Origin of the sequence: Dyadobacter diqingensis, assembly GCF_024220585.1 — a bacterium.
Classification (GTDB): Bacteria; Bacteroidota; Bacteroidia; order Cytophagales; family Spirosomataceae; genus Dyadobacter; species Dyadobacter diqingensis.
Genome location: NZ_JAMXKF010000008.1, coordinates 1 through 57671 on the forward strand (window position 1 = coordinate 1; position 57671 = coordinate 57671).

50 protein-coding genes and 1 pseudogene (1 of these 51 running past the window's edge) are annotated in these 57671 nt (G+C 42.5%); 24 read left to right on the forward strand and 27 right to left on the reverse strand.

The genetic code is table 11. The annotated features are described in order from the left end of the window. Positions 1–484 precede the first annotated feature (484 nt). The 8 genes from M1L62_RS19970 to M1L62_RS20000 form a co-directional block, all read right to left on the reverse strand. Complete coding sequence (locus M1L62_RS19970) at positions 485–4438, reverse strand: fibronectin type III domain-containing protein (protein ID WP_254561391.1); 3954 nt, start codon at positions 4436–4438, stop codon at positions 485–487. A gap of 429 nt (positions 4439–4867) precedes the next feature. After that, positions 4868–6313, reverse strand: a complete 1446-nt coding sequence (locus M1L62_RS19975; protein WP_254561392.1) for a transglutaminase-like domain-containing protein — start codon at positions 6311–6313, stop codon at positions 4868–4870. A gap of 85 nt (positions 6314–6398) precedes the next feature. After that, a complete protein-coding gene (locus tag M1L62_RS19980) occupies positions 6399–8201 on the reverse strand; it encodes an O-antigen ligase family protein (protein ID WP_254561393.1) in 1803 nt (600 codons plus the stop codon). 682 nt (positions 8202–8883) lie between these two features. Further along, positions 8884–9873 carry a hypothetical protein gene (locus M1L62_RS19985; protein ID WP_254561394.1) on the reverse strand — a complete coding sequence of 330 codons (990 nt, stop codon included), beginning with the start codon at positions 9871–9873 and terminating at the stop codon, positions 8884–8886. Positions 9874–10034: 161 nt separating this feature from the next. After that, positions 10035–10577 carry a hypothetical protein gene (locus tag M1L62_RS19990; protein ID WP_254561395.1) on the reverse strand — a complete coding sequence of 181 codons (543 nt, stop codon included), beginning with the start codon at positions 10575–10577 and terminating at the stop codon, positions 10035–10037. Continuing rightward, positions 10558–11838, reverse strand: a complete 1281-nt coding sequence (locus tag M1L62_RS19995) for a hypothetical protein (protein WP_254561396.1) — start codon at positions 11836–11838, stop codon at positions 10558–10560. The genes M1L62_RS19990 and M1L62_RS19995 overlap by 20 nt, the downstream gene beginning before the upstream one ends. Positions 11839–12016: 178 nt before the next feature. Further along, positions 12017–12298: a response regulator transcription factor gene (locus tag M1L62_RS29755; protein ID WP_374760312.1), complete on the reverse strand. Its 282-nt coding sequence runs from the start codon at positions 12296–12298 to the stop codon at positions 12017–12019. 153 nt (positions 12299–12451) lie between these two features. Then, the gene (locus M1L62_RS20000) at positions 12452–12805 is read right to left on the reverse strand and encodes a hypothetical protein (RefSeq protein ID WP_254561397.1); all 354 of its coding nucleotides are present in this window, start codon (positions 12803–12805) and stop codon (positions 12452–12454) included. Between the two features lie 287 nt (positions 12806–13092). On the opposite strand from M1L62_RS20000, the gene M1L62_RS20005 reads away from it, so the two are divergent. Continuing rightward, entirely contained in the window at positions 13093–15408 is a 2316-nt protein-coding gene (locus tag M1L62_RS20005) for an ATP-dependent helicase (protein ID WP_254561398.1), read from the forward strand. 132 nt (positions 15409–15540) lie between these two features. After that, positions 15541–17037 carry a DUF4301 family protein gene (locus M1L62_RS20010; RefSeq protein ID WP_254561399.1) on the forward strand — a complete coding sequence of 499 codons (1497 nt, stop codon included), beginning with the start codon at positions 15541–15543 and terminating at the stop codon, positions 17035–17037. Between the two features lie 106 nt (positions 17038–17143). Here the strand turns inward: M1L62_RS20010 and M1L62_RS20015 are convergent, their stop codons facing one another. After that, positions 17144–17617 carry an Lrp/AsnC family transcriptional regulator gene (locus M1L62_RS20015; RefSeq protein WP_090340796.1) on the reverse strand — a complete coding sequence of 158 codons (474 nt, stop codon included), beginning with the start codon at positions 17615–17617 and terminating at the stop codon, positions 17144–17146. 185 nt (positions 17618–17802) lie between these two features. Next, complete coding sequence (fcl, locus tag M1L62_RS20020; protein WP_256527744.1) at positions 17803–18744, reverse strand: GDP-L-fucose synthase; 942 nt, start codon at positions 18742–18744, stop codon at positions 17803–17805. 96 nt (positions 18745–18840) lie between these two features. Here fcl and M1L62_RS20025 point away from each other — a divergent pair, with 96 nt between their 5' ends. Both M1L62_RS20025 and M1L62_RS20030 read left to right on the forward strand, forming a co-directional pair. After that, positions 18841–19863: a toxin-antitoxin system YwqK family antitoxin gene (locus M1L62_RS20025; RefSeq protein ID WP_254561400.1), complete on the forward strand. Its 1023-nt coding sequence runs from the start codon at positions 18841–18843 to the stop codon at positions 19861–19863. A gap of 159 nt (positions 19864–20022) precedes the next feature. Further along, positions 20023–21633: a hypothetical protein gene (locus tag M1L62_RS20030; RefSeq protein WP_254561401.1), complete on the forward strand. Its 1611-nt coding sequence runs from the start codon at positions 20023–20025 to the stop codon at positions 21631–21633. Between the two features lie 7 nt (positions 21634–21640). Here the strand turns inward: M1L62_RS20030 and M1L62_RS20035 are convergent, their stop codons facing one another. After that, entirely contained in the window at positions 21641–22915 is a 1275-nt protein-coding gene (locus M1L62_RS20035) for a D-alanyl-D-alanine carboxypeptidase/D-alanyl-D-alanine-endopeptidase (RefSeq protein ID WP_254561402.1), read from the reverse strand. A 148-nt stretch (positions 22916–23063) separates the two neighbouring features. Here M1L62_RS20035 and M1L62_RS20040 point away from each other — a divergent pair, with 148 nt between their 5' ends. The 5 genes from M1L62_RS20040 to M1L62_RS20060 all read left to right on the forward strand — a co-directional run bounded on the left by M1L62_RS20040 (position 23064) and on the right by M1L62_RS20060 (position 27879). Beyond that, a complete protein-coding gene (locus M1L62_RS20040) occupies positions 23064–24989 on the forward strand; it encodes a RecQ family ATP-dependent DNA helicase (RefSeq protein WP_254561403.1) in 1926 nt (641 codons plus the stop codon). Beyond that, on the forward strand, positions 24986–26407 hold the full coding sequence (locus tag M1L62_RS20045) for a DUF5723 family protein (protein ID WP_254561404.1): 1422 nt from the start codon (positions 24986–24988) through the stop codon (positions 26405–26407). The genes M1L62_RS20040 and M1L62_RS20045 overlap by 4 nt, the downstream gene beginning before the upstream one ends. A gap of 136 nt (positions 26408–26543) precedes the next feature. Continuing rightward, on the forward strand, positions 26544–26822 hold the full coding sequence (locus M1L62_RS20050) for a type II toxin-antitoxin system RelE/ParE family toxin (protein WP_254561405.1): 279 nt from the start codon (positions 26544–26546) through the stop codon (positions 26820–26822). A 14-nt stretch (positions 26823–26836) separates the two neighbouring features. Continuing rightward, positions 26837–27160, forward strand: coding sequence for a HigA family addiction module antitoxin (locus M1L62_RS20055; RefSeq protein ID WP_254561406.1), 324 nt, complete (start codon positions 26837–26839; stop codon positions 27158–27160). A gap of 74 nt (positions 27161–27234) precedes the next feature. Beyond that, positions 27235–27879 carry a hypothetical protein gene (locus tag M1L62_RS20060; RefSeq protein WP_254561407.1) on the forward strand — a complete coding sequence of 215 codons (645 nt, stop codon included), beginning with the start codon at positions 27235–27237 and terminating at the stop codon, positions 27877–27879. Positions 27880–28188: 309 nt separating this feature from the next. Here M1L62_RS20060 and M1L62_RS20065 read toward each other — a convergent pair whose 3' ends face one another. After that, positions 28189–28554, reverse strand: coding sequence for a hypothetical protein (locus M1L62_RS20065; protein WP_254561408.1), 366 nt, complete (start codon positions 28552–28554; stop codon positions 28189–28191). Positions 28555–28732: 178 nt separating this feature from the next. On the opposite strand from M1L62_RS20065, the gene M1L62_RS20070 reads away from it, so the two are divergent. The 4 genes from M1L62_RS20070 to M1L62_RS20085 all read left to right on the forward strand — a co-directional run bounded on the left by M1L62_RS20070 (position 28733) and on the right by M1L62_RS20085 (position 32173). Continuing rightward, positions 28733–29092 carry a hypothetical protein gene (locus M1L62_RS20070; RefSeq protein ID WP_254561409.1) on the forward strand — a complete coding sequence of 120 codons (360 nt, stop codon included), beginning with the start codon at positions 28733–28735 and terminating at the stop codon, positions 29090–29092. Positions 29093–29317: 225 nt separating this feature from the next. After that, positions 29318–30433 (forward strand): helix-turn-helix domain-containing protein, encoded by a 1116-nt coding sequence (locus M1L62_RS20075; RefSeq protein WP_254561410.1) that lies wholly within the window; start codon positions 29318–29320, stop codon positions 30431–30433. Positions 30434–30524: 91 nt separating this feature from the next. After that, positions 30525–31511, forward strand: coding sequence for an alpha/beta hydrolase (locus M1L62_RS20080; protein ID WP_254561411.1), 987 nt, complete (start codon positions 30525–30527; stop codon positions 31509–31511). Then, a complete protein-coding gene (locus M1L62_RS20085; protein ID WP_254561412.1) occupies positions 31508–32173 on the forward strand; it encodes a hypothetical protein in 666 nt (221 codons plus the stop codon). Before M1L62_RS20080 ends, M1L62_RS20085 begins: the two co-directional genes overlap by 4 nt. 142 nt (positions 32174–32315) lie before the next feature. On the opposite strand, the gene M1L62_RS20090 is transcribed toward M1L62_RS20085, so the two are convergent. The 11 genes and pseudogenes from M1L62_RS20090 to atpD all read right to left on the reverse strand — a co-directional run bounded on the left by M1L62_RS20090 (position 32316) and on the right by atpD (position 45674). Further along, complete coding sequence (locus tag M1L62_RS20090; RefSeq protein WP_254561413.1) at positions 32316–32624, reverse strand: DUF6787 family protein; 309 nt, start codon at positions 32622–32624, stop codon at positions 32316–32318. 6 nt (positions 32625–32630) lie between these two features. Then, complete coding sequence (locus tag M1L62_RS20095; protein ID WP_254561414.1) at positions 32631–33362, reverse strand: RluA family pseudouridine synthase; 732 nt, start codon at positions 33360–33362, stop codon at positions 32631–32633. 52 nt (positions 33363–33414) lie between these two features. Then, positions 33415–34233: a 3-methyl-2-oxobutanoate hydroxymethyltransferase gene (gene panB / locus M1L62_RS20100; protein WP_254561415.1), complete on the reverse strand. Its 819-nt coding sequence runs from the start codon at positions 34231–34233 to the stop codon at positions 33415–33417. An 80-nt stretch (positions 34234–34313) separates the two neighbouring features. Continuing rightward, positions 34314–35522 carry a murein hydrolase activator EnvC family protein gene (locus M1L62_RS20105; protein ID WP_254561416.1) on the reverse strand — a complete coding sequence of 403 codons (1209 nt, stop codon included), beginning with the start codon at positions 35520–35522 and terminating at the stop codon, positions 34314–34316. A 227-nt stretch (positions 35523–35749) separates the two neighbouring features. Next, positions 35750–36580: a lipoprotein insertase outer membrane protein LolB1 gene (lolB1, locus tag M1L62_RS20110; RefSeq protein WP_254561417.1), complete on the reverse strand. Its 831-nt coding sequence runs from the start codon at positions 36578–36580 to the stop codon at positions 35750–35752. Then, positions 36570–38312: a tetratricopeptide repeat protein gene (locus M1L62_RS20115; protein ID WP_254561418.1), complete on the reverse strand. Its 1743-nt coding sequence runs from the start codon at positions 38310–38312 to the stop codon at positions 36570–36572. Before M1L62_RS20115 ends, lolB1 begins: the two co-directional genes overlap by 11 nt. Before the next feature lie 153 nt (positions 38313–38465). Further along, positions 38466–40898: a TonB-dependent receptor gene (locus M1L62_RS20120; protein WP_254561419.1), complete on the reverse strand. Its 2433-nt coding sequence runs from the start codon at positions 40896–40898 to the stop codon at positions 38466–38468. 930 nt (positions 40899–41828) lie between these two features. Then, positions 41829–42285, reverse strand: a pseudogene (gene tnpA / locus M1L62_RS20125) (IS200/IS605 family transposase). Positions 42286–42335: 50 nt separating this feature from the next. Continuing rightward, a complete protein-coding gene (locus M1L62_RS20130) occupies positions 42336–43670 on the reverse strand; it encodes an APC family permease (RefSeq protein ID WP_254561420.1) in 1335 nt (444 codons plus the stop codon). Between the two features lie 156 nt (positions 43671–43826). Then, positions 43827–44069 carry an ATP synthase F1 subunit epsilon gene (atpC, locus tag M1L62_RS20135; protein WP_254561421.1) on the reverse strand — a complete coding sequence of 81 codons (243 nt, stop codon included), beginning with the start codon at positions 44067–44069 and terminating at the stop codon, positions 43827–43829. A gap of 84 nt (positions 44070–44153) precedes the next feature. Continuing rightward, positions 44154–45674: a F0F1 ATP synthase subunit beta gene (atpD, locus tag M1L62_RS20140; RefSeq protein WP_254561422.1), complete on the reverse strand. Its 1521-nt coding sequence runs from the start codon at positions 45672–45674 to the stop codon at positions 44154–44156. Positions 45675–45988: 314 nt separating this feature from the next. On the opposite strand from atpD, the gene M1L62_RS20145 reads away from it, so the two are divergent. The 8 genes from M1L62_RS20145 (at position 45989) to M1L62_RS20180 (ending at position 52525) form a co-directional block, all read left to right on the forward strand. Further along, positions 45989–46222 (forward strand): DUF433 domain-containing protein, encoded by a 234-nt coding sequence (locus tag M1L62_RS20145; protein ID WP_254561423.1) that lies wholly within the window; start codon positions 45989–45991, stop codon positions 46220–46222. A 175-nt stretch (positions 46223–46397) separates the two neighbouring features. Continuing rightward, positions 46398–49061 (forward strand): hypothetical protein, encoded by a 2664-nt coding sequence (locus M1L62_RS20150; protein ID WP_254561424.1) that lies wholly within the window; start codon positions 46398–46400, stop codon positions 49059–49061. Positions 49062–49158: 97 nt separating this feature from the next. After that, positions 49159–49611: a hypothetical protein gene (locus tag M1L62_RS20155; protein ID WP_254561425.1), complete on the forward strand. Its 453-nt coding sequence runs from the start codon at positions 49159–49161 to the stop codon at positions 49609–49611. A 37-nt stretch (positions 49612–49648) separates the two neighbouring features. Then, entirely contained in the window at positions 49649–50359 is a 711-nt protein-coding gene (locus M1L62_RS20160) for an ABC transporter ATP-binding protein (protein WP_254561426.1), read from the forward strand. 56 nt (positions 50360–50415) lie between these two features. After that, positions 50416–50613 carry a hypothetical protein gene (locus M1L62_RS20165; protein ID WP_254561427.1) on the forward strand — a complete coding sequence of 66 codons (198 nt, stop codon included), beginning with the start codon at positions 50416–50418 and terminating at the stop codon, positions 50611–50613. A 4-nt stretch (positions 50614–50617) separates the two neighbouring features. Further along, positions 50618–50878 carry a type II toxin-antitoxin system RelE family toxin gene (locus tag M1L62_RS20170; protein WP_254561428.1) on the forward strand — a complete coding sequence of 87 codons (261 nt, stop codon included), beginning with the start codon at positions 50618–50620 and terminating at the stop codon, positions 50876–50878. 117 nt (positions 50879–50995) lie between these two features. Continuing rightward, on the forward strand, positions 50996–51718 hold the full coding sequence (locus M1L62_RS20175) for an RluA family pseudouridine synthase (protein ID WP_254561429.1): 723 nt from the start codon (positions 50996–50998) through the stop codon (positions 51716–51718). Positions 51719–51754: 36 nt separating this feature from the next. Beyond that, entirely contained in the window at positions 51755–52525 is a 771-nt protein-coding gene (locus tag M1L62_RS20180) for a hypothetical protein (RefSeq protein WP_254561430.1), read from the forward strand. A gap of 68 nt (positions 52526–52593) precedes the next feature. Here the strand turns inward: M1L62_RS20180 and M1L62_RS20185 are convergent, their stop codons facing one another. Next, positions 52594–53124, reverse strand: coding sequence for a hypothetical protein (locus tag M1L62_RS20185; RefSeq protein WP_254561431.1), 531 nt, complete (start codon positions 53122–53124; stop codon positions 52594–52596). A gap of 143 nt (positions 53125–53267) precedes the next feature. Then, a complete protein-coding gene (gene msrA / locus M1L62_RS20190) occupies positions 53268–53849 on the reverse strand; it encodes a peptide-methionine (S)-S-oxide reductase MsrA (protein ID WP_254561432.1) in 582 nt (193 codons plus the stop codon). A gap of 334 nt (positions 53850–54183) precedes the next feature. Here msrA and M1L62_RS20195 point away from each other — a divergent pair, with 334 nt between their 5' ends. Beyond that, on the forward strand, positions 54184–54720 hold the full coding sequence (locus tag M1L62_RS20195; RefSeq protein WP_254561433.1) for a CopD family protein: 537 nt from the start codon (positions 54184–54186) through the stop codon (positions 54718–54720). Positions 54721–54842: 122 nt separating this feature from the next. Continuing rightward, positions 54843–55037 carry a hypothetical protein gene (locus M1L62_RS20200; protein WP_254561434.1) on the forward strand — a complete coding sequence of 65 codons (195 nt, stop codon included), beginning with the start codon at positions 54843–54845 and terminating at the stop codon, positions 55035–55037. 82 nt (positions 55038–55119) lie between these two features. On the opposite strand, the gene M1L62_RS20205 is transcribed toward M1L62_RS20200, so the two are convergent. Further along, on the reverse strand, positions 55120–56520 hold the full coding sequence (locus M1L62_RS20205) for an MBL fold metallo-hydrolase RNA specificity domain-containing protein (RefSeq protein WP_254561435.1): 1401 nt from the start codon (positions 56518–56520) through the stop codon (positions 55120–55122). Positions 56521–56646: 126 nt separating this feature from the next. Further along, complete coding sequence (gene hpt, locus M1L62_RS20210; protein WP_254561436.1) at positions 56647–57177, reverse strand: hypoxanthine phosphoribosyltransferase; 531 nt, start codon at positions 57175–57177, stop codon at positions 56647–56649. 107 nt (positions 57178–57284) lie between these two features. On the opposite strand from hpt, the gene M1L62_RS20215 reads away from it, so the two are divergent. Further along, positions 57285–57671, forward strand: the beginning of a protein-coding gene (locus M1L62_RS20215; RefSeq protein ID WP_254561437.1) for a tetratricopeptide repeat protein. 846 nt of this gene lie beyond the right edge of the window; 387 of the gene's 1233 nt are visible here — the first part of the coding sequence; it begins with the start codon at positions 57285–57287; the stop codon falls past the right edge of the window.

Here is a 57671-nt window from a genome sequence, read left to right on the forward strand (position 1 = left end):
AGTCCTACATTTATTTTTAAGATGCAAGCCTCAATGCAAAGTATTTTCAAAAAAAGTTGAACAAAATGGGTAAGTCGCTGAAAGTCAAATTTATTAAAGTGAAACTTTTTCTAAACTTTTTTGGAGAAACCATTTTAAAACCTGGCTTCTGGCGAAAATCGGTATTTCAGTGGTCCTGATGGTGCTCAGCAAATCGTTGTATGGTTCATTAGGGAGCAGATCAGGGTCAGCCCGGATGGTGTGCCTGTTTTAAGACTATAAGTTATCGTTGGCGACGAGGTGGATTTGTCTGTTTGAAAACCTGGCGTGCTTGTGTTTGCTTCTATATATAGGTGTACTTATACATAGAAGAAGATATAGATTAACTAAAAAGGTTTTCCCTCCCCACGACTGGAGAGGGAAAACACGGGTTGGTTCTACGAAGTGCTGGAATGCGACTACTCTATTAATAGGAATAGTATTTGATTGTTTCCAGCTCAGCCTCTTATTTGACGCGGAACATCCTGTGGTTATAAACAGATCCGTCCTTGAGAACGATTTTCAGAATGTATATACCCGAGGAGATGTTTTTCACATTTACAATCCCCGACATTACCGGACCGGAATTATAAACTTCCGTACCGGCATTATTTATCATCGTGACGCTTTTGACCTGTTTCCAGTCCGTCACTTTCAGACTGATGTTATCCTCAACTGGATTAGGGTATACAACAATTTCGAACCTGGGATTAATCTGAATACTTACAATCCGGCTGTATGCAAAGGTTCCGTCGCGGTCAATCATCTTCAGGCGGTAGTAATTGTCCCCTGATTTCGGCTGACGATCAAGATAAGAATAGGTCTGAGATACTTTGCTTTCTCCTTTCGCCGTAACATTTCCCAGGGTCAACCAGCTGGTCGCATCATCGCTCCGTTGTATTTCAAACCGGTCACTATTGGTTTCTGAGGTTGTTGACCAGTTCAATAAAGCTCCTGCTTCGGATTTGGTAGCTGTAAATGCAAGCAGATTGACAGGGAGAGGAGGGCCGACAAATACGCGGAAGGTATCAACGAGATAGCCATGTCCATCAACAACATAATAATTGATGTTCTGAGTAGGACTAAAAGTACGTTCCCGTAAACCTGTTGAAAGTACATTTTCCGTAGCGGCAGTACGCAAAGGGTTCGGTGCCTGAGAAGAATACCAGACGTAATCCCCAACCCAGGAAGCTTTAAGTGTTAACTGATCCCCAGCCTGAATGTTGTATGATTTTGTTTTGTTTACGTCCTTCATGACCACGAAAGAATCTGCGATGACGAAATTAGGTGATACGTCTGACTCCTTTATGAACTTTACATCGAGGCGATTTTCCTGAAACAGAAGTTCAATAGACCCACCTTTGACATGGTAAAAATCAGTAGTATTATCACCAGTCACGTTATCCATACGAGGTGATGTGTCAAAAGGAGGAGTGGTAATGCTTGGGTGTTTGACTTTGGCCGGATCATCATAACCGGAGTCATTAATGTAAACATTTGTACCGTTGTTGTTCACATTACCAAAAAATCCTCTTCCCGCCGAACCGGACAATAGATAGGAATAAGCCGTTTCATTGTTTGATTTTATATAAGGAGGAGAGGCCGGATATCGTCCCAGATTACTTCCCGCCAGATACGAATCGGTGGTACGGGCGGCATTTCCGCTTTTCCTGATCATACCTGCCCGTAAATAAGCATGTGAATGGGAAACAAGTAAAGCGTCGACATGGTACTCCGGTTTTTCCAAAATAGGCATCAGCTTTTCCCTAACTCGGGTCAAATCTTTTTCATCAGGAAAATGCCCGATGGTAGAAAAGGGAGGCAGGTGGAAGGTCACGATTGTCCATTTTTTTGTGTTCGTGCTTAAATCCTTAACCAGCCATTTGACCTGCGGTAGCGAATCGATAGGGGTATTGAAATTATAATCCAGCGCAATGGAATTTTTGCTGAAAATTTCCTTGATGCTTAAAAATGTTTCAAGCCAATTATCGGCAATGTTATCTTTTTCAATCAGTGGCGGATTTAAAACCACAAAATGGACATCACCCTGGTTGAAAGAATAATACCCCTTTTTATTAAACGTTGGCTGTCCTCCAATTTGGGCACTGTCGGGATATGAAAAGGTTGAAAAACTGGCGGCTGTTTGTTTATGATAAGCTTTCCTGACAAAATAAGTATTGCCATCACTGTGTAAATAACTTGGATCAGGATCATAGTCATGATTTCCGATAACAGTCCAGGAAGGCATATGCGAAAGCAGCTGTTTGTCATTGGGTCTGTTATAGAATTTAAAAATGGTCGTGTCCAGCGCCTGTTGAAGCCCCTCATATGGGGAAGTATTTGAGTTGTCACCCAGAAATACAATGCCATCCACGTACGGATTATTTCTGGAATTAAGATAGGCCAGATATGCATCACGTACTTTGAAGGGCCGCGGATTTAGATAATTCCCTGCTCCCGAATCTCCCAGCAGCCAGAAACGCAACGGGTGACTGGTATCCGTCGGCAGCGTCTGGAAATAGTTTACAGCGGAGTTATACTGTAAAAGCTGGAAATTGTTTCCGGTACCGTAGCCCACACTGTAATAATACTTGGTATCTGGCGTAAGATTTTTCAAAGTAACAACGTGCAGAAGATCGCTTTGGGATACCGCCACTTCTGTGTAACCCGAGCTCAGGTTTGAATTTGTGCTGTAACGAACAGTGGCTGTGGTAGCAAGATTGGTATACCATTGTACTGTCATGCGGTTATGAGAAGCGAGTTGCAGGTACGGATATCTGGTGAGATATAGTGAAGTCGAGCTTCCTTCCAACTGAAGATCAAAAAGAATATCCCCGCTGGTTTCACCCGTTTGGTGGACTTCTGCGGCAACGAGGTTATTCCCATTCTGAAAAAGAGATGAGCTCAGCAACGTATCGATGGTCAGAGAATCTCCTGCTGCGCGGGTGAAAGGATCATTTGGATTGGCGTTCATGTTTTTACGCTTAACCTCCACCCCATTTACATAAATGACAATACCATCATCCAGATAAGCACGTAAACGATAACTGTTGTTTGCAGCTGCATTTGTAATGTTTACCGTTTTTCGGAAATAGAAAGCCGGATAATTCGGAGTCGTATTATTGGGACCTCGCTGAAGAAGGGTATTATAAAAATGGGGTCCAAAACCAAAAGGAGCATTTCCACTTTTCCAGGAGGCATCGTCAAAAGCGGAAGTTTTCCAGTTTGAGGCCGGTGTCGTATTACTTTCCGTAGCATACTTCCAGCCTGATTGATATGCAATAACCATTGATGACGGTGTACTCGCGGTTGTTCCTTCGAGTTGCAGATCAAAAAGAATATCCCCGCTGGTTTCACCGGTTTGGTGCACTTCCGCAGAAATAAGATTATTCCCGTTCTGAAAAAGCGAAGTGCTCAGCAATGTGTCAATGGTGAGCGAGTCCCCTGCCGCACGCGTGTAAGGGTCATTCACATTGGCATTCATATTTTTCCGTTTCACCTCTACGCCATTGACATAGATTACGATACCATCGTCCAGGTATGCACGTAACCGTATGTTGCTATATGCTGCCGTGCTGACAATGTTTATCGTTTTTCGGAAATAGAAAGCAGGATAATTTGGTGTCGTATTATTGGGACCTCGTTGCAGAAGGGTATTGTAAAAATGTGCCCCGAAAGCAAATGGCGCATTTCCACTTTTCCAGGAAGCATCATCAAAACCCGAATTTTTCCAGGTAGATGCCGGGGCAGTATTACTCTCGGGAGCATATTTCCAACCGGATTGATATGGAATAAGCATCGAAGTTTGCGAAGGTACTGGCGTCCCTTCCAATTGCAGGTTAAAAAGAATATCCCCGCTGGTTTCACCTGTTTGATGTACTTCTGCGGCAATGAGGTTATTTCCATTCTGAAAAAGCGATATGTTCAACAATGTATCGATTGTCAGTGAATCGCCCGCTGCACGCGTGTAAGGGTCATTTACATTGGCGTTCATATTTTTCCGTTTTACTTCTACACCATTGACATAAATTACGATACCATCATCCAGATATGCACGTAACCGAATGCTGCTATACGCCCCGGTGCTGGCAATGTTCACGGTTTTTCTAAAATAAAAAGCAGGATAATTAGGCGTGGTATTATTAGGGCCCCTTTCAAGCAGGGTACTATATACATGGCTTCCAAAAGCAAAAGGCGCGTTTCCGCTCTTCCAAGAGGCATCGTCAAAACCGGAAGTCTTCCAGGTTGCTGCCGGAGCAGTATTACTTTCAGGAGCATATTTCCAGTTTGAATTGTAGGGGATAAGAACTTGTGCGTAACTCTCTGAAATGGGGAGAGTTAAAAGTAGTACTAATACTAGTAGACTGTGGGAAGTAGTTTTACTTGGCAAGTCACTTTGAGGGGTAAGTGTATTTCTCATAACTTATTGAAATTTAGTGAATTCCAATACTAAAATAAGTTTTTTTCATGGAATAATAATGAAAAATAAAAACATTATTATATCTATATAACGACGGGAAAAATTGGAGAAAAATCATTTTAAAACCAGGAGTTCAACAGGATAAAATGCCACCGACAGGCACATTTTATTGCAGTCTGGAAATTGATTAAAATCGTAAAAACCGATAGCCGGAAATATGGTAAATCACAACATATTTCAAGTTATTGGTTTTATAATAAGGTTAGGGAAAAGCTACATTCCCCTAAAGTACTCAATCACATGCATCATCAAAGCGTTTCTTGCGTAGGGAATTGCGGATGAAGTATTTACTGAAACCTCAAAAGAGGTGAATACGGTCACTAAAGGAGTTTATTAGCCGCGTTGCATAAATGAATAACTTCAATTCCTTTACCACCAAACCTGCCCATTTTTATAGCTAAAAATTCGGCTATTTCTTAGATCATGTGGCGAAATTAGACGTAAGAGGGCATTTTTCGGGACGTTATAAAAAACGAGATTTTTCCCGGGTATTTTCTTTACTTCACTATGTAATACCCACGAACCATCCCAGTAAAATAGTTTATAGGTTACATTATCTAGGGGTTTGCTTGTGTTGATTCCAGACATTAAATTTTCCATTCGTTGGTAAAATACCTCCTTGGAAATGTTTAGCCCATATAAACCTAAGCCATCCGATACCAGCGATCTCGTATTTCCGATAGTAATATTCTCAAGAGAACTCATATTCGGTTTAAGGCTAAAGATGATTCCACTTCGGATAAAAAAAGGGTAACCAAGCAATTTAACACCCTTCTCGCTATCAAAAGAGGTTGGAATGTACAATATGTTTTCAACCATTTTATCAAAAAAGTAATACCCCAATTTTCTAGGTGTTCCACAAACAGGTTGCCATTGGCCATTAGAGAAGACAGAGAGGTAAACAATATTGGGAGCAGATCGATTACCAATATAAACTTTTACGGTTTTAGTTGATAGATATTGATCTGTAACATCAATTGCTCTATCAAAACGCAGGTGGACAGGAATGTCATTCACATTCGTTATCAGATTTGATAGGGCCAAGGGGTTCATTGAGAAAGTTTTTCTAAATATTTTTGCTGGAAAGCGCATAACGGTCTTGTAAACCTTAAATGGGTTGTAATTTGGAGGTGAGGCTTCGAAACCCAAAAAAGGTACCGTTTTCCTGGTTTTGAGGATCAAAGTGTTCCAGGCGTGTCCTCCACCATTTGAATTTCCCCAGGAAGTTATAAAATCTATTGTTGTGGGAATCCCCATCGCCCGTAAAGGATAAGTGATTGTATTAGTCATGGCCCAACAATCCCCGCTTTTCCGAGTAATTAATTGTTGCCAATTGTTAAATTCTGCCGGTGATTCCGAATTGGTGTATTTAAAGTGATCAATTAAATCATTATTAATGTTTGTAACGGCATAGAAAGCTTGCTCTTCAAAGGTTTTTAAGTTGAATAAGTCACCACTGATCGAATTATATCTATCTAAACATTGTTTCCTCCAATCGGATAAACCTTCGTATTCCAGACGGTAGGGAAGAATATACTCGAGAAAGGCTGTTTGACTGATATTGCCTTTAATAAGATTTAACCTTGATACTTTCAAACTGGCATCTATATTGGAAATTAGGTAATCGGCATTGATATGCTCCAGATCCAATCTCATGGAGTCTGTTTTCGAATCGTATGTGCCTAGTCCTTTCATATTTTCAATAAGAAAAATGGATGCAATGTAGCCAATCGTATCATCTTTGGTCTTATAGTGATTTATTACCCTCTTTAACTCCTCTTTATTGTTTTTGGCTTGCTGGAAAGATTTTTCCATCGCGGAATCCATCTTACTACATGATAGGAAAACCCCTAAACCAAATAAAAAGCATACGAATGAAAGCTTTATCATTGCAAAAATGTTACGGATTGTTCTTTTTTGGAATCGTCATTAAAGACTCCTCCGCCATCTGTTTATAGAAATTAACTTGATTGGATGGTACTTTAACTGGATATAATATAATTGTTTTGGCGACGATTGAGGCTTCCTGGATTTTTCCTTGCTCCTGATACATAACCATTAACAGATACTTTGGAAGAAATAGTGATGGTACCATATTTGCGGCTCTTAAATAGCTGGATTCCGCTTTATCAAACTTATTAAGTAACTTATAATTATTGCCCAAATAAACATAGAGATTAGTGTGGGAAATCCTTTTTGAAGCATCTTCTAATAAAAGTATACTTTTATCAACTTCACCAAAAATCAATTGCTCGGAACCGAAGTTAAACAGAAAACCTCCATTTGTTTTTAACTGGGGATAACATGTGTCATATAAAGGCTTAGCGTCCTTAAATCCGTTTATCGCCGATATATGAGCAGCTTGTCTCCACAAAATCAGTGCCGATATTCTTTTGTATTCATTTACACCAATTATTAGGGCTGTAACTAAAAAGAGTATCGTTAGTATTCGAATCCATGTAGTAGAGAGGGTTATTCTTAGCTTTTGTATCTCGGAGAAATTGGTGGAAATGATAGCGATAAAAAAGATGATGTTTAGAAAAACAGAGGTAGTTCGAAGTGGATAACTAAATAAACAACATATCAAAATACTATATATCGAAGCACGGGCGCCCGAAGTCGGAAATATGTCCGTGTTATAAATCTGATCTTTTCGTAAAAGCATTACTATAATGACAGTTGTCAAAATCAAGCCCCCAAGACCGAGCTCAACACCAATCTGCAAAAACTCATTAAAGGCAAAAAAAGTGTCATCGGCTAATAACTGTGTAGAGAGTTGAGGTTGATTATCAATCATGTAATCGGATTGATAATTATTGTAAATGTCTTTAAACCTTTGGATACCAATGCCCAGAAAATTGCCGGGACCTAACATGGTAAGGCTTGTTCGGTAAATTAGAAGTCGACCCTTTACAGAATTGGAATTTATAGAATAGGTCCAATAGATGACAACGATGGAAAGCGTAATAAACAGGAAAAGCACTCCTACCTTAGCATAGGCAGAGGTCAGGTTTTTACGGACTAAATGAGTCAGATGAAATCTACTATTTAATACGGCAAAAAAACCGACACAAACGCCTAGATACGCGAGTCGTGCATGGCTGATTACAATTAGGTACAAACCAATACATACCGTAACGGCAGAAATGAGACGGAAAATTTTATTGAACAAGCTCTTTCTCTCATTTTCAAAAAAGCAGATTGAAAGAAGAAAGGGCAAAGTAGAGACCACATAGTTGGCATTCTCGCCTTTATTGATCCTTTCACCTACATACGAGGGGTTGTTTACAAAAGATATGTCAAAGATTTGGAATAGAAAAACAATGAGAACGGATACCGGGAAAAATTTTATTAGAAGCTTTGAGATCGAAGGGTGACTTTGTAATATGACGAACAATGTCAGCCACACCCATGACAACAAAACATAATGTTGATCAATTCGGTCATTCACGAAAGATTGCAGACTGATAATAATTACCAATACAAGCCCACATAAGGATATTTTGTTTATTCTAATGACAGCATTGTTATTGCTTGACGCAGACTTAAATATGCTTATTGCCAGTAGAAAAATGGCGGTAAAAATTACAAAATGAGTATCATACTCAACGAATCCATCTTTGTAGTGATGGATTAATAACAAATGAATAAAAAACAGGCCAAAAATAGAAATTCCGGCCATTAAATTTCGAAAAGCTTCCAATTTTACGATAGACTACGTTCAAGGATATTTAAAACCGAATTGACCGGAAAAATGAGCGTACTTATTCAGCTTGAAACCATCATTCTTTATAGTGTCCTGCAATAGTCATAAATGGGTTCTCTGTCGAAAGAATATTGCCTTTAATAACATTCTTTGACTTGTCATTCAGATTTCCTTCGATGTATAATCCCCCCCGATGGAACCGATGAGAAAGTAAAAGATAGCAAATTCCCCCTTACAGGCACTGTTCTCATAGATTACATGCTTACGAAGGTAATCACCAAATGATAACTTCCCTGGCATAGTAGTACTCCCTTGAAGGGACTGCGGAAAAGTTGGCTACCAAACTTGTTGGGCATTGGCTGTATAATAACAGTAAGAAGAAAAAAAATGGATGATCTGACTGAACAATGTCCCTTCATACCTGCCATTATCAATTTTTTTCCGATCCCGTATCGTTAAAATAAAAATCCAAAGAGCTGTTACAACTATTGACAGACATGGGGACATCGTTTTTAGCCATTCTATGATATCCACTTTGTCGTCAAAGATTTATCCATCATTGATGCACGTTCACACGGGCAATAGGTACATTTACGCCAAACATACCCCAGAGTTATGGAAAGAGCTATTAACAACCCAATGACTATTGTTCCCATGATTTGCAATGTCAGGCTGTCAATCATTCTTTATGATACTCTGCACCTGTCATAGACGGGGGGATAAAATATGCACCTTTGGTTTCTGTATAGAAACAAATTTTTTTCATACTTTCAGCTAACTCCATCACGTTTTTTTGGACTAATTTCTCTGCTTCTGGACAATCGGAACCAAGATAGGATTTACATCCTAAATCGAAATACGGGTACACAAACCAGAGCTTGTCCGTGGCCCTGGTGTCCTTGGGTATTTTCCAATGCTTCCCTGATACATAAATATTTTTTATGATCTGACTTGTTACCTCCTCTCTCAGTGTCTCTTCGTGATAAAGGGTATCTATTTTACCCTTGCCCGTCACTCTGAAATAAAATACCCCCCAGGTGGCCCTGCAACTATTCTCTTCAGATCCGGGGATATTTTTTTTCAGGAAGCTAAACAGGTCATCTTTCTCTCCGATCGTTTTATCAATATACTCGGCACCTGTTATAGACGGGTGCATAAAATAAGTGCCTTTAATTCCTGAGTATGCACATATTTTTCCAATATTTTCCGCTAACTCTATCATGTTCCTTTGTAGTAGCTTATCACCCTCCGAACATTTGTTATAAAAGCGATGACTATATCCTAAATCGAAATAGGGATACACAAACCAGAGCTTGTCCACAGCCCTGGTACCCTTGGGTATTTCCCAATGGCTCTGTGTTGCATAAATGTTTTTTATGATCTGTCTTGTAACCGTATTTCTGAGTGTCCCTTCGTGAAAAAGACTATCTATTTTACCCTTAACCGTTACCCTGAAATAGAATACGCCCCAGGTGGCAATACAATTGTTTTCCTCCGGCCGGGGGACATTTTTTTCCAGAAAGCTAAATATGTCATCTTTCTCTCCGGTCGTTTTATCAATTACCAGGAGACGAAAGCGTGGTGTAGGCCAGCCGCTCTGGCCCTGGCAAATTGTACAAGCAGTGCCTATGAAACAAAGCAGGAGATAGTTACGGACAAGATTTGCCATACTCATTGTTATAATTTCTATACTTTTTGGAAGTTATATGAGTATTATACCTATCGTCTTGAGTTATTCCGGTCTTATACGCATTAGTTTCTTGCAAACCTGACCAGGCTATTCCCGTCGCATCACTAAGGACTAATTGGAAACCAAGCCATTAATGCCTGCTACTTTTTTATAATACCTCCTCCGTTTTCTGATGGCATAAGTAAAATAGCTTTTTTGTCTTTAATTAAGGTGCTAATTATCAAAACATTAGCTGCCATATCCATTGCTAAATTTTGCTGTCTTTTCTCACTCTCGGTGCAGTTGCTATCATAAGGGTTATTTCCATAAAAAAAATAGGGGAAGACAAACCAGCAAAACTCTATTTTATCAGCCTTTTTTTTAGTCTTCCAATGCCCGTTAGTAGAATAAATATTAGCTATGATTTTACTTGTTACTTCTGCCGGCAGATTACCCTTATGGTATAAACTATCTACTTTTCCTGTTGCCCTTACCCTAAAATAAAAAAAGTCCCAAACCGGAGTGCATCCGGTTTGGGGTTGGGGAATAGCTTGGTCAAGAAAACTATACACATCCAGTCGCTTCCCGAGTTTACTATACTCATCAATATAAAAGATTGCGGAGCTATGTGACTGGGAATAAGCAAAAGTAAAACCAGAAATAAATAAATAAATAAAAAGTAATCTACTGACAAGCGTGGCCATAAGTACTATTAAGATATTTGTTATTGATTAAATTCATGTCACTCCTTTTATTCTGAGGGTAGGCAGGGGTACTTTGTAGACCGGACCACGCAAGAGCTTCAGCATCTTCATATGATAAGGGAAACCATGACATTAATGCCTGAATCATTGGTGTTACATATTCAGTAGACATTTTGTTGTGATCATAAGTTTCTGTATTATTGATAAATACATGTAATACTTCATGGTAAATTGTTGCAGTAACAAACTCCTGCGAAGCATTCGCCATAAGGGTACTATTTAGCACAATTTGATTACCCAGAGTTTCAGCGGCTTTTTGAGTATTACCATCGCTCATTGTTGCAGCATCTTTAATGGTAAAACTCAGGGTAGAAGATTTATTAAAATTGGAAAGAATTGTTTGTACCTTATTATTAAATTGTGCACTTAGCAAGTTATTAAATACATCTTTAAAGCATTTGGAGCGCAACTCGTTTTTAATACTCGACGCTGGGGGCGATGTTGTAGTTGTTAATGAGCCGCCTTCGCCAGGTGGTGGTGCGGTCGTTTGGGAGCTAACATTGCAATTTCCGGAATCAACACAATTCGTAATTGCGCCATTCGTCCAGACATAACACCAGTATATCGGTTCGCAAAACTGGCCCTCAACCTGCGTTCTCAACGTGGAAGCAATCCTTCCGCTTGGCTTTGTTGTTGGAGCTTTTTCGGTGTGTACCCAAAGCCGTACACCCATTTCGTCCATTTTGCCATTGGTGAAAGAATAACCGTCCAAGTACTGATAGTTTACATCATAGCTCAGAACCAAACCGGTATAACCAGGAATTTTTCCGTTTTTAAATTTTCTGATAATTTTATCTCCGGCCGATTTTAAAAATTTGGAATCACCCAGAAACTCGACAATTCTGCCATCAACAATTTGGCCACCTTCTTCTTTAAAGACAAAACATCTAAAAAAACTGATACCCTCCACGTTAATGTTGTAGCCATCGGCAGGTACTACAATAGCATTATCCCCATTCTCAATCTGGTTTTTTGTTGCTTTGTCCCACTTTGGTTCAAGTTTTTTGCCTGGCTTGTCGTCTCCGCTAACCCGTAGATTTGCTCCTGCGACTCTGGCTTGATAGTAACCTTTGGCAGCCTGAATCAGAGCTGGTTCCGCGCTTCCTTCAAAAACAGAAGTGCTATCTTTTTCACTACAGGCAACAACGAAAAGGCAGAAAAAGCTAATGTAGATTGCTAAAATGAAGTAATTCTTTTTCATGGAGGTGTGATTTTTTAAAAAGGTAATATTTAAGATAAGCGTAAATGTATCGGGAAGGTAATTTTAAATATACCGGATAGTTTACCTAACAAAGGTATTATCGTGATTAATTTATAACTGTATACTTAGGTATACATTTTATATAATTAATAATATAAATAATTGAATTTATATTATTTTAAAGGGGGTAAAATTGAAAGTACTTATTTTTAAGCCATGCTTGATTTTTCCTTGAAAAACGAGCCAGTTGATCTTTTCCTGAAATGAGTAGCTTTTCTGCGATTCGTCTGCGATATGTTTTTACAGTATTTCTAGTGAGGTGTAACCCGTCCGCGATTTCTTGATTGGACAAGTCCTCTGTCAATAGTAACAACACATCCCACTCTCTCTTGGTTAAAGAGTGGAAATAATTATCGTGAGAGGAGACAGAAAGGTTGTTATCGGAAAATGTATTTATCATAGGTGTGTAAAATGAAATGAATTATTATCCAATCCGTTTTAACAACATCGAAGTGGAGTAAATTTAATCGGATACAAGGCTAGGTAATCTGATGAGTTGGTAAGAAAGTGAAAGTGTTTTAAAGTAGCAAGGAGTGTTGAGCACTCGGGAAGGCTACATCCCTCTGAAATACTCAATCACATGCATCTTCAAAAGTGCTTCCTGTTTATCCAGGCCGCCTTGGGGTAAGGCTCTGTTTAAGGTGTAATGCGGCCAGCCTTCTTTATCTGTTTTTTCAAAGACATAATAAGAGGAAAGGCTCAATACTTTGCAGATTCCGATGTGCATTAAATCCTGTTTTTGTTCTTTTGTAAATCTTTTTGGCCCCTGCCCTAGTTCCTGCACGCCGATCAGAAACAACACGCCATTTAAATCTGCCGGCCTTTTTCCGAGCGATTCTTCAAGGGTCTGGAGTAAATGTTCCCATTGGACTTCCAAGGGCTGGTCTTCTATATTTAATGTGCTCATATGCGTCGTGTTATTGGAAATGTTCAGGTTTTAAATTTGCCTCTGTTCGTAAAAACCGGAACAATAGTTTACATCTTTATATAGGAATCAATGCAATGAAATTTCTGATTCCGGATCAAATCTCCGTTATGTTTCTGTTTTATCAAAACCAATAAGCAGAAGCGGACGTTCTATTTGTCGTGATGTTTTAATTTTCCCGTTAAATCATGGTAAACTCTCGATCATATATGTAATAGAAAAGAGTGCTTTTGCGGGTTTTTCCTAACTTTGGGTTTTGCGTGATAAGAATGAAGACTACAGATACGAATAATATACATAAGGAAGGGGATCGTTTGAGCAAGACTGATTATCTGAATACGCTAAATGAGCCGCAGCGTCAGGCTGTGGTGTATGGCAATGGTCCGTTGATGATCATTGCGGGTGCAGGTTCAGGCAAAACGCGGGTGCTTACTTACAGAATTGCCCATCTGATCGAAAACGGTGTAGATCCGTTCCGGATTTTGTCCCTGACTTTTACCAATAAGGCCTCTGGTGAAATGCGGAAACGTATCGAAGCGGCTGTGGGAACGGAAGCGAGAAATATCTGGATGGGTACTTTTCACTCGGTTTTTGCAAAAATTCTGAGGATTGAGGCCAGATATCTCGGTTATACCAGCGATTTTTCAATCTACGATACAGACGATTCCAAGTCGTTATTAAGGAGTATCATCAAGGAATATAATCTGGACGATAAGGTTTATAAAGCCAATGTGGTTTATAACCGGATTTCCGGAGCGAAGAACAGGCTTGTTTCTGCGGACGATTATATGAACAACAGCATCATTCAGGCAGATGATGAGGCAGCCAAAATGAAAGAGATAGGCAGGATCTATAAAACCTATACAACGCGCTGTTTTCAGGCAAATGCGATGGATTTTGATGACCTGCTGTTCAACACCAATGTGCTTTTCCGCGATTTTCCCGATGTGTTGTATAAGTATCAGCATAAGTTCCAGCATGTGATGGTGGATGAGTTTCAGGATACCAACGTTTCGCAGTACTTGATTACGAGAAAGTTATCTGCTGTTAACCGGAATATTGTGGTTGTAGGTGATGATGCGCAGAGTATTTATGCTTTCCGCGGGGCAAACATTGAGAATATCCTGAATTTCGAAAAAGATTTTCCGGATGTTCAGGTGATCAAACTGGAACAGAATTACCGCTCAACGAGCACAATCGTTAATGCGGCCAATTCGGTCATTGCCAGAAATAAATCCCAGCTCAAAAAAGATACCTTCACGGTTAATGAAGAAGGTTCGATGATCGATGTCATCAAGGCAGGATCTGATAATGAGGAAGGACGCCTGGTCGCGACTGCCATTTTTGAAGAGAAAATGCAGAAATCGCTGAAAAATGAAAACTTCGCCATTCTGTACCGTACCAACGCACAATCCCGCTCCTTTGAAGAAGCACTTCGCAAGCTTGGGATCAAGTACAGGATTATAGGCGGGCAGTCTTTTTACCAGCGTAAAGAGATCAAGGACCTTTTGGGATATCTCCGTTTTACGGTGAACCAAAGGGATGAGGAAGCTTTCAAAAGAATTATCAATCTTCCAAAACGTGGGATTGGCGATACCACCGTTGCCCGCATTACGGTAACGGCCGCTGAAAATAACGTACCGATTTGGGAGGTCGTCAGCAATATCGGGAATTATGCCACAGGCCGGACGATCACGCCGATTGAGCAGTTTGGCACTCTGATCAAAAGTTTCATGCTAATGCTTGATGCCGGGAAAGATGCTTTTGAAGTGTCGTCACACATTGCCAAAGTATCGGGTATACTGCGTGAATTGTATGAAGATAAGACGGTCGAAGGGCTTTCGCGTTACGAAAACGTTCAGGAATTGCTGAATGCCATCAAGGAATTTGTGGATGACGAGGAGAATGAAGATAAAACTTTAAGTGCGTTTCTTCAATCCGTTTCGCTTTTAACCAATGCAGACGAACCGGATGAAAACGAGGATAACGACCGGGTAACGATGATGACAATTCACTCGGCCAAAGGTCTTGAATTCAGAAATGTCTTTATCGTAGGATTGGAAGAAGATCTTTTCCCAAGCCAGATGATGCTGGAAAGCCGTCAGGATCTGGAAGAAGAGCGTCGCCTTTTTTATGTGGCCATAACCCGTGCGGAACAAAAACTGTCATTCTCTTATGCAGAAAGCCGTTATCAGTGGGGCCGTTTGAAAATGTGCGAGCCAAGCCGTTTTTTACTGGAAGTGGATCAGAAATATTTAAATGTTTCGCAGTCGTTTCAGAGAGAAATGGGGCGTGATAGCTCGCCTTCACCGATGTCTTTCGTGAAAAATCTGGTTCCCAGAAGATCTGCTGAGCCAAGGCCGGTCACGACGGCCACCGCCGCACATACACCGTCTTCTGATTTCGTCCCAAGTGACACCCGTGGGCTTGTCGAAGGTGATAAAGTAGAACATTCCAAGTTCGGTTTTGGCACAGTCGTTAAAATGGATGTAAACGGGACGGACCGCAAAGCGACAGTAAAATTTGATACAGTTGGTGACAAAACTTTACTGCTCAGCTTCGCCAAATTAAGAATAGTGAAATAAATCGTATTGCATAGTTATAGTACGATTATACAGGACTTTACCTAATATAAACCACGCACCGCCACAAGACTCATTAACTTTTAATACTCTCATGGCGATGTTCTAATTTTTGATTTATTAACCAATTAAATTATGTTCATCGAGAAAGACCTTCAACAGATTCAGGGCCGCGGAAGCGATGCCACAGTAGTAGAGGAACAAGTAAATTATTTTGTCAATGGGTTTCCGTTTCTTCATCTTTCAAAAGCGGCGACGGTTGGAGACGGCATTATCCGCCTGACCGATGCACAGATTGAGGAGGTAATTCGCGAATTTGACAAAAGCGCAACAGAAGGAGAAGTCGCTTTATTGAAGTTTGTGCCCGCTTCCGGTGCTGCAACCCGTATGTTCAAGTCGTTGTTCAGCTTTTTACAGGAAGACAAGAAGGATAAATCTGTGGACGAGTTTTTTACAACGCTGACCGAATTTGCTTTTTACGATGACCTGAAAACCTCTCTGGCAGCCGACGGACATGATATTACAACGGCTGACGAGAAAACCATTGTTTCTTATTTCCTGACAAACAAAGGGCTGGGTTATGGTGAATTGCCAAAAGGCTTGTTGAAATTCCATAATTACGAGAGCCGCTCACGTACTCCCTTAGAAGAACACCTGGTAGAAGGCGCGAATTATGCCAATGCAGGCGGAAGTGTACAGATTCACTTTACCGTTTCACCTGAGCACCGCGACAAGTTTGAGAAGCTGGTTGTGGAAGTGCTTCCTACCTATCAGAGCGAGTTTGGTGTGAAATACATGGTTTCGTTTTCAGAACAAAAAAGCTCTACGGATACCATCGCGGTGAATATGGACAACTCGCCTTTCCGTGAAAAAGACGGAGGTTTGTTATTCCGTCCGGCCGGACATGGTGCTTTGCTGGAAAACCTGAGCCAGCTCGATGCGGATATCATTTTCATCAAAAATATCGATAATGTTGTTCCGGATCGTATCAAGGAAACAACTGTAACTTATAAAAAAGCTTTGGCGGGTATCGTTCTGGACTTCCAGAAAAGAATATTTGGTTATCTGGACAAACTGAGCAATAATTCTGATGCTTCTTTTTTGGCAGAACTGGATGCATTTTTCCGGAATGAGTTATGCGTTGTGCCTCCCGCGACTTACGAAAGCTGGTCTGATGAACAGAAAAAAGCTTATTTCGTTGGAAAACTGGATCGTCCGTTGCGTGCCTGTGGTATGGTAAAAAATCAGGGAGAACCTGGTGGCGGACCTTTCTGGGCTGAGAATGCAGACGGATCATCGTCGCTTCAAATTGTAGAATCTGCACAGGTTGACGTGGATAACGAGCAGCAAAACGGTATTTTCAAGAATTCTACCCACTTCAATCCGGTAGATCTGGTTTGCGCCATTAAAAACAAAAACGGAGAATTATACGATCTGAAGAAATTCCGTGATCCTTTGACAGGCTTCATTACCTATAAGTCGAAAGACGGAAAAGAGCTGAAAGCGCAGGAATTGCCAGGCTTGTGGAATGGCTCCATGGCAAACTGGAACACGCTTTTCGTGGAGGTGCCGTTGATTACCTTTAACCCGGTAAAAACGGTGAACGACCTTTTACGTGAACAACACCAGTAGTAAATATTCAGACAGCCTGATAAATAAAAACGTCGAATCCTTTAATGGGTTCGACGTTTCTTTTTTCGGAATAATTCCTAAATGTCATGCTGTCAGGGGCAAAATTTCAAGGAATTGGTAAAACCTTACTTTCTTTGAAAGTCGACAAAATCACCATTGTCTGTGTGCTCGCCACTTCTTCAATTTCATTTATTTTTTCCAGCATCAGCTTCTGATAAGTACTGATATCCTTGGAAATAACTCTTAACAAGAAATCGCCGGTACCGGTGATGTGGTGACATTCGATTACTTCTGGTATTGCATGTATTTTTTCAACAAATGATTCAGTTACAGCTTTTCTGTGACCTACCAGAGAGATCTGTACAAAAGTGCTTACACCTAATCCAACTCTTTCAGGTTCAAGCTGCGCGTGATAGCTCTTAATGATACCTGATTGCTCAAGTTTCTTTACACGTTCCAGTGTAGGTGCTGGTGAAAGCCCTATTTCCTTTGAAAGCTGTGCGTTCGTTATCTTGGCATTCGTTTGTAAGATCTCCAGTACTTTACGGTCTATCTGGTCTAATTTAATGATAGCAGACATTTCTTATAACATGGTTTATAGTATAGCCCATTTTTTAGGACGCTGCAAAACTAATTAGTTTCCCGAAGATAATTGTAATTTTATACTGAAATTTTGTCAAAAAAAAGAATTTTAATAGGTAAAACAGCTTTTTAGTGCTGAATTGTTGGGTAATACTTTTAGATAACCCATTAATATCAATTTCTTTAAACGGAATAAGCCTCTATTTTCTGTAAAAAATCCTGATATGTTATACGTATTCCCTCGGTCAGATCTGTCTTATGTTTCCAGCCCAGGTCGTGCAGTTTGCTTACGTCCATCAGCTTTCTTGGCGTGCCGTCCGGCTTGTCCGTATTCCAGTGAATTTCGCCTTCGTAGCCTACCGTTTCCTGAATAAGTTCAGCCAGTTCTTTGATCGAAACATCACTGCCAACGCCTATGTTCAGGAATCCGGGCTCGCTGTAATTCTGCATCAGGAAATAACAGGCATCAGCCAGATCATCTGCGTGAAGGAATTCGCGCAAGGGAGATCCTGTTCCCCATAGTTCAACAGCCGGCTTGTTTTCTTCTTTGGCCTCATGAAATTTACGGATCATCGCTGGCAATACGTGTGACTTGTTGAGGTCATAATTGTCGTTCGGGCCGTAAAGGTTTGTAGGCATTACCGAAATAAAATCACAGCCATATTGGCTACGATAGGCCTCACACATCTTGATTCCCGCAATTTTAGCGATCGCATACGGTTCGTTGGTTGGTTCCAGCGTGCCGGTAAGCAGCGAATCTTCGTGCAGCGGTTGTGGTGCCAACTTTGGATAAATGCAGGACGAACCAAGGAAAAGCAGTTTTTTCACCTCAACGCGATAGGCACTGTCAATGATATTGTTCTGGATTTGCAGGTTATCGAACAAAAACTCGGCGCGATAAATGTTGTTGGCCATGATACCACCCACTTTTGCAGCAGCAAGGAAAACGTATTCAGGACGCTCCGTTTCAAAGAAATCCCGTACGGCAGCCTGATCGCGCAAATCAAGTTCTGAGGATGTCCGGAAAACAAAATTATTGAAACCTTCTGCAACGAGTTTGCGGTGAATTGCCGAGCCTACCATACCGCGATGCCCCGCGATATAAATTTTAGCGCTTTTTTCCAATGTGTTATGTAAATTTGTAGGTTGAAAAATCAATATCTTTAAGAACCAATTCGTTACAAAAGTAACAATCTTACCCTGAAGAAAAATTCAATACACATGCAAAGAGTTATTCTGGTCTGGTGTTTCTTATCCGTTTTCCTTGTGAAGGTAACGTTAGCGCAGACTGAAACAAAGGAATCTTCACCGCCGTCGTGGTTGCCCAAGGCTGCCAAAACGGATTCTGCCAATGCTAAAAAAAGAGGCTCTAACGATTTGAAATCATTCGTTTCGGGACTTGATCCTGCTGCCAGTACCACGTTACCCGGCGGCAATAGCAAATCTACTTCGCTTACCTCTCTTTTCGGCGAAACGATTCCGGACCTGGGGCTTAAAGTGAAAGAGTACAAAAGCCAGAAGGCAGACCGGAAGTTAAAAAAGGAGAAAGCACGGCTGGCCAAGGTGATGTATAAAGGCGTACCGATGGTGGGAATGGATATCAGATACGGAAGCGGAGAGCGGACTACACTGGAAACTTTTCATGTACTGAAAGAGGCGAAACCGCTTAATAATTATGCCCGGGCTACGGAAACGCGCTGGTATGATAGCAAAACGAAGAAATTGAGCTCGGCACTTATTAAGGAAAAAGAGAAATCATTGCTGCTTCACGGATCCTACAAAAAGTATGTGGGAGACAATCTGATGGAGGAGGGCTTTTACTATATGGGCGTGAAAGACGGGCGCTGGGTGAAATATGATACCAAGTTTAACCTGGTCGATAAGGCAGTTTGGGACAAAGGTTTCCCGGCAGAGTCGCGGATCAGTTATTATGATTCGGCACATACCAAAGTAAAGGAAGTAGTACCGGTTGCATTTGGTGAAACCTCGGGAGAATATCTTGAATTCTACAACGAAGGCCAGCTGATGACCAGCGGGAAATACGACCACGGCAAAAAAATCGGTCGCTGGGTTGAGTACTATCAGTATCGTCGCCAGCGAAAAAAAGAGATCCAGTATCCGAAAACAAGTTGGGATGAAGAATTCGATCCTTTTGTACTTCGTGAATGGGACGACAAAGGCAAATTGCTTTACGATTATACCAAAGATCCCCGCGCTTCGGTGGAAGAAGAAACTGAAAATTAACAACCCGGATGGATGGAAATTGCCATCCATCTGTTTTATTCGTGTGTTGGATTAACACGAGCCACTTCACTTATGTTTAAAGCTTTCCTAGATTTTGCCAGGACTAAAACCTGGTTGGCAGTAATCTTTTGTATCATTCCGGTTATAATATATTTTTTGGTGTTTAAAGTTATCGCTTTGAATATCAACTATGTAGCATTTGATGACATTCTGATCCTGGGTGTTATTCCCGGGTTTGAGGACGCTGGCTGGCCTGAACGCTGGAAACGGCTTACGGAGCTTTTCCCGGAACACCGGCTTGTTTTTTCCCGCTCGATTATCCTTTTGCTTCAATCAACCTTTGGGACGATCAATATGATATGGCCGATGATCGTGGCCAATATTTGCTGGGCTGGCTGTGCGTTGGTTTTTTACAGGGCTTTTCGGAGGCTGCACCTTTCGATTTGGTATTTTGTGCCGGTGATGTGGCTGTGGTTTAATATTCAGTCTTTTGAAAATATATTCTGGGGCGTGAGTTCGCTCTGCAATTTTGGTGTGTTACTTTTTGTCCTGAGTTCGCTTTATTTTGCGGCCTACCGTCCCAAACAATATTATCTCGCGCTGCTGTTCGCCGTTATCGCCACTTTCACTTACGGAAACGGTCTGATGGTATTTCCGGTTATCGGTCTGATTGCCTGGCTGATGGGCCGTAAAAAGGATTTTGTGATAACGGTGCTGGTAACTGCGGTCATCGCCGTCATTTATTTCATTGACTTTACCCCTATTACCCAAAATCTTGATTTTTCGAACCCAAAACAGGTGAAGGAAGGTTTCCTTGGCTACTTTGGTTTTATTGGTTCTATCGCAACAATTTCGGCCTACGACGGCATGCACGGCGTATTAATGTCGGCGGTAGTTACAGGGTTTATATTTGTAGCCGGCCTGTTATACATATTCAGAAGACAGCTGCTTCCCCTGTGGAATGCTGCCTGGGGCAGGAAGGCTTATACCCACCCGGGATCATTGTTCGCGATTGGTATTGCCGCTTTTGTCGCCATCACAACGCTGGCGATTGTTTACAAACGTATTCCTACCGATACTTTTGAAGGCATGTTCAAAGGGCGGTACCGTATGTATTCCGTACTTTGGTGTATTGCTATGTATTTTGGGCTTTTGTCACTTACTTCCAGAGCTTTGCTCCGTTTTTCGGTCGTTGCGATTGTGCCTTTTTCGATCTTTTTGAACCTGATTATCCTGCACAGCAATTTTGCTTTGGCTGTCAATAACCGCCGTTCCGCGATTGTTCAGGAATTCAACGCCCGTTATAATGCAGACTGGCTGGGCGTGAAAATGTTCTCCATGGATCAGGCGCATTTTGAAAAAATACGGGCTTACTATAAATCTGATGACCCTCTTGCGGAGGGTTGGAATCCCCGCAGTAAAACAGACTCCATAGCCTGTGCGAAGCTTTACGAGCCTGATACAGTGAAAAAAGACGGCAGTTATATCGTCGTAAATTTCGAGCAGGATTTCTTTAAAACGGAAAAGGATTATTCGGATGGTGCATATGTCATCCTGAAATCTGCCGATCATACGTATGCATCTGCGCAAACCCAGTACCCGGTTCCGGTGCGGACAACGCTGCGCAGACTTATGTATTTCAACAAAGGTGCTTATGTGAATTTCCACGCGGCCACCGTCGAACCAGGATTATACAGAGTTTATCTTCTGGTCAGGAAAAATGGGCAGAATACCATTTACTGTACCAGCAAAACCTGGAAGGAGGATTAAGAGCGGGTTAAAATTTACGGTGAATATCGGTTAGAATCCGTTCAACTTCTTTGCGGACTTCCGCACTTGGCCGGGTGAAATTGTTGTTCATAAAACTGAAAACAAGTGTTTTCCCTTTTTTGGTAACAAGATAGCCGCTGAGGTTAAAATTGTTGCTGAAACTACCGGTTTTGGCAAAGATAAAGGGAGCCTCTCCCTTGAACATATTTTTCAAAGTTCCGGTACTTCCGCCACTTGGCAGAATCTTGAAAAGACGTTCCTGAGGTACTTTTGCATAAATTTTTTGGAGCAAGGCGGTGATCGACCTTGGTGTAAAAAGATTGTAACGGCTCAGTCCCGAACCATCTTTCCAAACCAGATTATCCGGCATATCGCTCAGGTAGTTCTTTTTTACGTGGTCGATCGCCTTATCGGTATTCAGGGGCAAACCTTTTGCGGACGCGTATAACAACATCAGCTGATCAGCCAGCATATTGTCGCTCACCTGCATCATGCGCATGTAAAGCGAGTCAGAAGGAATACTTTTGACCGTTTGCAGTTCAATGCTAAGCGGGATATGGATCAGTTTTACTTCTTTTTTCAATGCATCACTTAAAAGCTGAACGGTCAGCTGATCGGTCATATGCACGGGAATGTCCTTCGTTTTTCCTGCGGCAAGCGGTTTTGGAGAATAGTGAAACAGGTTCTGAAATTCCTCTCTTTTTATCCCAACGACTGTCGTATCAGGTTGCAGGGACTTTTCCCAGATCTTTGGTTTAACCCTGAACTGGCGCTCGGTTAAGCCTGTAAATCGTGCGATGTTGCCATAAACGGGCATCGGGGATATTTCGGGTTGGTAGTCGTCGTTATAGTCGCTCCACGCCCAGCCCGGACCATACCTTTCGTCCTGAAAATTTGCCGGAGAGAAAAAGATCTGTTCTTTTCTGCTTTTCAAAAAATCAATCACGGCACTGTGCGGCAGATCGGGGTGAAATAAGGAAGGATCACCCGTTCCGCGGATAATCAAAAGCTCTCCCCATTCCAGATATTCAAGTCCGGGCAATGAGTCGCCCAAGGCGCATAAACCCGCGTAGAAGCTGAATAACTTGGTATTGGAAGCCGGATTAAAATATTTGTCGGATTGATAAGAAGCTAATGCCTTACTGCCCGTTAGATTATTAATGGAAACACCGGTGTGCTGCTGGCTTAAAACCGGGGAATTTTTTATTTCGCGTTTTAAATAATGAGAAACCGAGCAACCAGATAACGAAAATAATGCAATCAGAACAAGAAGCGTGCGCATAGAAATCGGTTAAAAATAGACTGTAAAGTTAATATTTTCGGCTAAAAAACGAAGAAAGCGTTGTCTTAGTTTAAATGACTTCTGATTTTTCGCGAAGAATTCCGTCTTCGAATTTACTAATTTGCGATTCTTTTGAAAAACGTATACCATGAGTAACCTTCAAGCTGTCCTGAAACAATACTGGGGATATGACCAGTTTCGGCCTGTGCAGGAAGAAGCTATCCGTTCGGTGTTGGAGGGGAATGACACACTATTATTATTGCCAACCGGAGGAGGTAAATCCATTTGCTTTCAGGTTCCGGTATTGACGATGGAGGGCGTTTGCATTGTGGTAACGCCGCTTATTGCACTCATGAAAGATCAGGTGGAGCAGCTGAAAAGGCGGGATATCCCGGCGGCGGCTATTCATTCGGGTATGAACCGGCATGAAATTGATATCACGCTGGACAACTGCATTCACGGGCAGACAAAGTTTCTTTATGTCTCTCCGGAACGTCTTCGAACCGATATCATGATTGCCCGGACCAAGCAGATGGAAGTTTGTTTGCTGGCAGTGGATGAGGCGCATTGCATTTCGGCCTGGGGTTATGATTTCCGGCCTTCTTACCTGCTGATCGCCGATTTTCGTTTGCTGATCCCAAAAGTGCCGGTGATGGCGCTCACGGCCACAGCCACCGAGCAGGTTCAGATTGACATTGTCGAGAAATTGGAAATGAAACCTGCGAAGGTTTTCAGGCAGTCTTTTGCGCGAGCCAATTTATCCTATTCTACTTTTTTGGAAGAAAATAAGGAAAGAAAACTTCTTCAGATCCTAAAAAATGTGCCGGGAACAGCCATTGTGTATGTCAGGACCCGGAAACGTACCAAGGAACTTGCCGACTGGCTGACTAAACAAGGTGTGAAAACGGCCGGATATAATGCGGGATTACCCTTTAAGGAACGGTCTGACCGGCAGACTGCCTGGCTGAAAAATCAGGTCAGGGTGGTGGTGGCGACCAACGCCTTTGGCATGGGTATTGACAAGCCGGACGTACGGGCGGTTATCCATTTTGACCTTCCCGATAACCTGGAAGCCTATTACCAGGAAGCCGGACGGGCTGGCCGGGATGAAAAGAAGGCATTTGCCGTAGCGCTTTTTAATAAAATCGACCTGGAAGAACTGTCCGAAAACGTGGAAAGAAAATATCCGCCGATGGAAGTGCTGCGTAAAGTGTATCAGTCGCTGGCAAATTATTATAAGGTTCCGGTTGGTGGCGGGGAGTTTATGAGTTTTAATTTTGACATACAGCACTTTACGGGCATATTTGGGCTGATTGTGAATGAAACACACTATGCACTGAAACTGCTGGAAGAGGAAGGTTTTATCCAGCTTAGCGAAAATTTTAACGATCCTGCCCGAATACATTTTCAGGTGGATAACCGGCAATTATATGATTTTCAGATACGGTATCCTGAGTTTGATTCGTTTATCAAATTAATGTTGAGGCTTTACGGCGGAGAGCTTTTTACCGAATATGTAAGGATTTCCGAAACTGAACTGGGGCAGATTTATTTTGCGCCAGAGGCTGAGATTATCAAAAAGCTGGCGTTTCTGAAAGAACGCGGCATTGCAGATTATGAGCCTCGCAGGGATAAACCGCAGCTTTCTTTTCTGACACCAAGGTTTGATGCGGCACAATTGCCATTGAATGTTTTTGAAATAGAACGAAGACGTGAGCGGGACAGGCAGAAAGCGCGTGCGGTTATCCAGTATGCATCCAATAAAAACCGTTGCAGGACACTCCTGCTGCTCGAATATTTCAATGAAATGGATGGAACGGAATGCGGAGTCTGCGATGTATGCCTAAAAAAAAAGAAAAACGAAGCGAACGGTGCTATAAACGAAGAGCTGGGCAATGCCATGCTGCATTATTTAAAGGACCATGGGTCTGTTACACCCCGGGAGTTAAATCTGGTATTTGAAAATGCGCCGGAAAACCTCTTTTTACAGACATTGAAATACTTAATTGAAGAAGAAATCATCCAATATGACAATGTTGGAAAACTTAATTTAAACAGCAGGTATCATTCTTGAAAAAGCGACTTTACAATCTTACAATACTGATCAGTTTTTTTGCAAGTACCGCCTATGCCCAGCAGATTCCGGGGCTGGTTGCCAGTAACTATGGCGGACTTTACAGAGCCACGGAAAACCCTTCGGTTATCGCTGGTTCACGTTATAAATGGCAGGTAAATCTAGGGACGATCGGGAGCAGTATCAACCATCGTTATTTTGTGTTTTTAGGTAAAAACTCGCTGTTTTACCCGCTTTTGGCACCGCATTCCAAAGACGAACTGTATGGACGTTCCCGTACGATGGGGTCGCTTACAGATAAAAATCCGATTTATCTGGCCAGTGAAATCCGCTGGCCGTCCGCGATGTTTTCGATCGGAAAATATCAGGGCGTGGCTTTCCAGCTGAGGACGCGAGGGTTTGTGCAGGGAAATAATGTGCCGGAAGAAATAAGAAATCTGTATTTCAAACGACTGGACACGGGTCTGGCGGAAGTGGCTCGTCAGGAATGGGGGGATTTTAATCTTGTTCAGCAGAGTTTTTCGGAACTGAGCGCCTCTTATGGCGTGCAGCTGTTGGACCTCGAAGCGCATAAGTTACGTGTGGGAACCACGGTTAAAAGAGTTTTTGGAGCAAGGATAGGTTATGTGAAAGGCTCGGTAAAGGATTTTCAGGTACGGCAGGTGGCTGGCACTTCCGATGAAAACGAACTTGTATTAAATAACTTTTCTTACGAAAGCGGATATAGCCAGGCCAATCAGAAATTGAATCTGGGTGATATTTTCAGCTCGGATAAATATGCTGCAGGTTGGGGATATGATCTGGGTGTAACGTACGAACTGGGTGATTACTGGCATAATAAGGAAGAGGCTTTTGACCAGAGCCCCACATATCTGCTGCGTTTAGCGGCATCGTTAACGGATATCGGGTCTATAAAATATCGTACAAAAAACAGCCGCGTTGTAACGGGTAGCCAGGAACAGGCTGTTATCGGACAGAAGGAACTGGAAATTATCGGAAATGAAGGTGCGGACGGATTGATGAATTTATATCCGGCAACGGCAGACACGACATTGAACCGGAATGTAAAACTCCCACAGGCTTTCCATCTTGAAGCAGATGTTCAGCTGGTAAAAGGCTTTTTTGTAACGCTGGCGCAGACAAAACGATACAGGCCGAGAACCAATAATCCGTTAGATCTGACTCAGCCCAATGTCTTCACCATTACGCCGAGATTTGAAGACGAAGATTCGGATTTTGCCTTCCCGATCTCGTTTATTCAGGGAAATAAAAAGGTTGCCCTGGGCGCGATGGCGCATTTTGGGCCGTTTTTTATTGGTTTAAGCAATATCAACGGACTGGTAAAAAAAGGCGGTGCCCGGGGAAGTATGGCTTACCTGGGTTTTTCTGTTTGGAAGTTGAAGGGGTGGAAGAAGTAGGCTTAGTAAGGTAAAGTCACTGGATAGAAAAGAACTTGTCGTGCTTTTTGCACTTTCTTTTAATTCAACCCTGCTTTGTGATAAAATAGCGAAAATAACAATTGACACGCGGCACGTTTCATGTTACATTCGTGTTATGATTGTAAGTTTCAGACACAAAGGTTTACAGCTTTACGCGACTAAAGGCGACCGTTCAAAGCTACAACAAAGCCATGTTGCAAGAATCAGGCTAATTGTTAGCCGTCTTAATAGAGCAACAGAACCAGAGATGATGAACCAAGCAGGATATTATTTTCATGCTCTGAAAGGCGATTTAAAGAGTTTTTATTCGGTCAGAGTGTCGGGAAATTGGCGCATTATCTTTCGTTTCGAAGGAGAAAATGCAGCAGACGTTGACTACATAGATTATCATTAAACAGGAGGAATAACATGATTTTATTTGATCCCGCCCACCCGGGCGAACTTATCCGGGAAACGCTTGACGGAATTTATGAGGAAACAGGCAAAAGATTTACAGTTGAGCAGGTTGCCACAATATTGGGGACAACCCGTAAAACCCTGTCGGCTATTATCAACGGGAAATCTGCCGTGTCCCCAGAAATGGCAATTCGTTTAGGTGCAGCGTTCCCCAACACGACGGCGGAATTTTGGTTAGGGTTACAGGAAGATTATAACCTAGCGCAAGCTAGAAAGCGTGTGGATGTATCTAACATTCATGCAATATGGCAGCCAAAGGCGTTGCAGCCAGCTTAAAATTTGAATAGCCCACTTAAAGCCCCGGAGACGGGGCTTTAACTACCTATCAGAAACACCACGTTATAAACTATATGAGGAAACTTTTATCAGCATTAAAAACAACAATAGTCAAAATTTGGAAAGATCAGGTTGGTGCTGGAATTATTGTATTTGCTATTTCTGCACTTTTGACAGGGCTATGGAATAAGATAGACGAAAAAAGTTTTACTGTATTTAAAAATCATATAATCACATTTTTTAAGCAAGAAATACCGATTTGGGGAACACTCTTATTTGGATTAGTGGCATGGATATCAGTATTATTATATCGTCGAAGAAAGAATAAAAATGCCTTAAAGAAAGACCCTATTTGGAACGAACAAATAGGTAATTTTACTGTGAAAGAGCTATATCTTGTTTTATCAAAACAAAACTTGCCATTTAAAACTAATGGTATGATGTGGTCTCACGAAGAGCCACCAACTGACAATTTAATAATTCTGCTTAGTAGATATGAAATTTTTCTGAATGCCGGTGTTAATAATTTGGATAATATTGAAGATGGCGGCTATATATACGGAATTTTAGCCCCAAAACTTTTGAGTTATGGATTAGTAGATCGTAGCACTGAAAAGGACAAATATGATATTGAAAAAATAACTTATCAAATGTCCGATTTGGGTAGAAAATTTATTTCTTGCTTAGAAAGGTTGGATATGAAGCACGAAAATAGATAGATTATATATAAACAATAAGATTGTGACCGAGAAAGCGCAACGATTCTTGTTTATCGTACAAACAATGTTCCTTGCAAATGCTATAAATAAGCGCCCTGACGACACAGAAGGAATAGACCGCGCCCAATTTCCGCATCTAGGGCATTCATAGCAATGGACGACGCAGTGTATGCAAGCAATCGTATTCCAGAAGATATGACGGCAGCAGAAGCCGCTAATGAATTCGCTTCCTTTAATTTTTTAGAGGAGGAAGGCGCGAAACACCAAGATTGGTTTGCATGGTATTAATAGATTAAGTTGCCTAGTGCGTTATTCTTTATCATCTTTTTCTCCATCATCGATAGTGAGCCAGTCGTCAATTTTGAATTGATTGTAATGATCTCTCACTACAATGGCGTGGAAGCGCTTAAACAAATTGAAGTATTCGTCTTTATCTACTCTTGTTTCAAAGTCAATTTCAACAATATGGGGCTTTTCTTGTGTTGATTTTTCCTTGTCAACGCAAATAATTTTGGCATCGAAAGAGCCGTACGAACTATAAAAGCTTGATCCAACGGGATCATATCTATCAGTATCTACGCCCCTACCCTTTAAAAAATCTTTCAAGTCTTGATGGTCACTAATATCAGCTGCATTAGTACCCTGAAAATCATTATATTGAACATCAGCTTTCATATATTGGAGGGATTTGTTTATAGACGGCAAGGTAAATAATATAATTTTAGCTGAATATAGTTCTCTTTCAATTATTTTTTGTTACTATATAAAATAAACGTCCCGTATATCCATTAACAAGTCGTTCTTTTTGGTAAGCATCGGTTAAATTAAAAGATTGTGCGTTAATATCCACTAAGTGGTTAAAGGCTATTTAGGTGGCAACTTATACACGTTTCTGCCAGCGGAAAATCTTGAAGTAAAAGGGCGGATAGATGCAGAAAGGAATTACAGGGGTTATAAAGGAGCTGCTACGGGAACCTTGATAGCAAGTTTGGTATCGCCGCTTATCGGGCTTATCCCAGCGATTGCTACTTCTGTATCAACGCCTAAAATTGACAATTTGGGTTATCCGAGCGAGGAATTGTTTAAGAAACCCGACTACAATCGCAGTTATACTAAAAAGGCGAAAAAGATAAAATCTGGCAAGGTCTGGAAAAACTGGGGAATTGGATTTGGCGCAAATTTGCTCCTCGTTTTACTCCTCTCCGCCCGATAGTAAGGCAGTCCGTTATCTATGCAAAAAAGCCCGACTTAGTCAAATCAGACAAGTTCGGGCTTTTTGTATTCCTAAAAAACGAATGGTTCAACTTTTCTATCCAGTGAACGGCGACCACTGCCGCACTTTCTTTTCGTATACCCTAAGGGTAAATGAATTTTCGGTTGTCGAGTATATGCTGCCAGACAGGTAGTTAGTTTCGACACATCAACCGGATTTTAAACTATGCTTTACCAGATTGGACTCACGATTGTCTGTTTCCTTTTCGTCGTTCTCATACTTAAAAAAGATAAAAAACACCCTGATTATATCTTGCAAACCTGGCTGGGTGTAATTGCTATGCACCTTGGACTTCACTATATGCAATATTCAGGGTTGAGCTATAAGTATCCGCATACGCTCGGCTTGACACTCTCGCTGCCCTTGCTGCATGGTGTCCTACCTTACTTTTATTCTATCAGCTTGATTCGGGTGGAGACGCTGACTATTCGCAAAACCATATTTCACCTGATTCCTTTCCTGCTTCTTACAGCACTTGCAGTACCATTTTTTATACTGCCGCCTGACCAGAAGATAACGGTTTTTCAGAGAAATGGGGAAGGTTTTGAATGGTATTTACTCATACAATTGCCCGTTATTATCACCTCGGGGATGGTCTATGCTGTTGCTACGATGATCGAAATCCGGAGGGGAAGTAGAACCGGAGAAACCGGAATGAGCGAAATATTCGGACTGATGAAATATGTGACATTCGGTCTGGTGGCTATTTGGCTACTGTCGGCCGCATTTGACGATTCTGTCATTTTTGCCGGCGTTGTCATCTTTGTCCTTTTCCTTGGACTATTCGGAATCAGCCGGGTGCCGGGATTATATACCAGTCCTGCTCTTACCGGGCTCGTTGCTGATCATACATTCATCAGTAGGGCGAATTTCGCGGTGGAAAGGTATGCAAGGACAGGCCTGAAACAGCAGGATGCGACGGGGATTATGCAGCGGATGGAAGAATTCATGAAAACGAAAAAACCTTACACAAACTTTGACCTGACCTTGAATGATCTGGCTGCATATCTAAACACCTCTCCAAATTATCTTTCCCAGGTGATCAATTCGGTGAGCGGAAAAACATTTTATCATTATATCAACCATTACCGGATTACGGAATTTCTTGTACTGGCGGCACGACAGGAGAACAAAAAATATACTTTTATTGCGCTCGCGTATGACTGCGGTTTTAATTCGAAAACGACCTTTAATAAATACTTCAAGCTCCATACCGGCCAGACACCTTCGGAATACTTTGGTAAACAGTCCGTTGAAACCGCCGAACCTGCGTTCGCATGAAGGCGTACGCATCCGATAGGTTCGCCCCTGTACGTGCGAACGCCTGAATGATGTTCAGCCCTGTTATTTGCATGAACATCATTCAAAAGCTATGTACAAATTCTTTTTTCTCGTCCTTTCCGGACTCTTGTTTACGTCTTGCGAGCTGCAAGATTTTGCCAAGCCTGGTTTGCTGGTCCCACTCACGGTTGATCAGGATGCCAACCTACCATCACTGGCTATCAATGGGACGCTCCTTCATGTAGAAAGTTATGGCAATCCGACAGACCCCTTACTCATCGTGATTCACGGCGGTCCAGGGGGCGACTACCGCTCCATGTTGAATGCCAAAATATTTGCCGAGCAGGGCTTTCGGGTAGTTTTTTACGATCAGCGCGGGTCTGGTCTTTCTAAAAGGGAAGATAAAAGTCAATATCAGGGAGAGGGAACCACCAGGCTATTTCTGGATGATCTGGACGCTTTGATCAGGCATTTTAGGCTCAATAATACCCAAAAGGTTTTTCTGATGGGACATTCCTGGGGAGCGATGCTTGCAGCGGGTTACATTAATCAACATCCCGGAATGGTCAGTGGGGCCATTCTGGCGGAGCCCGGCGGACTAACCTGGCCGCAGACGAAGGAATATTTGAGCAGGTCAAACAAGATTCGTTTTTTTTCCGAAGCCCTGAATAACTCAGTTTTTCCGGAACAGATCATCGCTGGCCGTTCGGAGCACGAAGTACTTGATTATAAGGCTTCTTTTTTCTCAAATTATGAAAATGCACCTGGAAATGTGATTGGAAACCCGGGAGAGTATCCTTCCTGGCGCAGCGGTGCTGTGGCGTTCAAATACACGATCGAGCATGCCGACAAGTATAGCTTCGATTTTACCTGGAATCTTTCAAGTTTCCAGCCCGAAGTGCTCTTTATGTACAGTGAGAACAACAAGGCCTATGGCCCGGCATGGGCTGAAACAGTATCGGCACCTTTTACCAGTGTAAAGCTTCAAATGGTAGCAAACTGCGGTCATGAAATGGTGCATTTTGGATGGAAGGATATGTATCCCAAAGTATCAGCTTATTTAAATCAAAAGAAATGAAAACTACACTTATAATACTCACGCTAATGATTTTGCAGACTGTCGCCAGCGCGCAGGACGTCAACTGGCAGAAATTGAGAAAAGGCGGTAAACATCTCGCAACTGTCACTGCCGGTGCAGATTACAGCTCCTATTACGGGGTTTCCTATGGATATGTGATCCAAAATAAGACAAGGCCTATTGTTATAGGAACAGAGTTGCTGATGCCGTTCGGCGGAGATTTTGCCGATGATTGGAAATGGCGGACGAGCATTCAGGGAGAACTTTTGAAGAGCAAACATTTTTCACTGGCGATCAAACCGGCAGTTATTCTCCGCAGATATGAGTCCCCGTTGGCCCGGATGTATAACACCGCGGCAGAAGTTACATTGATGCTGGGCTACTTGCGTCCGAAATTTGGAATAACTGCCATTGGAAGTTACGACCGGTCATTGGCCACTCAAATCAAACACGGGACGCTCAGGGAAGACTACCCGGATATTCAGGATGGGTGGTATGGGACATCAGGCGGGAACTTCAAATTTGGGGCGCGGATGAATTTCTCCGGTCGATCCTGGAATACGTTTTTGAGCCTCGGCAAACATTTCGGGCAGGATTTTCGGGATAACCCCACATACCCGTTTTTTGCTGAGGTGTCGGTTCAAAAGGTTTTTGGGCGATAGGAGTCAAGAGCTTAAAAAGGCAAACAAGACAGAATCTGGTAGGAATTGGAAAATGACGTCAGCCGTAATCCAATATAAAAAAATCCCGAGCCGGTCAAATCAGACCAGTTCGGGATTTTTGTATCCGTAAGAATTATATGACTTAACCTTTTCTTCCAAACAACCTGCCAATACTCCGGAACATCCTTTTTTCAAATTCCAGAAAGAAGGCAAATTTCCCCCATATCCAGCCCCATGCCAGGAGTACTACCTGATAAAGCGGCAGGATAATGACAATATTAACCGTCCAGAGAAGCCAGGATGGAGAGGTTTCTTTGGTGAGTCCAACCAGATCGAAAAGGGCACGCTTGATGTATAAAATCGAAAATCCCGTGCAGGCAAAAACCAATAAAATGATTAATACATCCCATCCGTTTTTTACATTCCAGCGTTGCTTTAACTTTTCAATCATAAACGGTTATTCGTATAAAAAGCCCAGGTGTTCTGCTTTGATCGGTTCATTATCCAGCGGCAGGAATTCTTCCCAGAATGGGTCGTTCGGTACGCCGGCCTTGCAAATAATAGGTTCTTTTTTTACCGGATGTTCAAAGAAAAGCCGACGTGCGTGCAGGTTAATGCTCGCATCCGGGTTTGCTTTCGGATATCCGTATTTTACGTCACCACGAATCGGGCAGCCCATGGAGGCCAGCTGGACGCGGATCTGATGCGGACGACCGGTTACCGGCGTTATTTCAAGTAAATTAAATTTATTGACATCGCCCAAAAGTCTGTAACTAAGTTCCGCACGTTGTGATCCCGGTACTTCGTAGTCATAAGCCGTAGTAACATTTCTTGATTCATCCTTGATAAGCCAGTGCACCAGCTTGCCTTTCTTTTCAGGCGGCCGGTTTTTTACAACGGCCCAATAGGTTTTCTGAACGTCACGTTTACGGAATATTTCATTCATCCGTTCCAGTGCTTTTGATGTCTTGGCAAATACTACTAACCCGCTTACCGGGCGGTCCAGACGATGCACCGTACCTAAAAATACGGCTCCCGGCTTGTTGTATTCCACTTTGATATAGTCTTTCAACATATCAAGCAGCGGTTTGTCACGGGTTACGTCACCCTGTACCAAAATACCGGGCTCTTTATTGACAATCAGCAAATGATTGTCCTCGTATATAATTTGAAATGGACGTTTTGCCATAATGCTCTTTTTTTAATGTTTTCTTTTTCACGGGAAAAAGAAAAGGAGGTGATCAATAAGACTCTTTCTCGTTCGGGAAAGATTTGCCTTTAACATCTTTAATATAATTCGTAATGGCCTCGTTCATGATGTCATTCAAATTGGCATACTGACGAAGGAAACGTGGCTTAAAGCCTTTATTTATCCCCAATACATCATGCAAAACCAGAATCTGACCATCGGCATGAGGCCCTGCTCCTATCCCGACCGTAGGAATGGATATGCTTTCAGAAACCTGTTTGGTCAGTGCGGAAGGAATTTTTTCCAAAACCACAGAAAAACATCCGATTTCATCCAGCATCTTGGCATCTTCCAAAAGCTTTTTTGCTTCAACTTCTTCTTTGGCACGTACGGTATAAGTACCAAACTTATAAATCGACTGCGGCGTAAGTCCCAAATGACCCATAACAGGGACACCGGCACTTAATATCCGCATCACGGATTCCTTAATTTCAAGTCCGCCTTCCAGTTTTACGGCGTGTGCACCCGATTCCTTCATGATACGAATGGCAGAACGAAGCGCTTCACCGGAGTTTCCCTGGTAAGATCCAAAGGGAAGATCTACGACCACAAGTGCACGTTTTACAGCTCGCACAACCGATGAGGCATGATAAATCATCTGGTCAATCGTTATCGGGAGCGTGGTTTCGTGTCCGGCCATCACGTTTGATGCCGAATCGCCAACGAGGATAAGCTCAACCCCGGCGGCGTCAACGATTCCAGCCATCGAATAATCGTAAGCTGTTAAACAGGATATTTTTTCTCCCCGCGTCTTCATTTCCTGAATGATGTGGGTCGTTACGCGTTTTATATCAGAACTATGTACAGACATTATTTTAATTGTTAATGGTTAAGGATTAATGGCCGATGGTTAAACATTAACAATTTACCATTGACAATTAATCATTAAAACTACCTTCTGATCAGCCAGCTTTCCGGGTTAAGACGGGAAGTGTTTTTCCAGATCTGGAACTGAAGTTCGGAAGTTCCGTCGCCATCTGTCGCCACACGACCAATGGTTTCTCTTGCTTTAATTTTCTGGCCTGCCGTCACGGTTACTCCCGACATTTTAGCATAAACCGTCATATAATTTCCGTGCTGTATCGCGACTACATTACCCATTCCAGGCATCTGCGTCACATCCAAAACAACACCATCGTAAACTGACCTTACAATTTCTCCGGCATTTGTCTGGATATCCACACCCAGGTTATCAACCATTACACCTTTCAAAACCGCATGCGGACGCTGTCCAAAGTGACCGGAGATAAATCCTCTTGTCGGCCACGATAAGCGCGACTGAGAAGCTGCAAATGACGAAGCAAGCGTTACTTCTTCATCGCTCATCCCACTGGACGAAACCACAGGTTCTTCCTTCGGCTCCTCTTCCACTACCTTTGCCTCGCCTTTTTTCTCTCTTTCGGCGTTTTCGCGTGCTATACGTTCCCTTTCAGCCTTCCTTTTCGCTTCACGCTCAGCCCGCTCCTCTCTTTCTCGTCGCTCCCTTTCTCTTTTTTCACGCTCAGCAATCCGGCGGATATTGGCTTCAAGTAAATTGGTCGCTTTACGGTTTTCAGCCAGCTGGTTACGCAGCTCCACTTCTTTTTGTGAAAGTTCCTGCACCACCTGATCCTGTTTCGTCTTCAGCCCTTCGAGTTTGGTATTTTCCGAAACCTGCGTCGTCAGGACCGTTTTTTGCTGCTGTTGCTTGGAAGTAATACGCTGACGCTCTGCCATCAGTTCCCTTTCAAGCACTTCCATCTGTTTTACCTGACCCTGACGGGCTTCGGTATATTGTTTCAAATACTTATAACGTAAAACAAACTGGTTGAAAGTTCCGGAGGAAAACAGGAAAACCAGCTGGTTCATATATACATTACGTTTGGAAGCCTCGTAGATCATGTCGCCATACTCTGCCTTCAGCTTGCCCAGATCATTTGCTAAAACCTGACGCTTTTTTTCAAGCGTTTTAAGTTCACCATCCAACAGTTTCAAATCGTCGGAAAGCAGATCAATCTTTTTCTTAAGTGTGTTAATCTGTTGGTTTAAAGCCCGAAGCTGTCCTAAGTTAACTTTTTTCTGAGAAGATGTCTGTTTCAGGATGCCCTGAATTTCATTCATCTTGCTCTGGTTTTCACTTTTTTCCCGTTCGAGTTGCTCACGGGTCTTTTGCGCGAATACGCTGACGGACGTACAACACAAAAGAGTCAGTACCAGAAATAAACGTCGATAATACGGTTTGTGAAAGGGCATATTCGTTTTTCTTGCTGCCAAAATACCTTAAAGGGCACGTAAAGTTAAGCAGACTTCACGTTTTTGCGCCTATAAATGGGTGGACAATCTGTTATTTACCTTTTACGTGTATAACTTGAAGGGATACTGAAGGGGAATCCGGGACTCTGATTCAGCAACTCAACCTTGTTATGTTTGATACGCATGGTAGTCTGGTAAAACTGCTTGTCTTTTTGTGACTGAACATCGAGTTTAATCAGACTGCTGAAAGGAAACAGAAAACTGTTCACATCCTTAAAGTCTTCATAGTTAAGTGTAAACGTATTTTGAGTCGGTGTTTCCACGGCTTTTAGACGTTCCAGTTTCAGGTTTTTTTCCCCTATATAATTGTCGATTACGATGCGCCCGCTGTTTTGATGCAGTCTGAAAAACTCGTTTTCTTTATAAAATTTAGGATCGCTTCCCTGCTCTATTGGCAAATTTCCAATGATAATGGATTGCAGCAATTTAAAATTCAGCTCAAAATTATATTGCTTACTGAGTTGCGCATAGCTGAAAACAAAATATTCCTTATGGAATTTATCAAGAAAAACGATAGAATCGGGGGTTATTAAGCCACGTCCAACCTCAAAACCGACTCCGGTTACGGATATCCAGATCAGGCTGTCTTTTTTGATTCTGATGTTTACATTGGTATTCTCGAAATCCTGCGTGCTGCTGCGAAGAGAAAATTTGGACTTAGCCGTGAGATAGTCGAAAGCAATTTCCTGAACTTTTACAGAAACTGTTTCAACTTTTGCTACTGAATCGGTTTTTGAAGAATCAATGGATACAAAACCAGAATCTATAATGGGCTTGGCTGTGCCTTGTACAAGATGTTTTTTGTGGCATGAAGTTAACCAAATACATCCTATGGCCATAAACCATACCGTAATCTTATTGCTCATGTAACGTTCCGGTTGCTATTTTTTTGTCAAGAAGTTCTGTTGTTTCACCCATTTTTTTTGCCTTTTTCCACTGTAAAACCGCATTTTCGCGCTCTCCCAGCTTAAACAGCACATCGCCATAATGTTCAACAATCGTGCCACTGACGTTGTTGGTATCACGAAGCGCCTTTTCAAGGGACTCTTTTGCCTTTTTGTAGTCTTTTCTGATATACAAAACCCAGGCGTGGGTATCCAGGTAAGTGGGATTATCCTGATGCTGCTGGATCAGCCGCTCAGACATTTTTAAAGCCAGATCCAGTTTCTCTTTGCGAAGTGAAAGGAAATAGCTGTAATTATTCAATACGTGATCATTGTCCGGGTTTTCCAGAAGAGCCAGGTCATATGATGCATCTGATTTTGCGTTGTCGCCGAGGCCGTTGTATGCGTCACCCATCTGCGCATGGACATACGGAAGCATCGCCTTATCGGTAATCAGTTTCAAACTTTCTTCCAGGGAGGAAATGGCTTTTTTATAGTCTTTTTTCATCAGATTGGCCATGCCATTGAAATACCACAGCATCCCCTGATTTGGGAAAACTTCCAGCGCTTTTTCTGAATGGAGAAGCAAACTATCTACCTGATTGAGTTGGCCGTCCAGCTGTAACACCGCTCCCCATGCTTCATACACCGAGCCGTCAAGTTTTGTAGCCTTGGCGTATAGGTCACGGGCTTCAGATATTTTTCCTTTCCGCACTAGCAAATCGGCATAAATAACATTGGTACGCGCTTCATTTGGATGGGTTTCGGCAAGTTGTTTGGCCAGTACAAGCGCTTCGTCCGTTTCCTGATCGGTTTTAAGCATCGTCAGATAACCGGAAAGAACACGGATTTTTGGCTCTGAATCCAGATTTGGATTCGCAAAAACCAGTTTTAATTCCTGATTACACTTTTGAACATCACCATTCCGGCGATAGATGTCGGCCAGCAATACGTGTGCCTGTGCTTCATCAGGATTGATTTTTAAGGCTTCTTCCAAAGGAGCAACTGCTTCGACGATGCGGTCGTTGGCGATCAGCATTTCGGCAAGTTCTACGCGGTAACTGACCTCATTGGGTTCTGTATCAATGAGTTTTTTTGCCTCCGCCAGGGCTTTGTCCAGCTTATTCTGACGTAAATAAAGCTGTTCTTTCTGGTGCGTTATTTCTTCGGTTACCCCGATTGATTTTTCCAGAACATCATAGGTCTGAATGGCCTTGTCAAACTGTTCGTTAAAAACATAAACCGCGGCAAGCTCGATACCGTATTGGATATTCTCGGGGCTGCGTGCTAAAAGTGGTTCGTAAATTTGTGCAGCTTCGGCATATTTTCTCCGTTTGGCGTATAGTTCAGCGAGTTGCTGTGCGTAAAAAAGATTTGTTTTATCAAGCTCGTACGCTTTTTTCGCCGGAACAATGGCATCATCCTGCCTGTCAAGTTTCAACAACGCAGTCGCCACCAGATAATACCCGGCAGGGTCCTGAGGGCTTTTCTGCGTGATTTGCTCAAATATAGGAAGTGCCCGCGCCGGTTGGTCGGTCATCATAAATTTCATTCCTTCCGCAGTAAGCGTTTCTTCTTCGAGACGAAACGTACCGGTAGAAACAACTTTTTCCTTTTCACGACTTTTGCTGCGGCGCTGAGCGCTCACATCCGTGATTCCGGAAGCCAGTACAAGGCCTGTTAGCAAGAATATTTTCAAAAATTCTGTCCTCATATTTTGTCTTGTTGCCTATCAGAAACTGAGACAGACCGGCTATTTCAATATAAATAGCAAAGGTATGATTTTTTTTCCGGGTTGGTCAGCAGAATTCAGTCTCTGCCATTGATTACTAACGCATTTTATAACGTAATCTTATAACTGGCCTGTTTATCGTACAGAATACGTGGTTTCGGAAAACCCGGGCAGGCCATACGCACTTAAAGCTTCGGCACGGATTGAGACGTTTGTACCAGCATCCGTATTAAAATAACTGAACTTTACCTTGCCGTCTTTACCTGTTCTGAGCATTGGCGCCCAGAAGACCGTTGACCGGAAATCTGGCCGGGCATCTTCCGGACGTTTCAGGTCATAACGTGGTGCATAAAACTCTCTTGGCGTATCGAAACCGGCGATTTTGGATATCGTCACACCAGGTGTGATGTCCTGAGAATAATCGTAGTTGGCATTGCCGCGTTTTGTTAAAATGGAAATAACCCCGCTTCCCCCACGACTGCCGTAAATAGCCGCTGACGCGCCTTTTAACACATCGATTGACTCGACATCGAAAATGGACATGGAGGTAATCATGGCTTTGTCAACGGGTATACCGTCCAGTAAAAAAGTAGGCTCAGTATTGCTTCCGCGTATGGAAATGGAGGCGTTTGGCCCCGATCCGGAAACCATAACGCCGGCAACACGGCCCTGAAGCATATCCAGCACGGTTTGTGCACCACCGGTCATTTGTGGTGTAACTTTGATCGATGCGTCCGCGTGGCTGTACAGTTTTCTCGAATCCCGGACTTCTTCCCTTTTTCCTTTGATGGTTACTTCTTTCAGTAGTTTTTCACGATTCTCTCTTATTTTTCGCTCAATTTCCTGATATTCCTCGGCCCGTTTTAAGTACGCTGCCATTTGCAATGCATCTACGGTTATCGGGAAAAAAGGAATACGTGATATTGTAAATTTGGGCGAGTCAAAAGGCGTCAGATTGATAGTCAGACTGCTGTTGTTTTTAGCATTCATCCCTTGAAGACGGACATTTAACGAGTCTTTGAAAATCAGATTATCCAGAGAGAAAAGTCCGGTTTCACCCGTCTCAGTCGTCAGAAAGGTATTAATACTGTCATTGGTCAGGAAAACGGATAACATTACTTTCTCAACAGGCTTCCGGTTGTTCTTTTTAACCTCTCCCTGAATGGAGAAACCCTGTTCAACGAAACGCCCAGGCTGCGTCTGGTTATCTTTCAGCACGTCGTTCCAGTTGAACCTACGCCAGCCCTGCGTCATCATCAGCAGATCCAGCTTGATTTTCCGGTCTTCGTTTTTCGGGTCAAAATAATAACCCGGCTGTTCGATATGGCCTCTCAGGTCAGAGGAAAGCAAGAGATACGAAACAATGGTCTGATCGTTCGGTTGTTGTGCGATTTGTCCCGCATCCGTAACAGCCACAGAAAGACTGGTTTCTACCGGCTTCCCGGCAGTATCGGTAACCATGATTTCAACATCTGTTTTTTCCCTCGGATTAAATGTATTTTTGTTGGTGCTGATCTTCATATGCAGGCGGTCGCCATGATCAATAAAAATCAACCGCTCGCAGACAGGGTTATTCTGACTATCAAAAAGAGTCAGCTGGGTTATGCCATCAGGCAGTGTTGTCGTGGGAATAGCCACCTGTAAGCCTTTTTTCGATATCTTTCCCTTGGCTGCAAACGCGACCAACCCTCGGGTATGGGCAACAATATTTACTTCCTTGTCGGTGTTGTCCGGAAAATTGGCATAAACCAGAATCCGCATTTTTTCCGTAGTTGTGATATTATTGACCATCATGGTATAACCTTCAGTCTTCACTTCCGGGAAGTCAAAACGTTGATAAGGTTCGGATTTTTTATGCAAAAATGCGGTGTATTTATGATTGGCAACGGGTTCAAAGGGGAATCTGCCCAGACCTAAATGCTCGCTTTTGAGGGCAGCCACGGTGTCGTTATTCTGATCCAGAACGTATCCGGTTACGTCGGCTCCCAAACCGGCTTCGTCTAATGCTTTCAGGCCTATCCGGGTACTCAGGCCCGCAACAAGCTGCCCACCCTCCGGAAAAAATTGTACATCAAGGGCTGTGGGTGTCTTTGCCGGTTTCTCTGCATTGTCATCAAAGACGTAAATATCTTTGTGAAAAAAGTAGTCCTCGGGAAAGTTACGCATCCAGTTGGTGTATGCACGAATGGTATAAGCGCCTTTGGGCAGGGATTCATCCAGTTTGATATCCCCGGAACCATAACCTCCATCGAGTTTTACTCGACGCAGCGAAATATTTTTACCGGTTCGTTTTTCAATAAGATCAACATACAGTACCTGGCTGGCACTATCGGCAAAATGAACAGATCCTTCTGCAAGGTAAGCTTTGAACCAGAGGGTGTCGCCTGTAATGTAATAGGGTTTGTCGAGGTGGAGATATGCCTTTTCCTGGGGGAATATGCGGCGGTACTCCTGTAATCTCGATGCAATGAGTTTAGAGAAATCGTCCTCGGCCCATTTGTAAGAAGCAAGAAGAACAATTGCACCAATCAGGATTGATGACTTGAAAAGCGTGTGTTTAAGAGGCATGGCTATTGACGGGTGTTGGTTTATAGATAAAGGTTACAAAATAGATTTTATCATGTTTTTTTGAATTAAATAATGTTAAATGGGCTGGTTAATATTTCTTCTGTCACCCCTTCGGGGTTGCGCTGGCTGGTTTATGATGTCTTATCTATAATACTGTCATCCCTTCGGGATTTTGGATGGCTGGTTTTGATTTATGTAATGATATTTGGGTAATTTCTTCTTTCACCCCTTCGGGGTTACTCCGGTTGGTTTTTGATGTCTTTTCTATAATACTAACATCCCTTCGGGATTGTGGGTAGTTGGTTTTGATTTATGTAATGATATTTGGGTAATTTCTTCTGTCACCCCTTCGGGGTTGCGCTGGCTAGTTTATAACGGTTTTTCTATAATACTAACATCCCTTCGGGAATGTGGGTAGTTGGTTTTGATTTATGTAATGATATTTGGGTAATTCTTCTGTCACCCCTTCGGGGTTACTCCGGTTGGTTTATGATGTCTTTTCTATAATACTAACATCCCTTCGGGATTGTGAGTTGTTGGTTTTGATTTATGTAATGATATTTGGGTAATTCTTCTGTCACCCCTTCGGGGTTGCGCTGGCTGGTTTATGATGTCTTATCTATAATACTAACATCCCTTCGGGATTGTGGATGGCTGGTTTTGATTTATGTAATGATATTTGGGTAATTTCTTCTGTCACCCCTTCGGGGTTGCTCCGGCTGTTTTTTGACATTTTTTCTATAATACTAACATCCCTTCGAGATTGTGCATCATCGGTTATTAATCCGTTTCCATCGGTTTTGATGTTTCCATTTTTTTCTTCTGTCCTGGACAATCCCGAAGGGATGACAGTATTATAGAAAAAATGTCAACCACCCGGATCCACAACCCGGAACGGGTGACAGAACTTGTGCAACCAATTTTCAACCGTTATTCAATCCAGTCAGACAAATATTTTTCATCATAACCGATTTGAAATTTGTTTATCTACATATTCTTCCCGGAACGTTCTTTTCTGGTGGTGGATTTCCTGATTTTTGATGTACTGAAACACAGACTCAACCTGTGATTGACCGTAAGAAAAGGCACCAAAACCTTCCTGCCATGAAAACTTTCCGGCGACCATTTTCTTTGAATTAATAAAATTGGACGAATTGTTTTTAACATCACGTACAAGGTCGGAAATGGAAATGGATGGTTTCACCCCGACAAATAAATGCACATGGTCTCCCACTCCGTTTATAATAATCGGCTTTTGACCCTTGCCTTTGACAATACCTGCGATATATTCATACAAACCTTCCCTGTATTCCCGTCGTATTAAATTCTCTCTTCCTTTTACTGCAAATACCACCTGGACGTACAGCTGTGAAAATGTACCTGACATAATAAATGAGTTAGTGTGTGAACTGTTTAGGATACCGGAAGTTAATTAATTTACCGGTTCAACCGCTGTACCACCAGGAAGATCGGATAACTGATAACCAAAAATAACAGCGCATACCAACTGCTGGAAATATCCTGGAAAATGGCCGAAACCAAAAATGCCAGAGAGATAATCAACATAAGAATCGGTAGCACAGGATAGGCGGGCACTTTCCAGGGACGGGGCAAAAGAGGTTCTTTTTTCCGGAGTGCAAGCAGCGAAGCAAAACCGGACGTATAACCCAGTACAAAAAAGAATGTGGCAATATCAGAAAGTTTTTCACAGGCTTCCTTACCTGCCAGTATCAGTAAAATAGCAACTGTGGCAGTAATTGGCATCGCCAATGCGGGCGTTCCACCTTTGTTGACATAGGTGCCTGCATTGATAAAAAGTCCGTCGCGGCTCATTGAATACAGGACTCTTGGGTTAAACAACATCTGGGCGTTAACAATACCAAGGATGGATACCATCAGGAAAATCGTCACAATTTTACCGGATCCTTCCCCAAAGATTAACCTTATGGCATCGGCAGCGGCCAGCTTTGAATTGGCCAGTTCATTCATGGGCAGAATGTACAAAATAGCCATATTGCATAACAGGTAGATGACGATGATTAACAAAACACCTCCAATCATCGATTTTGGAAGGTTTTTGCTTGGGTCTTTGTCTTCTTCCGTAAAATAGGCAGCCGTGTGCCAGCCGTCATAAGTGTAAAATATCGCCTGAAGAGAAAAGATCAGTGGCCCGATAAAACTGCCTGTCTGGATAATTTTACTGGTGGTCAGGCTGGCATCAGCAGGTGATATTTCTTTGCCATAAATAAAACAAACAGCGACGAAGGTGAAAAGGCCGACTGCTTTCAGAAAACTCATCACGTTCTGAAAATTACTGGCCAAAGCGAGTCCTATCCAGTGTATTCCGGTCAGGACTAAAAGAATTGAGGCTGCAATGTAGGCTTCGTATCCTAGCAGTGAAGGTATCAAAAGTGCCATGTATTCGCTCATGGTATACACGCCGAAACCCAATGCGGCGCAGGTGCCGAGCCAGCTGTTGATCCCGACGACAAATCCTGCATAATTTCCAAAGGCCCGCTGGGCATACACGTACCAGGCCCCTGCTTTCGGGACTGATGTCCCCAGTTCAATGGTGCATAATGTGCCGAGAAAAGCATAAATACTGACAGCAATCCAGACGGTCATGATAAGCCAGGGTTCTCCCAGTTGCGCTGCAATCGGGCCTGGTTTTCTGAGTATGCCGGTTCCGATTGTTCCGCCGATTGTTACGGCAATTCCGAAGCCGACGCCTAAGATTTTAAGAAGTTCTTTTTTGGGAGAAGGTTGCTGCATAGGAGTGTTCTGAAAAGTGCTTCTCCGAAAATAGTTAAAGTTTCGGAAACTTGGAGAAATCACAGCCTAATTGCAGGCAAAGGGTCTTTGTGAAGGGGCAAAAAAATAGGGTGCGGGCAAAAATGCCAGCACCCTACAAAAAAATATAATTTTACCCTACAAAATCGCCTCAGCCAAAACCAAAACTTTATTGTTCAGTACCTCAACCACACCACCATCGATGGTATAAGTTTGTTTGGCGCCACTGATATCGACAATCACATCGCCACGTTTGAGAGAACTCACAAGTGGTGCATGACTATTCAAAACCTGAAACTGTCCGTCGGTACCCGGTAAAGTAACAGCATTTGCCTCTCCGGCAAATACTTTTTTATCTGGGGTAATGATATCTAAATGCATATTTAATTGGCTTTTGGCTGTTAGCGATCAGCTTTTAGTATTGATATAAATATCTCACTATCAGTCTGTCAATCAATATTGTGATTATCTGTTAGCAGCTTCTGCCATCATTTTTTCACCTTTGATCTGAGCATCTTCAATAGTACCAACAAGGTTGAAAGCCATTTCAGGAAGGTGATCGTATCCGCCATCCATGATCTGGTTAAATCCTTTGATTGTATCGTTGATGTCTACCAATACACCTTTAAGACCTGTAAACTGTTCAGCCACAAAGAAAGGTTGTGACAAGAAACGTTCTACACGACGTGCACGTGATACAACAAGTTTATCTTCATCAGATAATTCTTCCATACCAAGGATCGCGATGATATCCTGCAATTCTTTATAACGTTGCAAGATGTTTTTCACACGCTGAGCACAGTTGTAGTGAGCGTCACCCAATGTTTCAGCGTTCAGGATACGGGAAACTGAATCTAGTGGATCCACAGCAGGATAAATACCTTTTTCAGCAACTTTACGGGAAAGCGTAGTTGTTGCGTCCAAGTGAGTAAATGTCGTCGCCGGTGCCGGATCCGTCAAGTCATCCGCAGGTACATAAACAGCCTGTACAGATGTAATAGAACCACGTTTTGTGGAAGTAATACGCTCCTGCATCTGACCCATTTCAGTAGCAAGTGTTGGCTGGTAACCTACCGCAGAAGGCATACGTCCCAAAAGGGCCGATACTTCTGATCCTGCTTGTGTAAAACGGAAGATATTGTCAATAAAGAAAAGGATATCACGTCCCTGACCTTCGCCATCTCCATCACGGAAATATTCAGCAACGGTAAGACCCGTCAAGGCAACACGCGCACGCGCTCCAGGAGGCTCGTTCATTTGTCCGAACACGAAAGTAGCTTGTGAGTCTTTCAAAGTTTCATAATCCACTTTTGAAATATCCCATCCGCCTTCTTCCATGCTGTGTTTGAAATCGTCACCGTATTTAATGATACCAGCTTCGATCATCTCACGCATCAAGTCATTTCCTTCACGAGTACGCTCTCCAACACCCGCGAATACTGAAAGACCAGCATATGCTTTTGCGATGTTGTTGATCAATTCCTGAATCAATACCGTTTTACCAACACCGGCACCACCAAACAAACCGATTTTACCCCCCTTTACATAAGGAGCAAGTAAGTCGATAACTTTGATACCTGTGAAAAGTACCTCAGTAGCTGTTGCCAAATCTTCATATTTTGGAGCAGCACGGTGAATTGAAATACGTTTGTCAGTAGCGTCAACTGGATTAAGACCGTCGATAGGCTCTCCAATTACGTTAAACAAACGTCCTTTAATTGATTCACCAGTTGGGATTGTGATCGGAGAACCAAGAGGTTTCACAGCCATTCCGCGGAACATACCTTCGGTACTGTCCATCGCAATAGTACGAACTCTGTCTTCGCCTAAGTGTTGCTGACACTCAAGGATTACTTTTTGACCGTTTGATTTGATGACCTCTAATGCATCAAGAATAGCCGGGATGCGTTCGCTGTCTTCAAATGATACGTCTACAACGGGACCAATTACCTGCGTAATTTTTCCTAAGTTTGTCGCGTTTGCCATTATAAGAATTTTAGTATAGTCTATGAGAGGTTATTTTCAGACCGCAAAAGTAGGAGATAATTTGGTCAGTACCAATAGTGTCACGATTCATTTATTGGATATTTTTTAGAAAATCACCCAAAATCAGTTAAAACAGTATAGAAATTATCAGAAACGGGTTAAAAAAATGTTGTGCCAGGAACTTTTTTTTCAATATGAACTTATTTTTTCGATACACGAATATTTCAATATTAGCATATTGCGATTTGGAATGGATTTGATGAAGTTATGAAAATCGGCTAAATTTGAGTTATAAATCTTTATACTTCTGATAAATGAATACACAGCTTTTAGAGCGGATCACGTTCAATCCGAATCAATGCGGAGGAAAACCATGTATTCGTAATATGCGTATAAGAGTGACAGACGTCATTGAGTTATTGGCAAATGGATTAACGCCGGAACAGATTGTTGCTGAGGAATTACCTGATTTGGTTCCGGAATATATCACCGCTTGTCTTCTCTATGCGGCTGTGAAACTGAATCATCCTGTTTTACAAGCAGCTTGATGATCATCCTTGATGCAACATATACCTCCTAATTTAACTTAACCCAGGCATTAGACCTGCTTCAAAATACCGATCTCGTAGAAATCATCTGATAGCTGATGTTCGATTTGAAACATTATATCAAATTGTGGCAGGCAGGCGTTGGTAACTTTCAGTATCGGGCTAAAAAACATTTATGAAAGAACTTTTTTTTTGGAAAGTATGGTCTTCGTCTGAACGCAGAATTACAATTGCTGCTTTCGTCATTATAATATTATCAATACTCTTTTTCGTTCTGAAAGGCATTGATCCCCTTGCCAATGTGATCCGCTGGGACGTACTCAGCGAACTGTCCGATATCTCCACCGTTGTGGATGTTCTGAAATTTGATCAGTGGCAGTATGGAATTTCTGTTCCTTCCAATCTGGTTACTGAACAGTTTGTCGCTTCCACCATGGAAACCGATTTTCTGACCTTGAAAATCTTTTGGGGGTTTGTAATTATTGGTCTTTCCTTTATTCTGGCGGCCTTAACGACCATGCCGCGTTTCTGGTATTTGGCCGGAATGGTTGTATTTATTCTTCTGCTCGCTTCTGCAAGGCTCGAAACGCTGGGTGTGTTTGGCGAAGGAAGCCGGGTTTTGTTTATTATAACCGTAACATTATTTACGGGTCTCAGCTATTATTTCCATGCGTTCCGCCCCGACCTTGGAATCGGCACGCGGATTCTTGGACTTTTGGGAGTTTCAGTTTTTTTGTTGATCCTGATTGCTTTTGTGTCGCCGGTTGCCTTCCCTGCGCTAACGGCAGCATCTTATTCCCTGCCAGTCTGGATGCTGATCTCGATTATATTTTTGCTGGTATCGGCAACGGAAATTGTTGCGGCGCTGGTATGGCTTAGTACGAGCGGAGAAAGTAAAAATGGCAAATCGGGTCTGACCAATTTTCTGGTGATCAGCATTCTTTATCTGTTGTCCCTGCTCCTGCTCTACCTGAAAAACACACGTCAGATCGATTGGGACCTTACTTTATTGAGTCCGGTATATCTTGCCATTGCCGCCGGGGTGTTAGGTCTCTGGGGTTTTAAGAAAAGAACGGATTCTACCAATGGATTAATATCCTTTCGCACAACCGGTTTTTGGTTATATATAGGCCTTTTTATTGTTACAGCCGCTTTTACTGCATACGCCGCAGGGACGGCCAATGATCCTTTGCTGGAAGTTTTGGAAGATGTTGTGGTGAACGGACAGCTGGCCATGAGCATCGTTTTTCTTTTTTATATTATCGTAAACTTTTACGCCGTATTCAAACAAGGGCTGGCTGTTCATAAGGTATTATATAAACCCATGCGTTTTGGATTAACACAGACCCGTCTGTTTGGTTTCGCGGGAGTGGTGGTACTATTCTCGATGCAGCGGCTGCTCCCCGTTTATCAGGGTGTGGCGGGATATTTCAACGGGTTGGGTGATTTATATTCCAACACGGGTGAATATCCTCTTGCGGAGCAGTATTATAAAATGGCGTTGCAGCAGGAATTTCAGAATCATAAGTCTAACTACGCGTTGGCTTCACTTGCCTTGCGGCAGGGCGATAAGGTGGCAGCGGCCTATTATTTCCGTCAGGCTTTATTGAAAAACCCTTCTCCGCAGGCATATGCAGGTCTTACGGGTGTATTGATGCAGGAAAGTCTGTTTTTTGATGCTGTTTTTAGTTTGCAGGAGGGTCTTAGGGCTTTTCCGGAAAGCGGAGAATTGTTAAATAACCTGGGCATGCTCTATGCCAAAACGAACGTAGCGGATTCGGCACATTTTTATCTCGACAAAGCTGAAAAAAATATAAAAAGATCAGAAGTGCCGGCAACGAATTTACTGGCAATCTGGGCACGGAGCACCGATGCAGGGTTGCTGGATTCCCTGGCCAATAACAGTAATGCGCAAAAATATCTTTCCTGGCAGGCAAACTGGCTGGCCGTTCAAAACCTGCGTCAGAAATTTCCTAAGCAATTCTTTAAGGATGACGCGATTAATCCGGATTCTGTTCTGAGTGTTTCCAGCCTGGCCTATTTGTTGAATTATGCGCGAAATCAGGCGAGTGCAGATAGTTTGCCGGCTACGTTTTTACCAAAACTGGCAAATAAAAATCCGTTGCTTTCGGAGGATCTGTCGCTGGGTGCGCTTTATCCTGAATTTTACAGCGGGAATAAGTTGAAAGCCATTGAAACGCTGTCGGTTTGGGCAGAGCAAGGGGGCGAGAAAAGTAAAATGTATCATAAGGTACTTGGCCACTGGTTGTTGCAGGTTGGTTTATATGACCTGGCGATTCAGCATCTGGCGAATGTCGACGGTGTGGAAGGGATACTCGGACAAGCTGTTGGCTATGCACTTTCAGGTCAGCAGGCTATTGGCGGGCTATTGCTTCAGAGAATGCAGGAAAAAGAACCGAATCCGGCGCTGCAAAAATTACAAGGCTCTTTGATGACCATCAAACCGCCGCAAACCAGAGCGGATTCGCTTTTTGCGACAGCGCAGAAAATACCTTCCGACAAAAATTTCGACGCGGCGATCCATGCCAATCCCTTTGACGCCAAAATTGTAGCGGCGGCTGCCAGTTATTACGGACAAAAGAAGCAGGTTTCGAAGGCTTACAAAATTGTCCTGGATGCCATGAAATTTAATGACCGCGCTCCGTTGTTATGGCAGCAGTATACCATTTTAAGCTTACAACAGGGCCTCACTGGTCAGGCGGATGAAGGCGAAGCGCAGGTCAGGGAATTATCCTCTCCTGCCGATTATCAGGCTTTTGTTACGCGCTATCAGCCTATGCGTGCTCTCATCGAAAAACAACGGGCGGAGTTTCATTGATTTTTTATTTTAGCATTTGAAAGATGCTGTCTAACCTTTTGTGAAGTAATTTTAAGACGCTTTACAATCAGCGTTGTTCAAAATCCGGAAAAATCCTATGACATTACAATGGACATCATCAATGAGCGGCCAGGAAACCCGGATATTCCGTGGAAAACTGATTGCCGGAATATTGAAGCGCAGTTTTTGGAAAGACGACGCCTACGGTGAATTAAACGGTCATATGGTTCGGTTTAAAACCAACGGATTCTGGAAACGTACCACACAGATTCTGGACATTGAAGGCACAAAAGAGCTGGGGCTCATAACGTTCAATATCTGGAAAAGCACCGCTGTGATAACCTATGAAAATCAAACGTACGGGTGGAAATTTGATTCATGGATGAGGAAAAAATGGCAGCTGGGAAACGGAGATGATTTTGTTCAATATGTGAAGAGAAGCAGCTGGAAAAATGAAGGGGATATAGAAATACAGAATATTTCTCCGGCACTCGTTTTAGCAGGGCTTTTTATTTATGGTTATTTCTGGAAAATCGCGGCAGCATCCTGATTATAGAAAACTTCCTATCAAACAATAATTGTTCATTATGAAAATCATTGAAACGACCGATATCTCCAAGCGCTATGTGATGGGCAGCGAGATTATCCAGGCACTTAAATCGGTAACTATTTCTGTGAGTAAAGGAGAATACGTGGCGTTTATGGGGCCTTCGGGTTCGGGGAAGTCTACTTTGATGAATATAATCGGCTGTCTGGATACGCCCAGCACCGGCAAATATATCCTGAACAATAAGGACGTCAGCGATATGTCGGAAAGTGAGCTCGCAGAAATACGTAACAAGGAAATCGGCTTTGTGTTCCAGACTTTTAATCTTTTGCCCCGTATGTCTTCGCTGGACAATGTGGCATTGCCGCTAATTTATGCGGGTTTAAGCAAAGCCGATCGTACGGAAAAAGCGATGATGTCGCTTCGAAATGTGGGGCTGGAAAACCGGGCCGGACATAAGCCCAATGAGCTTTCCGGGGGACAACGCCAACGTGTAGCCATTGCGCGTGCGCTTGTCAATGACCCGAGTATTCTGCTTGCGGATGAACCAACGGGAAATTTGGATTCCAAAACATCTTATGAGATTATGGACCTGTTCGATCAGTTGTATAGCAAAGGCAATACGATTGTAATGGTAACGCACGAAGAGGATATCGCCCATTATGCCCACCGGATCATCAGGTTACGCGACGGTTTGGTGGAGTCTGATACGATCAATCCAAATCCTACGAAGGTTGGGCATTTGGTGTAAGGGCAAATGTCATTTGATATAATTTTATTAACTTTCGGAAAAAGAAAGGAATTAAGATGGAAGGAATCAGCTATTTAACAGATGATGCAGGCCATAAGAAGGCAGTAGTAATTGACTTTACCTTGCTCAAAGACCGCGATGGCTTAACTGAAATTCTTGAAGAAATTGAAGATGAAATCGCTGTTGAATTGAGGAGAGATGAGCCATCATTTGACTGGAGTGAAGTTAAAGCAGGATTGATGGAGAAGGACTGATGATATGTATAAAATTATCATCGGAAGGTCAGCACTAAAAGAATTGGAGGAAGTTCCCAAAGTATCCAGGCTTAAAATAATTTCAAAAATTGATGAACTGGCTATTGAACCGAGACCAAGTGGCGTTAAAAAGCTGCAAAGCTCATCCAATTCGTATCGAGTCAGGGTTGGCAATTACAGAGTAATATATCAAATTGAAGATTTAAAGCTGATTGTCAATATAATAAAAGTCGCAGACAGGAAAGAAGTATATAGAAAAAGATAGTACGTGCTGTCTGATTTCAAAGAATTTATAACACGAACAATACAAGAATCAAAGTGAAATCCGAATGAATTACTGCGTCGTTGTAATTTATTCGGATTATTTTTAGTTAATACCTTTATGAAAATCAATTTCGCAGACTTAATTTTATTTGAAGACGAGGATTTTTTACTCGTTAATAAACCGCCGCATCTGGCGACACTGGATGAACGTACTGCCGACCGTGGAGGCAGTGTTTTACGCCTTGCCAAAGAATACAATCCGGAGTTACAGGCAGCACACAGGCTCGATAAAGAGACTTCCGGCGTGCTGGCTTTTGCAAAAAATCCGGCGGCTTATCGTCATTTGGCCATGCAGTTTGAACACAGGGAAGTTACCAAACGGTATCACGCTGTAACGAATGGCATCCATGACCTCGACAGCATTTCTGTTTATTTGCCCATTTTGGCATTAAAAAACGGAACGGCAGTAAAAATTGACCGGGCTGAGGGAAAAGTGGCCGAAACCATTTTTAATACGCTAAAAGTGTTTCGCGGTTACACACTTGTGGAATGTATCCCCATTACCGGGCGTATGCATCAGATCCGTATCCACCTTTCATGCCTGAAGGCGCCCATCGTTTGCGATCCGCAGTATGGCGGTGAGCCGATTTTCCTTTCGAGCCTGAAACGTAAGTTTAACCTTAAAAAGGAAACGGAAGAGCAGCCACTTATCCAACGGGTAGCATTGCATGCATTTTCTCTTTCTTTTGCATTGATGAACGGCGATCCGGTGAAAATTGAAGCACCTTATCCAAAAGATTTTGAGGTACTTGTAAAGCAGCTGAACAAGTTCGGAGTTTAAAATATTAGCCATTTCTTATCTAAGTCACACTTCTTTATGAGATCAATTTTATTCGCATCCAGGATATTCTTCCTGTTTTGTTTCTTTTTTGCAACATTAACAGGTTCATTAACAGCACAAACGGTTCGAAAGAATGACGTGATTGTGAAAAAGGATAATGAAAAGATTGAGGTGGTTATCCAGGAAATTGATGCGAATACGATCCGATATAAAAAAGTAAGCGACCCGGACGGACCGGTTTTTACACTAAACAAAACAGACGTTACTTCCATTTTATACGGAAACGGTGAGGTGGAAAATTTCGATAAACCGACCGATGAGTATTTTGCTCCGGGTAGTGTGCCGCCCCCGGTTATTTATAAACAGGAACAGCCCAAAACATACTATAACTCGGGTGGAAGACTTTCTGGCCGTGATTCTGATCAGCTCCGGTCGAATTATAAGCTCTATGTTAAAAAAGCCAGATCTTACAGAAAACTGGGTTTTATCGGAGCCTCTGCCGGATTATTGTTTACTGTGGTGGGAGCCGCCATTATTTCGAGCGCTGATAATTATTACAACACAGGTACAGGAACGTATGTATCGAATGACGACGCTGCCGCAGGAGCATTGCTTTTTTTATTTGGTCTGGGCGGAGGAATTCCCCTGACAATCGTCGGTTTTGTTAAACACAAGAGTTATACTAAAAGAGCAGTAGAAGTCCAGAACGAGCTTCGCAGAAGGAACCAGCCGTTATCATTGCGGTTGAGTCCGGGGTTTAATCCACAGACAAATACAGGATACCTATCGTTGAAACTGGCGTTTTAATAACCCATAAATCATAAAAAAGCGGTGCAAGAGTCTCTTGCACCGCTTTTTTAATGAAGTGTAATATCTTAGAATTTGAAAGCAATTCCAGCCTTGAATGGAGAAGCATTGTAACCAACTTCTGCAAAAACACCCATTTTAGGTTTGAAATAATAACGGGCACCAGCAAAAACGCCGAAGAATACACCGCTACCATAGCCGTCATCATATAATCCTGAATAACCATCAGGATCACTGAATGAAGAAACGCGATATCCTATGGCAGGTCCTGCGTAAAGGTCAAGGTTGTCCATTTTAAGGAAGTGCTTTCCGTAATGGTATGAGCCCCTTGCTGCAATTGTGAAGAAATTATATTTCCACTTATAGCCAACAAAGCCATAATTCCAGGTTGTAAAGTCAGCTTGTCCACCTACACTGATGAAGTCGTGAATACCTGCTTCATAAGATGCTCCGACACCAACACCGCCTCCGCCATAAGTACCACCAAGGTTGATCCCTGCATTCAATAATTTATCTCCTTTTTCAAATTGCGCAAAAGCTGATTGAGAAGTAATTCCCAAAACGGCAATAACGATTAGCGTTGATAGAATGTTTTTCATTTTGATAGAATGATTAAGTAAAATAATAATGGCACAAATTAAAGCGATTATTTTTTTGCTTCAAAACTTGTGCCATTGATACTTATTATACGGAAAATTACAATGATGAAAGGCTTTTTACGCTTGCTTCCGGTTTTCCATCGTCAAATGTTCTTTTTGAGCTTGTCGTGAAAAACCTTACGGAATTTGTCAAGCTTAGGTGCTATTACGAATGCACAGTAACCCTGATCCGGGTTTTTCGCAAAGTAGTCCTGGTGGTAGTCCTCGGCGCTGTAAAACTTCGGAGCCTTTGTAATTTCAGTTACAATAGGCTTTGCATAAGCGCCGGATTTATCCAGTTCTTTTTTTGCTTCTTCGGCCAGTTTTTTCTGCTCATCGTTATGATAGAAAATCACAGAGCGGTACTGGGTGCCGATGTCGTTTCCCTGACGATTCAGGGATGTAGGATCATGTCCCCGGAAAAACGCTTCCAGGAGGGCTGTGTAAGTAATTTTTTTCGGGTCGTACGTAACTTGTATGCATTCTGCATGGCCCGTTGTACCCTCACAAACTTCCTTGTAGGTAGGTTCTGCAACGTGCCCTCCGGAATAACCGGATACTACATCTTTTACACCATCCAGCGTCTCGAATAAAGCTTCCGAACACCAGAAACACCCTGTTCCGAATGTAGCAATTTGCGTGTTAGCAGTATCGATTGGCGTCGATACGGATGTTTCATTACTCATTTTTTTCTTTTGTTTTTTATCGGATTGTGCGCAAGATATGAGAACCATACAGCACATGAATACGAACGTGAAAATCGGGATGATTGGTTTCATCGAAAGTATATAGTTAATTTTAAACCTGTGTTCGTTTAACAGTTATTTACAGCAGAAAGTTTACGGTGTAACTTTGCGTGTCGACTGATCCAAAACGGGCTTTAAGCAAGCGTTTTTTACCGTTTTAGCAAATAAATATACGATGGAAACATCGGTGGCGGATCATTCCGTTCACAAATCATGTTAAATACCGGAAGCCGTTTGTCTGCAAGTTTTTCTTTATTCATGTTACTTATTCGTAATGACCTATTTACACTTTAAAGCACTCCATATCATTTTCGTCGTAAGCTGGTTTGCTGGACTTTTTTACATGCCCAGACTGCTCGTTTACCACACCGAAGCACAGGGTAAACTTGAAGCGGCGAAGGAAATCCTGAGTGCAGAATTTATAAAAATGGAGAAACTTCTCTGGAACGCGATCATGGTCCCTGCCATGTGGATGACGTTGATTACCGGTGGAACGATGATCTATCTAACGCCGGGCTGGCTCAGCCAGGGCTGGATGCATATGAAACTGACATTTGTTCTGGGGCTTATCGGCTATCATTTTTTCACACGGAAGTTAATCCTGGAAATACAAAAAGGACATTTCCGTTTCTCGTCCACGCAGCTCAGGTTATGGAATGAAGTGGCGACCATTTTCCTTTTTTCGATTGTATTTCTGGTCGTGCTGAAAAACTCGGTGGACTGGATCTGGGGCGTTTTAGGGCTGATCGCCTTTGCTATTATCATTATGTCGGCGGTGAAAATTGTAAAACGGATTCGGGAAAATAAGTAGGCCGTCTGTTCGTTATGATGTTGGGTTAAGATTGACAATAAATAACTTAGAAAAATATGGCACCTTTCTATCTGGTACAGTTCTTTTAAATATTTAATGTTTTATCACAAAACTCGATAGTCATGACATACATAAATAAGATAATATATTTCCTTGCAAAGGTATGGTTTGCCTTTGTGATGTTGCTGGCGCTGGTACTCACAGCTGTGCTTTCCGTTCCCTTTTTCATTATGGAATGGATCGATAAATCTCCGGCTGACAGACAAACAATGATTCTCAGAAACAAAATAATAAGGCTGAATAAAACTTCAAGCTAAAAACCAGCTGACCTTGTAAAGGTAAAAAGGGAGCTTCGGACAACGAAGCTCCCTTTTCTTATGTATCCCCTGCGTATCCTGATTATACTTCGACGCTTTCGTATAAAGTCGGGATGTGGATATTTTTATAACCTTCTTTTTCAAGCTTAATTTTAAAGGCCACCTGCGTTTCGTACTCACCATGGACAAGGAATACTTTCTTGACATGAGCCGGATTCTGGCAGGATAAAAACTGGATCATTTCATTGTAATCGCCGTGTGCGGAAAAGGAATCCATTACCTCGATCCGGGTTCTGACGGGAAACATTTCGCCGAAAATATTTACTTCAGTATCGCCACGTTTCAACGCACCGGCGAGCGTGTTCGGAGAGGCATAACCGACCAGCAGAATCGTTGAATTAGCGTCACCGATATTGTTTTTGATATGATGTTTGATACGCCCTGCCTCTGCCATACCCGATGCCGAGATGATGATACAAGGCTCCTTTTTATCATTCAGGGCGATGGATTCTGTCACGTCGGAAATATAGTGGAGGTTTGGAAATGCAAAGGCGTCACCGTCTTTTTCGATGTAGTCGAGAATGGCCGGGTTAAAACATTCCTCATGTTCCTTCATGATCTTTGTCGCCCGGATCGCCAACGGACTGTCAATGTAAACATCAATGCGCGGGAGTTTTCCGGAGCTCGAAAGCTGGTCCAGCGCATAGATCAGCTCCTGGGTACGGTCAACAGCAAAGGCCGGGATAATGACTTTCCCTCGGCGTTTTACACAGGTTTCCTGCACCACACGCAGCAAGTGCTCCTGCATATCAACCTCCTTTTGATGCAGCCTGTCGCCATAGGTCGACTCGCAAATGATGATATCTGCCTGCGGAAAAGTATCAGGTTTTCTCAGGATATTGTCTTCCGGACGGCCAATATCGCCGGTGAATGTGAGCTGTTTAAAAGTTCCCTGATCTGGAATGTTCAAATGCACGGCGGCGCTGCCCAGAATGTGTGCTGCATCGGTGAAAAACACGGATACCTCATTGTCAGGGCCCAGGTAAAAGGTTTGGCCATATTGTACGGGATGCAGCAGACTAAGTGCTTTTTCGGCATCCTCTCCGTTATATAACTCTTCCAATAAAGGCCTTCCCTGTTTCTGGCGACGGTGATTAATCCTTTCCAGATCTTTTTCCTGAATATGCGCACTGTCCAGCAGCATAATACGGCAAAGGTCTGCTGTGGCGGCGGTACAATAAATGGGGCCGGTAAAACCCTTTTTTACAAGTCGGGGAATTAATCCTGAATGATCAATATGGGCGTGAGAAAGTACCAGATAATTTACCTGAGCGGGCTTAAAACCAAAGTCCTGATTAAATTCATCGGTTTGGATACCCTGGAATAAACCACAGTCCAGTAAAATCTTGGTTCCTTTTTCAGTAGTAATCAAATGCTTGCTGCCTGTAACGGTGCGCGCGGCACCAAAAAACTGAATTCGCATCTTAATAATGGCTTATCGTTTGTTGGAATATAATAATTCAATTTGATGAAATTCGATCAGAATTAACACAAATCGATTTAAAATTTTCCTGAAATGATACAATTCAGTAATTTTGCAGTATGTTATTTATTCAGGCAGAACGTACAGGGCGTCGAGGTTACGGCCGGCACCATCATAATCGAGTCCATAACCAACAACGAAACGATTCGGGATTTCGAAACCAACATAACGAAGATCAACCGCTTTTTTTATGGCTTCCGGTTTATGAAGCAGCGTAGCAATTTCTACCGTTCGGGGCGCAAGTGCCTGAATTTGTTGCAGTAACTGATGCATGGTGAGTCCGGTATCCACGATATCTTCAATAATAATCACATCACGATCCGTAAGCTTTTCTTCCAAACCAATGATTTGCCGTACCTTTCCGGTAGATTCCGTTTGAGCGTAGGAAGATAACCTTACAAACGTTATTTCACAGGTCAGCGGGATGTTTTTGACAAGTTCGGAGGCGAAAAGAAAGGCACCATTCAGTACCACAAGGAATAGCGGATTCCGTCCTTCGTAGTCGGTATTAATCTGAGTGGAAAGTTCTGCAATCCGGCTTTCAATGAGGTCCCGGGAGATGAACGGAGAAAATGTTTTGTCGTGAATCGTAATCATATGGAAATTTCTTAATCGGTAATATTAACTCTTTTTTCAAAAACACACTTGCCCGCAAACGTAAAATATAAATCCAACGTTAATATTTACAGATTTTAACCTTAATTATGAAAAAAGTGCTGGTTAAACCTATTGCTTTAGGTCTTGTTATATTTCTTTCAATCAATTCTGCTGTTGCTCAGTTGTACTCCTCGGCCGAACTGGATAAGAATTATGATATGGTTCTTAAGAATCCGGGGGTCCAGATTGAAGCGACAGAGGCCATCAATATGCTGTATAATTACAGATTTGCTGAGGCCGATGCGGAGTTCCGTTGGCTGCAATACCGCTATCCAAAACATCCGATGCCCCATTTTTTGATGGGTCTGGCGGAATGGTGGAAAATTGTGCCAAACACGGATATTGAAACTTACGACAAGAGATTTCTGGCCCATATGGACTCTACCATTACCCTGGCGGAGGTGCTTTATGAGGACGAAAAAAATAAAATCGAG

Bases quoted from the DNA above. Each gene is read 5' to 3' on its own strand.
- M1L62_RS19970 (WP_254561391.1), bottom strand. From the start codon at position 4,438: ATGAGAAATACACTTACCCCTCAAAGTGACTTGCCAAGTAAAACTACT.
- M1L62_RS19975 (WP_254561392.1), bottom strand. From the start codon at position 6,313: ATGGAAAAATCTTTCCAGCAAGCCAAAAACAATAAAGAGGAGTTAAAG.
- M1L62_RS19985 (WP_254561394.1), bottom strand. From the start codon at position 9,873: ATGGCAAATCTTGTCCGTAACTATCTCCTGCTTTGTTTCATAGGCACT.
- M1L62_RS19990 (WP_254561395.1), bottom strand. From the start codon at position 10,577: ATGGCCACGCTTGTCAGTAGATTACTTTTTATTTATTTATTTATTTCT.
- M1L62_RS19995 (WP_254561396.1), bottom strand. From the start codon at position 11,838: ATGAAAAAGAATTACTTCATTTTAGCAATCTACATTAGCTTTTTCTGC.
- M1L62_RS29755 (WP_374760312.1), bottom strand. From the start codon at position 12,298: ATGATAAATACATTTTCCGATAACAACCTTTCTGTCTCCTCTCACGAT.
- M1L62_RS20000 (WP_254561397.1), bottom strand. From the start codon at position 12,805: ATGAGCACATTAAATATAGAAGACCAGCCCTTGGAAGTCCAATGGGAA.
- M1L62_RS20005 (WP_254561398.1), top strand. From the start codon at position 13,093: ATGAAGACTACAGATACGAATAATATACATAAGGAAGGGGATCGTTTG.
- M1L62_RS20010 (WP_254561399.1), top strand. From the start codon at position 15,541: ATGTTCATCGAGAAAGACCTTCAACAGATTCAGGGCCGCGGAAGCGAT.
- M1L62_RS20015 (WP_090340796.1), bottom strand. From the start codon at position 17,617: ATGTCTGCTATCATTAAATTAGACCAGATAGACCGTAAAGTACTGGAG.
- M1L62_RS20025 (WP_254561400.1), top strand. From the start codon at position 18,841: ATGCAAAGAGTTATTCTGGTCTGGTGTTTCTTATCCGTTTTCCTTGTG.
- M1L62_RS20035 (WP_254561402.1), bottom strand. From the start codon at position 22,915: ATGCGCACGCTTCTTGTTCTGATTGCATTATTTTCGTTATCTGGTTGC.
- M1L62_RS20040 (WP_254561403.1), top strand. From the start codon at position 23,064: ATGAGTAACCTTCAAGCTGTCCTGAAACAATACTGGGGATATGACCAG.
- M1L62_RS20050 (WP_254561405.1), top strand. From the start codon at position 26,544: ATGATTGTAAGTTTCAGACACAAAGGTTTACAGCTTTACGCGACTAAA.
- M1L62_RS20055 (WP_254561406.1), top strand. From the start codon at position 26,837: ATGATTTTATTTGATCCCGCCCACCCGGGCGAACTTATCCGGGAAACG.
- M1L62_RS20060 (WP_254561407.1), top strand. From the start codon at position 27,235: ATGAGGAAACTTTTATCAGCATTAAAAACAACAATAGTCAAAATTTGG.
- M1L62_RS20065 (WP_254561408.1), bottom strand. From the start codon at position 28,554: ATGAAAGCTGATGTTCAATATAATGATTTTCAGGGTACTAATGCAGCT.
- M1L62_RS20075 (WP_254561410.1), top strand. From the start codon at position 29,318: ATGCTTTACCAGATTGGACTCACGATTGTCTGTTTCCTTTTCGTCGTT.
- M1L62_RS20080 (WP_254561411.1), top strand. From the start codon at position 30,525: ATGTACAAATTCTTTTTTCTCGTCCTTTCCGGACTCTTGTTTACGTCT.
- M1L62_RS20085 (WP_254561412.1), top strand. From the start codon at position 31,508: ATGAAAACTACACTTATAATACTCACGCTAATGATTTTGCAGACTGTC.
- M1L62_RS20090 (WP_254561413.1), bottom strand. From the start codon at position 32,624: ATGATTGAAAAGTTAAAGCAACGCTGGAATGTAAAAAACGGATGGGAT.
- M1L62_RS20095 (WP_254561414.1), bottom strand. From the start codon at position 33,362: ATGGCAAAACGTCCATTTCAAATTATATACGAGGACAATCATTTGCTG.
- panB (WP_254561415.1), bottom strand. From the start codon at position 34,233: ATGTCTGTACATAGTTCTGATATAAAACGCGTAACGACCCACATCATT.
- M1L62_RS20105 (WP_254561416.1), bottom strand. From the start codon at position 35,522: ATGAATGAAATTCAGGGCATCCTGAAACAGACATCTTCTCAGAAAAAA.
- lolB1 (WP_254561417.1), bottom strand. From the start codon at position 36,580: ATGAGCAATAAGATTACGGTATGGTTTATGGCCATAGGATGTATTTGG.
- M1L62_RS20115 (WP_254561418.1), bottom strand. From the start codon at position 38,312: ATGAGGACAGAATTTTTGAAAATATTCTTGCTAACAGGCCTTGTACTG.
- M1L62_RS20120 (WP_254561419.1), bottom strand. From the start codon at position 40,898: ATGCCTCTTAAACACACGCTTTTCAAGTCATCAATCCTGATTGGTGCA.
- M1L62_RS20130 (WP_254561420.1), bottom strand. From the start codon at position 43,670: ATGCAGCAACCTTCTCCCAAAAAAGAACTTCTTAAAATCTTAGGCGTC.
- atpC (WP_254561421.1), bottom strand. From the start codon at position 44,069: ATGCATTTAGATATCATTACCCCAGATAAAAAAGTATTTGCCGGAGAG.
- atpD (WP_254561422.1), bottom strand. From the start codon at position 45,674: ATGGCAAACGCGACAAACTTAGGAAAAATTACGCAGGTAATTGGTCCC.
- M1L62_RS20145 (WP_254561423.1), top strand. From the start codon at position 45,989: ATGAATACACAGCTTTTAGAGCGGATCACGTTCAATCCGAATCAATGC.
- M1L62_RS20150 (WP_254561424.1), top strand. From the start codon at position 46,398: ATGAAAGAACTTTTTTTTTGGAAAGTATGGTCTTCGTCTGAACGCAGA.
- M1L62_RS20155 (WP_254561425.1), top strand. From the start codon at position 49,159: ATGACATTACAATGGACATCATCAATGAGCGGCCAGGAAACCCGGATA.
- M1L62_RS20160 (WP_254561426.1), top strand. From the start codon at position 49,649: ATGAAAATCATTGAAACGACCGATATCTCCAAGCGCTATGTGATGGGC.
- M1L62_RS20165 (WP_254561427.1), top strand. From the start codon at position 50,416: ATGGAAGGAATCAGCTATTTAACAGATGATGCAGGCCATAAGAAGGCA.
- M1L62_RS20170 (WP_254561428.1), top strand. From the start codon at position 50,618: ATGTATAAAATTATCATCGGAAGGTCAGCACTAAAAGAATTGGAGGAA.
- M1L62_RS20175 (WP_254561429.1), top strand. From the start codon at position 50,996: ATGAAAATCAATTTCGCAGACTTAATTTTATTTGAAGACGAGGATTTT.
- M1L62_RS20180 (WP_254561430.1), top strand. From the start codon at position 51,755: ATGAGATCAATTTTATTCGCATCCAGGATATTCTTCCTGTTTTGTTTC.
- M1L62_RS20185 (WP_254561431.1), bottom strand. From the start codon at position 53,124: ATGAAAAACATTCTATCAACGCTAATCGTTATTGCCGTTTTGGGAATT.
- msrA (WP_254561432.1), bottom strand. From the start codon at position 53,849: ATGAGTAATGAAACATCCGTATCGACGCCAATCGATACTGCTAACACG.
- M1L62_RS20195 (WP_254561433.1), top strand. From the start codon at position 54,184: ATGACCTATTTACACTTTAAAGCACTCCATATCATTTTCGTCGTAAGC.
- M1L62_RS20200 (WP_254561434.1), top strand. From the start codon at position 54,843: ATGACATACATAAATAAGATAATATATTTCCTTGCAAAGGTATGGTTT.
- M1L62_RS20205 (WP_254561435.1), bottom strand. From the start codon at position 56,520: ATGCGAATTCAGTTTTTTGGTGCCGCGCGCACCGTTACAGGCAGCAAG.
- hpt (WP_254561436.1), bottom strand. From the start codon at position 57,177: ATGATTACGATTCACGACAAAACATTTTCTCCGTTCATCTCCCGGGAC.